The organism is Pseudomonas sp. BP01 (assembly GCF_022760795.1).
Taxonomy (GTDB): Bacteria; Pseudomonadota; Gammaproteobacteria; order Pseudomonadales; family Pseudomonadaceae; genus Aquipseudomonas; species Aquipseudomonas putida_Q.
On sequence record NZ_JAFBKA010000030.1, the window covers coordinates 1 to 56,707 of the forward strand.

50 protein-coding genes, 1 other RNA gene and 1 pseudogene (1 of these 52 cut by a window edge) are annotated in these 56,707 nt (G+C 63.2%); 20 read left to right on the plus strand and 32 right to left on the minus strand.

The window, feature by feature from the left end; all coding sequences use genetic code 11:
• Together JOY50_RS22320 and JOY50_RS22325 are read left to right on the plus strand one after the other, a co-directional pair.
• Positions 1-99, plus strand: a 99-nt coding sequence (locus JOY50_RS22320; protein ID WP_243055057.1) for an IS3 family transposase, incomplete at its 5' end; no start/stop codon positions are given.
• Between the two features lie 183 nt (positions 100-282).
• Entirely contained in the window at positions 283-738 is a 456-nt protein-coding gene (locus JOY50_RS22325) for an REP-associated tyrosine transposase (RefSeq protein ID WP_138737071.1), read from the plus strand.
• 64 nt (positions 739-802) lie between these two features.
• Here the strand turns inward: JOY50_RS22325 and JOY50_RS22330 are convergent, their stop codons facing one another.
• The 7 genes from JOY50_RS22330 to JOY50_RS22360 all read right to left on the minus strand — a co-directional run bounded on the left by JOY50_RS22330 (position 803) and on the right by JOY50_RS22360 (position 9,101).
• Positions 803-1,696 (minus strand): ABC transporter permease subunit, encoded by an 894-nt coding sequence (locus tag JOY50_RS22330; RefSeq protein WP_016489721.1) that lies wholly within the window; start codon positions 1,694-1,696, stop codon positions 803-805.
• Positions 1,693-2,613 (minus strand): ABC transporter permease subunit, encoded by a 921-nt coding sequence (locus tag JOY50_RS22335; RefSeq protein ID WP_019473406.1) that lies wholly within the window; start codon positions 2,611-2,613, stop codon positions 1,693-1,695. Before JOY50_RS22335 ends, JOY50_RS22330 begins: the two co-directional genes overlap by 4 nt.
• Positions 2,610-3,752, minus strand: coding sequence for a polyamine ABC transporter ATP-binding protein (gene potA / locus JOY50_RS22340; protein WP_019473407.1), 1,143 nt, complete (start codon positions 3,750-3,752; stop codon positions 2,610-2,612). Before potA ends, JOY50_RS22335 begins: the two co-directional genes overlap by 4 nt.
• A 60-nt stretch (positions 3,753-3,812) precedes the next feature.
• A complete protein-coding gene (locus JOY50_RS22345; protein WP_243055868.1) occupies positions 3,813-4,907 on the minus strand; it encodes a polyamine ABC transporter substrate-binding protein in 1,095 nt (364 codons plus the stop codon).
• A gap of 158 nt (positions 4,908-5,065) precedes the next feature.
• Positions 5,066-6,163 (minus strand): polyamine ABC transporter substrate-binding protein, encoded by a 1,098-nt coding sequence (locus JOY50_RS22350; protein ID WP_132844827.1) that lies wholly within the window; start codon positions 6,161-6,163, stop codon positions 5,066-5,068.
• Positions 6,164-6,332: 169 nt separating this feature from the next.
• Positions 6,333-7,694, minus strand: a complete 1,362-nt coding sequence (locus JOY50_RS22355; protein ID WP_019473410.1) for an aspartate aminotransferase family protein — start codon at positions 7,692-7,694, stop codon at positions 6,333-6,335.
• Positions 7,695-7,742: 48 nt separating this feature from the next.
• Positions 7,743-9,101 carry a glutamine synthetase family protein gene (locus JOY50_RS22360; RefSeq protein ID WP_016489727.1) on the minus strand — a complete coding sequence of 453 codons (1,359 nt, stop codon included), beginning with the start codon at positions 9,099-9,101 and terminating at the stop codon, positions 7,743-7,745.
• A gap of 574 nt (positions 9,102-9,675) precedes the next feature.
• On the opposite strand from JOY50_RS22360, the gene JOY50_RS22365 reads away from it, so the two are divergent.
• Entirely contained in the window at positions 9,676-11,052 is a 1,377-nt protein-coding gene (locus tag JOY50_RS22365) for a glutamine synthetase family protein (protein ID WP_019473411.1), read from the plus strand.
• A 150-nt stretch (positions 11,053-11,202) separates the two neighbouring features.
• Here the strand turns inward: JOY50_RS22365 and argA are convergent, their stop codons facing one another.
• Positions 11,203-12,501 (minus strand): amino-acid N-acetyltransferase, encoded by a 1,299-nt coding sequence (argA, locus tag JOY50_RS22370; protein WP_016502147.1) that lies wholly within the window; start codon positions 12,499-12,501, stop codon positions 11,203-11,205.
• A 124-nt stretch (positions 12,502-12,625) separates the two neighbouring features.
• Positions 12,626-13,768 carry an acetylornithine deacetylase gene (gene argE / locus JOY50_RS22375; protein ID WP_243055870.1) on the minus strand — a complete coding sequence of 381 codons (1,143 nt, stop codon included), beginning with the start codon at positions 13,766-13,768 and terminating at the stop codon, positions 12,626-12,628.
• 115 nt (positions 13,769-13,883) lie between these two features.
• On the opposite strand from argE, the gene JOY50_RS22380 reads away from it, so the two are divergent.
• Positions 13,884-15,251, plus strand: coding sequence for a CYTH domain-containing protein (locus JOY50_RS22380; protein ID WP_019473413.1), 1,368 nt, complete (start codon positions 13,884-13,886; stop codon positions 15,249-15,251).
• 54 nt (positions 15,252-15,305) lie between these two features.
• Here JOY50_RS22380 and JOY50_RS22385 read toward each other — a convergent pair whose 3' ends face one another.
• Complete coding sequence (locus JOY50_RS22385) at positions 15,306-15,776, minus strand: Lrp/AsnC family transcriptional regulator (RefSeq protein WP_003253717.1); 471 nt, start codon at positions 15,774-15,776, stop codon at positions 15,306-15,308.
• A 126-nt stretch (positions 15,777-15,902) separates the two neighbouring features.
• Between JOY50_RS22385 and JOY50_RS22390 the strand changes: the two genes are divergently transcribed.
• From JOY50_RS22390 to JOY50_RS22400, 3 genes are all read left to right on the plus strand, one after another.
• The gene (locus JOY50_RS22390) at positions 15,903-16,208 is read left to right on the plus strand and encodes a hypothetical protein (protein WP_132844822.1); all 306 of its coding nucleotides are present in this window, start codon (positions 15,903-15,905) and stop codon (positions 16,206-16,208) included.
• 202 nt (positions 16,209-16,410) lie between these two features.
• The gene (locus JOY50_RS22395) at positions 16,411-18,084 is read left to right on the plus strand and encodes a GspE/PulE family protein (RefSeq protein ID WP_132844820.1); all 1,674 of its coding nucleotides are present in this window, start codon (positions 16,411-16,413) and stop codon (positions 18,082-18,084) included.
• Between the two features lie 88 nt (positions 18,085-18,172).
• Complete coding sequence (locus JOY50_RS22400) at positions 18,173-18,487, plus strand: DUF2388 domain-containing protein (protein ID WP_132844818.1); 315 nt, start codon at positions 18,173-18,175, stop codon at positions 18,485-18,487.
• Between the two features lie 110 nt (positions 18,488-18,597).
• Here JOY50_RS22400 and gcvP read toward each other — a convergent pair whose 3' ends face one another.
• The 10 genes from gcvP to JOY50_RS22450 form a co-directional block, all read right to left on the minus strand.
• Positions 18,598-21,471 carry an aminomethyl-transferring glycine dehydrogenase gene (gene gcvP / locus JOY50_RS22405; RefSeq protein ID WP_132844815.1) on the minus strand — a complete coding sequence of 958 codons (2,874 nt, stop codon included), beginning with the start codon at positions 21,469-21,471 and terminating at the stop codon, positions 18,598-18,600.
• A gap of 195 nt (positions 21,472-21,666) precedes the next feature.
• Positions 21,667-22,050 (minus strand): glycine cleavage system protein GcvH, encoded by a 384-nt coding sequence (gcvH, locus tag JOY50_RS22410; RefSeq protein WP_132844813.1) that lies wholly within the window; start codon positions 22,048-22,050, stop codon positions 21,667-21,669.
• A gap of 51 nt (positions 22,051-22,101) precedes the next feature.
• Entirely contained in the window at positions 22,102-23,184 is a 1,083-nt protein-coding gene (gcvT, locus tag JOY50_RS22415) for a glycine cleavage system aminomethyltransferase GcvT (protein WP_132844811.1), read from the minus strand.
• A gap of 123 nt (positions 23,185-23,307) precedes the next feature.
• Entirely contained in the window at positions 23,308-24,930 is a 1,623-nt protein-coding gene (locus JOY50_RS22420) for an ABC transporter permease (RefSeq protein WP_405046008.1), read from the minus strand.
• A gap of 163 nt (positions 24,931-25,093) precedes the next feature.
• Positions 25,094-26,095 (minus strand): extracellular solute-binding protein, encoded by a 1,002-nt coding sequence (locus JOY50_RS22425; RefSeq protein WP_243055871.1) that lies wholly within the window; start codon positions 26,093-26,095, stop codon positions 25,094-25,096.
• Between the two features lie 120 nt (positions 26,096-26,215).
• Positions 26,216-27,433 carry a 2-octaprenyl-3-methyl-6-methoxy-1,4-benzoquinol hydroxylase gene (locus JOY50_RS22430; protein ID WP_165931635.1) on the minus strand — a complete coding sequence of 406 codons (1,218 nt, stop codon included), beginning with the start codon at positions 27,431-27,433 and terminating at the stop codon, positions 26,216-26,218.
• A 9-nt stretch (positions 27,434-27,442) separates the two neighbouring features.
• Positions 27,443-27,925 (minus strand): DUF4442 domain-containing protein, encoded by a 483-nt coding sequence (locus JOY50_RS22435; protein ID WP_016489741.1) that lies wholly within the window; start codon positions 27,923-27,925, stop codon positions 27,443-27,445.
• The gene (gene ubiH, locus JOY50_RS22440; RefSeq protein ID WP_132844802.1) at positions 27,922-29,121 is read right to left on the minus strand and encodes a 2-octaprenyl-6-methoxyphenyl hydroxylase; all 1,200 of its coding nucleotides are present in this window, start codon (positions 29,119-29,121) and stop codon (positions 27,922-27,924) included. The genes JOY50_RS22435 and ubiH overlap by 4 nt, the downstream gene beginning before the upstream one ends.
• Complete coding sequence (gene pepP / locus JOY50_RS22445) at positions 29,118-30,452, minus strand: Xaa-Pro aminopeptidase (protein WP_132844800.1); 1,335 nt, start codon at positions 30,450-30,452, stop codon at positions 29,118-29,120. The genes ubiH and pepP overlap by 4 nt, the downstream gene beginning before the upstream one ends.
• A gap of 21 nt (positions 30,453-30,473) precedes the next feature.
• Positions 30,474-31,028: a YecA family protein gene (locus JOY50_RS22450; RefSeq protein ID WP_016489744.1), complete on the minus strand. Its 555-nt coding sequence runs from the start codon at positions 31,026-31,028 to the stop codon at positions 30,474-30,476.
• Between the two features lie 181 nt (positions 31,029-31,209).
• Here JOY50_RS22450 and JOY50_RS22455 point away from each other — a divergent pair, with 181 nt between their 5' ends.
• The 4 genes from JOY50_RS22455 (at position 31,210) to JOY50_RS22470 (ending at position 32,600) form a co-directional block, all read left to right on the plus strand.
• On the plus strand, positions 31,210-31,392 hold the full coding sequence (locus JOY50_RS22455; RefSeq protein ID WP_029886233.1) for a TIGR02449 family protein: 183 nt from the start codon (positions 31,210-31,212) through the stop codon (positions 31,390-31,392).
• Positions 31,389-31,709: a cell division protein ZapA gene (locus JOY50_RS22460; protein ID WP_019470966.1), complete on the plus strand. Its 321-nt coding sequence runs from the start codon at positions 31,389-31,391 to the stop codon at positions 31,707-31,709. The genes JOY50_RS22455 and JOY50_RS22460 overlap by 4 nt, the downstream gene beginning before the upstream one ends.
• A gap of 17 nt (positions 31,710-31,726) precedes the next feature.
• A non-coding RNA gene (gene ssrS, locus JOY50_RS22465) (6S RNA) lies at positions 31,727-31,906 on the plus strand.
• Between the two features lie 85 nt (positions 31,907-31,991).
• On the plus strand, positions 31,992-32,600 hold the full coding sequence (locus tag JOY50_RS22470; RefSeq protein ID WP_026034408.1) for a 5-formyltetrahydrofolate cyclo-ligase: 609 nt from the start codon (positions 31,992-31,994) through the stop codon (positions 32,598-32,600).
• A gap of 18 nt (positions 32,601-32,618) precedes the next feature.
• Here the strand turns inward: JOY50_RS22470 and JOY50_RS22475 are convergent, their stop codons facing one another.
• A complete protein-coding gene (locus JOY50_RS22475; protein ID WP_019470968.1) occupies positions 32,619-32,771 on the minus strand; it encodes a hypothetical protein in 153 nt (50 codons plus the stop codon).
• 179 nt (positions 32,772-32,950) lie between these two features.
• Between JOY50_RS22475 and JOY50_RS22480 the strand changes: the two genes are divergently transcribed.
• The 4 genes from JOY50_RS22480 to JOY50_RS22495 all read left to right on the plus strand — a co-directional run bounded on the left by JOY50_RS22480 (position 32,951) and on the right by JOY50_RS22495 (position 38,286).
• On the plus strand, positions 32,951-33,400 hold the full coding sequence (locus JOY50_RS22480) for an EVE domain-containing protein (protein ID WP_019470969.1): 450 nt from the start codon (positions 32,951-32,953) through the stop codon (positions 33,398-33,400).
• Between the two features lie 95 nt (positions 33,401-33,495).
• Positions 33,496-34,455 (plus strand): HlyD family secretion protein, encoded by a 960-nt coding sequence (locus tag JOY50_RS22485; RefSeq protein WP_132844798.1) that lies wholly within the window; start codon positions 33,496-33,498, stop codon positions 34,453-34,455.
• Entirely contained in the window at positions 34,452-37,172 is a 2,721-nt protein-coding gene (gene rbbA, locus JOY50_RS22490; RefSeq protein ID WP_243055873.1) for a ribosome-associated ATPase/putative transporter RbbA, read from the plus strand. The genes JOY50_RS22485 and rbbA overlap by 4 nt, the downstream gene beginning before the upstream one ends.
• 1 nt (position 37,173) lies before the next feature.
• Complete coding sequence (locus JOY50_RS22495) at positions 37,174-38,286, plus strand: ABC transporter permease (protein WP_243055874.1); 1,113 nt, start codon at positions 37,174-37,176, stop codon at positions 38,284-38,286.
• A 180-nt stretch (positions 38,287-38,466) separates the two neighbouring features.
• Here the strand turns inward: JOY50_RS22495 and JOY50_RS22500 are convergent, their stop codons facing one another.
• Together JOY50_RS22500 and JOY50_RS22505 are read right to left on the minus strand one after the other, a co-directional pair.
• Complete coding sequence (locus JOY50_RS22500; RefSeq protein WP_132844791.1) at positions 38,467-38,904, minus strand: type II toxin-antitoxin system PemK/MazF family toxin; 438 nt, start codon at positions 38,902-38,904, stop codon at positions 38,467-38,469.
• A gap of 222 nt (positions 38,905-39,126) precedes the next feature.
• Positions 39,127-39,531: a flagellar basal body-associated protein FliL gene (locus JOY50_RS22505; protein WP_019470973.1), complete on the minus strand. Its 405-nt coding sequence runs from the start codon at positions 39,529-39,531 to the stop codon at positions 39,127-39,129.
• Between the two features lie 157 nt (positions 39,532-39,688).
• On the opposite strand from JOY50_RS22505, the gene JOY50_RS22510 reads away from it, so the two are divergent.
• Positions 39,689-40,666 (plus strand): NADPH:quinone oxidoreductase family protein, encoded by a 978-nt coding sequence (locus tag JOY50_RS22510; protein ID WP_138737065.1) that lies wholly within the window; start codon positions 39,689-39,691, stop codon positions 40,664-40,666.
• Between the two features lie 116 nt (positions 40,667-40,782).
• Here JOY50_RS22510 and JOY50_RS22515 read toward each other — a convergent pair whose 3' ends face one another.
• The 5 genes from JOY50_RS22515 to trxA form a co-directional block, all read right to left on the minus strand.
• On the minus strand, positions 40,783-41,433 hold the full coding sequence (locus JOY50_RS22515; RefSeq protein WP_019470975.1) for a gamma-glutamylcyclotransferase: 651 nt from the start codon (positions 41,431-41,433) through the stop codon (positions 40,783-40,785).
• Positions 41,434-41,679: 246 nt separating this feature from the next.
• The gene (locus JOY50_RS22520; RefSeq protein WP_019470976.1) at positions 41,680-42,648 is read right to left on the minus strand and encodes a CDP-6-deoxy-delta-3,4-glucoseen reductase; all 969 of its coding nucleotides are present in this window, start codon (positions 42,646-42,648) and stop codon (positions 41,680-41,682) included.
• On the minus strand, positions 42,648-44,114 hold the full coding sequence (gene ubiD, locus JOY50_RS22525; RefSeq protein WP_132844786.1) for a 4-hydroxy-3-polyprenylbenzoate decarboxylase: 1,467 nt from the start codon (positions 44,112-44,114) through the stop codon (positions 42,648-42,650). The genes JOY50_RS22520 and ubiD overlap by 1 nt, the downstream gene beginning before the upstream one ends.
• A 203-nt stretch (positions 44,115-44,317) precedes the next feature.
• Positions 44,318-45,577 carry a transcription termination factor Rho gene (gene rho, locus JOY50_RS22530; protein WP_003253661.1) on the minus strand — a complete coding sequence of 420 codons (1,260 nt, stop codon included), beginning with the start codon at positions 45,575-45,577 and terminating at the stop codon, positions 44,318-44,320.
• A gap of 228 nt (positions 45,578-45,805) precedes the next feature.
• Positions 45,806-46,132 carry a thioredoxin TrxA gene (trxA, locus tag JOY50_RS22535; protein WP_012274768.1) on the minus strand — a complete coding sequence of 109 codons (327 nt, stop codon included), beginning with the start codon at positions 46,130-46,132 and terminating at the stop codon, positions 45,806-45,808.
• A 256-nt stretch (positions 46,133-46,388) separates the two neighbouring features.
• Here trxA and ppx point away from each other — a divergent pair, with 256 nt between their 5' ends.
• Positions 46,389-47,891, plus strand: a complete 1,503-nt coding sequence (gene ppx / locus JOY50_RS22540; protein ID WP_138737064.1) for an exopolyphosphatase — start codon at positions 46,389-46,391, stop codon at positions 47,889-47,891.
• Here ppx and ppk1 read toward each other — a convergent pair.
• Complete coding sequence (gene ppk1 / locus JOY50_RS22545; protein WP_016502177.1) at positions 47,878-50,133, minus strand: polyphosphate kinase 1; 2,256 nt, start codon at positions 50,131-50,133, stop codon at positions 47,878-47,880. The two genes, ppx and ppk1, sit on opposite strands and share 14 nt — an antisense overlap.
• A gap of 213 nt (positions 50,134-50,346) precedes the next feature.
• Between ppk1 and JOY50_RS22550 the strand changes: the two genes are divergently transcribed.
• Positions 50,347-50,991, plus strand: coding sequence for a DedA family protein (locus JOY50_RS22550; protein WP_019470982.1), 645 nt, complete (start codon positions 50,347-50,349; stop codon positions 50,989-50,991).
• A gap of 501 nt (positions 50,992-51,492) precedes the next feature.
• Here the strand turns inward: JOY50_RS22550 and JOY50_RS22555 are convergent.
• Positions 51,493-52,119: pseudogene (locus JOY50_RS22555) on the minus strand (sterol desaturase family protein); the annotation flags it as partial.
• A 112-nt stretch (positions 52,120-52,231) separates the two neighbouring features.
• Here JOY50_RS22555 and elbB point away from each other — a divergent pair.
• Entirely contained in the window at positions 52,232-52,900 is a 669-nt protein-coding gene (gene elbB, locus JOY50_RS22560) for an isoprenoid biosynthesis glyoxalase ElbB (RefSeq protein WP_063424108.1), read from the plus strand.
• Between the two features lie 127 nt (positions 52,901-53,027).
• Here the strand turns inward: elbB and JOY50_RS22565 are convergent, their stop codons facing one another.
• Positions 53,028-53,480 (minus strand): YaiI/YqxD family protein, encoded by a 453-nt coding sequence (locus JOY50_RS22565; protein ID WP_019473824.1) that lies wholly within the window; start codon positions 53,478-53,480, stop codon positions 53,028-53,030.
• Between the two features lie 167 nt (positions 53,481-53,647).
• Between JOY50_RS22565 and JOY50_RS22570 the strand changes: the two genes are divergently transcribed.
• On the plus strand, positions 53,648-56,497 hold the full coding sequence (locus tag JOY50_RS22570) for a class I adenylate cyclase (protein WP_243055876.1): 2,850 nt from the start codon (positions 53,648-53,650) through the stop codon (positions 56,495-56,497).
• A gap of 128 nt (positions 56,498-56,625) precedes the next feature.
• Here JOY50_RS22570 and rnk read toward each other — a convergent pair whose 3' ends face one another.
• Positions 56,626-56,707, minus strand: the 3' end of a protein-coding gene (rnk, locus tag JOY50_RS22575; RefSeq protein WP_016502183.1) for a nucleoside diphosphate kinase regulator. Its footprint extends 329 nt past the window's final position; 82 of the gene's 411 nt are visible here — the last part of the coding sequence; the start codon falls outside the window, past its right edge — the gene reads right to left on this strand; its stop codon occupies positions 56,626-56,628.

The following is a 56,707-nucleotide window of genomic DNA, read 5'->3' on the forward strand; positions in this document are numbered from 1 at the left end:
GAGTACATCCACTACTACAACCATGACCGTATCAAGCTAAAGCTCAATGGCATGAGCCCTGTGAAATACAGGGCCCATGCTGCTGAGGCTGCTAGCTGAAGCTGTCCAACTTTTCGGGGGCAGTCCAGAGATCGTGCATAGGCTGAATCCTGTGCAGTACCTGTGGGAGCGGGTTCACCCGCGAAAGGGCCGGTCCTGCCATATCCAGAAATCATCTGCTTCCCTGGGGGGGCAACACAGCCACTACCTTGGGAGGTTGATCTCTATCCAAGGAAGAACCTGATGCCCAGGGCCCAATCCCATCTGCTTCGTCGTGGTCGCTATTCAGAACTTGGCAGGCTGTATCTGCTGACCACTGTTACCGATCAGCGCAAGCCGCTATTCGATGACTTCCACCATGCCCGGTTAGTCATTCACCAATTGCGGCAAGCCGATCAGGAGCACGCCTGCCGCTCACTGGCGTGGGTGCTGATGCCAGACCATCTGCATTGGCTGATCGAGCTGAAAGGAACAACACTGGGTACCCTGATGCGCAGGTTCAAGTCCCGCTCCAGTCTCGTATTACATCAGGCAGGGGTTGAGCATGACCCGGTATGGCAGCCTGGGTATCAGGACCGGGCATTGAGAAGGGAGGAAAGCATGGTGCACGCAGCCCGGTACATTGTTGCCAATCCATTGAGGGCTGGATTGGTCAGAAGTGTCCGGGAATATCCACACTGGGATGCAGTATGGCTTTGATTCGATGCTGGAGCCTTCGCGGCGGTTCGGCGCGAAAGGGCCGAACCGCCGCGAAAGGGCCGGGTCAGGCCGACGCAGCTACCTGCGTCGGGCGCTTGACCTGCGGCTGCGAAGCATTGGCCGCGGCGCCTTCCTCGATCGCCTGCTGAATCGCCTTGCGACGACGCTCTTCGCTGCGGCGGCTGAAGTACCAGACAAAGAAGGTCACCAGCGACACCGACAGCAGGATCAGGCTGGCCACGGCGTTGATCTCCGGCTTCACGCCCAGGCGCACTGCCGAGAATACTTCCATCGGCAAGGTGGTCGAACCCGGGCCGGACACGAAGCTGGCCAGCACCAGGTCGTCCAGCGACAGCGCGAACGACATCATGCCGCCCGCCGCCAGCGACGGCGCGATCATCGGGATGGTGATCAGGAAGAACACCTTCCACGGCTTGGCACCCAGGTCCATTGCCGCTTCTTCGATCGACAGGTCCAGCTCACGCAGGCGCGCCGACACCACTACCGCCACATACGCCGCACAGAACGTGGTGTGGGCGATCCAGATAGTGACGATACCGCGCTCCTGCGGCCAGCCGATCATCTGCGCCATGGCCACGAACAGCAGCAACAGCGACAGGCCGGTAATCACTTCAGGCATTACCAGCGGCGCGGTGACCAGGCCACCGAACAGCGTACGGCCCTTGAAGCGGGTGACCCGGGTCAGCACGAAGGCCGCCAGGGTACCCAGCGCCACCGCCGCCACCGCCGTGTAGCAGGCGATTTCCAGCGAGCGCATCACCGAACCCATCAACTGGGTGTTGTCGAGCAGGCCGACGTACCACTTGATCGACCAGCCACCCCATACCGTCACCAGCTTGGAGGCGTTGAACGAGTAGATCACCAGGATCAGCATCGGCAGGTAGATGAACAGCAAGCCGAGCACCAGCATCAGCTTGGAGAAACTGAAGCGTTTCATGCGCGGCCCTCCATTTCTTTGGCCTGGCTGCGGTTGAACAGCAGGATCGGCACGATCAGGATCGCCAGCATCACTACCGCCAGCGCAGAGGCTACCGGCCAGTCACGGTTGTTGAAGAACTCCTGCCACAGCACTTTACCGATCATCAGGGTTTCCGGGCCGCCGAGCAGTTCAGGAATGACGAACTCGCCCACCACCGGGATGAACACCAGCATGCAGCCGGCGATGATGCCGTTCTTCGACAGCGGCACGGTAATCTTCCAGAAGCTGTTGAACGTGCTCGACCCCAGGTCGGATGCAGCTTCGAGCAGGCTCGGGTCATGCTTCACCAAGTTGGCGAACAGCGGCAGGATCATGAAAGGCAGGTACGAATAGACCACGCCGATGTACACCGCCAGGTTGGTGTTGAGGATTTGCAAAGGCTGGTCGATCAACCCGGTCCACAGCAGGAAGCCGTTAAGCAGGCCGTTGTTGCTCAGAATACCCATCCACGCATAAACGCGGATCAGGATCGCGGTCCATGTCGGCATCATGATCAGCAGCAACAGGACGGTCTGGGTTTCCTTCTTGGCGTTGGCGATGGCGTAGGCCATCGGGAAGCCGATCAGCAGGCACAGCAGGGTGCTGAAGAACGCCATCTTCAGCGAGCCCAGGTAAGCCGAGAGGTACAGCTCATCCTCGGTCAACAAGCCATAGTTGGCCAGGTTGAGCACCAACTGGATCTTGTCTTCGACGTAGCTGTAGATCTCGGTATACGGCGGGATCGCCACGTCGGCTTCGGCGAAGCTGATCTTCAGCACGATGAAGAACGGCAGCATGAAGAACAGGAACAGCCAGATGAACGGCACGCCGATCACTACGTGCCGCCCCTTCGGTGTAAGGCGCTGGAAGGCTCGCTTGAGCTTGCGCAGTTTCATGACCGCAGTACCACGCCGCTGTCGTCTTCCCACCACACGTACACTTCATCGCCCCAGGTCGGGCGGGTGCCCTGGCGCTCGGCGTTGGCGACAAACGACTGGACAACCTTGCCGCTCGGCAGCTCCACGTAGAACACCGAGTGGCCACCCAGGTAGGCGATGTCGTGGACCTTGCCGCGCGACCAGTTGTGCTCGCAGGTCGGCTGCTGGGTAGTGACCAGCATCTTTTCCGGGCGCAGGGCGTAGGTGATGTGCTTGTCTTCCACCGACGTAGTGATGCCGTGGCCGACGTAGATCTTGCGTTCCAGCTCCGGGCTGGCAATGATCGCGTGGCCTTCGGCGTCGTCGACCACGTCACCTTCGAACAGGTTGACGTTGCCGATGAACTCGCACACCAGGCGGCTGGTCGGCGTTTCGTAGATGTCCACAGGCGAGCCGATCTGGGCGATCCAGCCCAGGTGCATGATGGCGATGCGCTGGGCCATGGTCATGGCCTCTTCCTGGTCGTGGGTCACCATCACGCAGGTCACGCCCACGCGCTCGATGATCTCCACCAGTTCCAGCTGCATCTGCGAACGCAGTTTCTTGTCCAGCGCACCCATCGGCTCGTCGAGCAGCAGCAGCTTGGGGCGCTTGGCCAACGAGCGGGCCAACGCCACACGCTGACGCTGGCCGCCGGACAACTGGTGCGGCTTGCGCTTGGCGTACTGGGTCATGTGCACCAGCTTGAGCATCTCGGCCACGCGGGCATCGATCTCGGCCTTGGCCATCTTGTCCTGCTGCAGGCCAAAGGCAATGTTCTGCGCCACGGTCATGTGCGGGAACAGCGCATAGGACTGGAACATCATGTTGATCGGCCGCTCGTAGGGCGGCATGTCGGTGATGTCGACGCCATCGAGGAAGATCCGCCCTTCAGTCGGGCGCTCGAAGCCGGCCAGCATGCGCAGCAAGGTCGATTTGCCAGAACCGGAGCCACCCAGCAGGGCAAAGATCTCGCCTTTGCGGATTTCCAGCGACACATCGTCTACGGCGATGGTTTCGTCGAATTTTTTCGTGACCCGGTCGATCTTGACCAGCACCTGCTTGGGTTGCTGGCCACCCTCGAGGGCTTTCTTATAGGCACCGGAGGCAACTGCCATGAGTGAAACTCCCAACAAGATTTGTGTGCCCGCCCCTGCTTTTGCGGCGGGCCTGGATTGTTACTTGCCCGACTTGACCTTGGTCCAGCTGCGGGTCATCAAACGTTGCACCTTGGGTGGCAACTCACTGTTGACGAACATCTTGTCCAGCACTTCCTGCGGTGGGTAAACCGCGGCGTCAGTCCTCACGGCCTGGTCCATCAGGTCGCCAGCCTTGGGGTTCGGGTTGGCGTAACCGACGTAATCACTGACCTGGGCGATAACCTCAGGTTTCAGCAAATAGTTGATGAAGGCGTGGGCCTCTTTGACGTTCTTGGCGTCGGCGGGGATCGCCAGCACGTCGAACCAGAGGTTGCCGCCTTCCTTGGGAATCGCGTAGGCCAGGTTCACGCCCTTCTTCGCTTCTTCAGCGCGGGCCTTGGCCTGGAAGATATCGCCGGAGAAGCCTGCCGCGACGCAGATGTCGCCGTTGGCCAGGTCGGTGATGTACTTGGACGAGTGGAAGTAGGTCACGTACGGGCGCACGGCCAGCAGCTTCTGCTCGGCTTTTGCATAATCCTTGGGGTCGGTGCTGTTGGGGTTGAGGCCCATGTAGTTGAGCACCGCCGGCAGCATTTCGTCCGCCGAGTCGAGGAAGGCCACGCCGCACTTGGAGAGCTTCTTCATGTTCTCGGGTTCGAACAGCACGGTCCAGGAGTCGATGGTGTCCACGCCCAGCGCGGCCTTTACCTTGTCGACGTTGTAACCGATGCCGTTGGTGCCCCACAGGTAAGGCACGGCGTACTGGTTGCCCGGGTCGTTCTTTTCCAGACGTTTCATCAACGCCGGGTCCAGGTTGGAATAATTGGGCAGCAGGTTCTTGTCGAGCTTCTGGAACGCGCCCGCCTTGATCTGCTTGCCAAGGAAATGGTTGGACGGCACTACCACGTCATAGCCGGTATTACCGGCCAGCAGCTTGCCTTCCAGGGTCTCGTTGGAGTCGAACACGTCCTGCACGGGCTTGATGCCCGTTGCTTTTTCGAAGTCCGCGAGGGTGGTCGGGCCGATATAGTCGGACCAGTTGTAGAAGTGCACCGTAGGCGCCGCTTGGACGCTGCATGCCAGCGTCAGGCCCGCGCCAGCCATCAAGGCCTTGCGGAATACAGAAATAGACAAGTGGGTGCTCCTCACAATCAGTGCCTGGGTCGCGACAATGCTGCCGCACACGCAAAACCGGCGCGCAACTTACCTTCGCAGCTTCGATGCCGCAATCAACAATTGCCTTTCACTGGCTCTGGGCCGGTAAAGCCCGGCCCAGAGGTGTCACATCGGGCTTATTTGCCCGACTTGATCTTGGTCCAGCTGCGGGTGATCACACGCTGCACTGAAGCGTCAGGCGCAGCGATCGCGTACAGCTGCTTCTTCACTTCGGCAGGCGGGTAGATGCTCGGGTCACCGCTGATGTCTTTGTCCACCAGCGCAGTGGCAGCCTGGTTGCCGTTCGGGAAGCGCACGGCGTTGGTGATTTCAGCCATGATTTCCGGCTGCATCAGGAAGTCCATGAACTGGTAGGCGGCGTCTTTATGCTCGGCATCTTTAGGGATGGCGACCATGTCATAGAAGGTACCGGCACCTTCTTTCGGAATGACGTAGTCCACTTTGACCTTGTCGCCAGCTTCGTGGGCGCGGGCCTTGGACTGCTCCAGGTCACCCGAGTAACCGACCGCCACGCAGATGTTGCCGTTGGCCATGTCGCCGATGTACTTGGAGGAGTGGAAATAGGTGATCGAAGGACGAATCTTGAGGAACAGGTCCTCGGCGGCCTTCAGGTCTTCTTTCTTGGTGCTGTCGCTCGGCAGGCCCAGGTAGTGCAGCGCGGCCGGGATCATTTCGGTCGGTGCATCCAGGAAGCTCACACCGCAGCTTTTGAGCTTGGCGATGTTCTCAGGCTTGAACACGACGTCCCACGAGTCGATCTTGTCCACGCCCAGCGCGGCCTTCACCTTCTCCGGGTTGTAGCCGATGCCGATCGAGCCCCACATGTACGGGAAGGCGTGCTTGTTGTCCTTGTCGCTGGCATCGCCAACGGCTTTGAGCAGGTCCGGGTCGAGGTTTTTCCAGTTCGGCAGCTTGGAACGGTCCAGTTCCTCGTACACACCCGCCTTGATCTGCTTGGCCAGGAAGTTGTTGGACGGCACCACGATGTCGTAGCCCGACTTGCCTGCCAGCAGCTTGGCTTCGAGGGTTTCGTTGCTGTCGAAGACGTCGTACTTGACCTTGATACCGGTCTGCTTCTCGAACTTGGCGATGGTGTCCGGCGCGATGTAGTCCGACCAGTTGTAGACGTTCAACACCTTGTCGTCAGCCTGTGCAGCAGTAGCCATGGCACCCATCAGGGCTGCGGCCAGCAACGTCTTGCCCATTTTATTCATGCGTCATGCTCCAGAATTTTTATTTAGCCATCTGTTCAGCAGCCAGGACCTACGGTGCAGAGCGCGCGGCGACTGAATCAGTCGCTAGTCTGGCAAGTTACAAGGCTCTGTTTCAAGGAAAGCAGAGCCTTGTAACGACTTAATGTCACATCGCTAGCCTAGCAAATGCTTACCGAATCGCCTCAAGGGTCAAGTCGAGGCATTTGCGTGCCTTTTCCACCAGTTCGTCGATTTCCGCATGGCTGATGACGAGCGGCGGCGCGATGATCATGGTGTCCCCCACCGCACGCATGATCAGGCCGTTTTCGAAGCAGAAAGTGCGGCAGATCATGCCCACGCCCTTGCCCTCGTAACGGCTGCGGGTGGCCTTGTCCTTGACCAGCTCGATCGCGCCAAGCATGCCAAGGCCGCGCACTTCACCCACCAGCGGGTGGTCCTGCAGCTCACGCAAACGCTTTTGCAAATACGGTGCCGCTTCAGTGCGCGCCTTCTCGACAATTTTCTCGTCGCGCAGGATGCGCAGGTTTTCCAGGCCCACCGCGGCCGCTACCGGGTGGCCCGAATAGGTGAAGCCGTGGTTGAAGTCACCGCCTTCGCTGATCACCTTGGCCACTTTGTCACGCACGATCACACCGCCCATGGGGATGTAACCGGAGGTCAGGCCCTTGGCGATGGTCATCAGGTCGGGCTTGAGGTCGTAGTAGTCAGAGCCGAACCACTCGCCGGTACGGCCGAAACCACAGATGACTTCGTCGGCAACGAACAGGATGTCGTACTTGGCGAGAATCTCCTTCACCTTCGGCCAGTAGGTTTCCGGCGGGATAATCACGCCGCCTGCGCCCTGGATAGGCTCGGCGATGAAGGCGGCGACGTTGTCTTCGCCCACTTCGAGGATTTTCTTTTCCAGCTGTTCGGCCGCCCAGATACCGAACGCATCCGGGGTCATGTCACCGCCTTCGCCGAACCAGTACGGCTGCGGGATGTGCACGATGCCCGGGATCGGCAGGCCGCCCTGCTCGTGCATGCCGCTCATGCCGCCCAGGCAAGCACCGGCGAAGGTGGAGCCGTGGTAGCCGTTGATACGGCCGATGATGGTCTGCTTGTGCGGCTTGCCCTTCAACGCCCAGTAGTGGCGCACCATGCGCAGCACGGTGTCGTTGCCTTCGGAGCCGGAGCCGGTGAAGAACACATGGGTCATGCCCTCGGGCGCCACATCGGTAATGGCCTTGGCCAGTTCCAGCGCAGGCGGGTGGGCCGTCTGGAAGAACAGGTTGTAGTACGGCAGCTCGCGCATCTGCTTTTCTGCTGCCTGCACCAGCTCTTCACGGCCGTAACCGACCGCCACGCACCACAGGCCCGCCATGCCATCGAGGATCTTGTGCCCCTCGCTGTCCCACAAATGCACGCCCTGGGCCTTGGTGATGATGCGCGGCCCCTTCTCCTTCAGCTGCTTGTAGTCACTGAAAGGTGCGAGATGGTGCTCCCCGCTCAGGGTTTGCCATTCACGGGTTTGCGGGTTGTTGGTGCTCATGTGCTTCTCCGTTGTTCGACAGCCGCGCTCCAGCGGCCCCAGGGTTTATCAGACAGCGAACAGCAGGAACTCTCGCTCCCAGGAACTGATGACACGCTTGAAGTTTTCGTGCTCGGCGCGCTTGGTGGCGACGTAGCCGGTGATGAACTTCTTGCCCAGGTACTGCACCAGTGCACGGCTGTTTTCCATGCGTTCCAGGGCATCTTCGATGGTCAGCGGCAGGCGCAGGTTGCGGCGTTCGTAGCCACGGCCCTGCACCGGCGCGCTGGCCTCGATGCCTTCGACCATGCCGATGTAGCCACACAGCAGGCTGGCGGCAATGGCCAGGTAAGGGTTGGCGTCAGCACCCGGCAGGCGGTTCTCGACCCTACGGCTTTGCGGGCCGGCATCCGGTACGCGCAGGCCGACGGTGCGGTTTTCTTCGCCCCATTCCACGTTCACCGGCGCCGACGTGTCGGGCAGGAAACGGCGGAACGAGTTGACGTTCGGGGCGAACAGCGGCAGCGCCTCGGGGATGAACTTCTGCAGGCCACCAATGTGGTTGAGGAACAGCTCGCTCATGCTGCCGTCTTCATTGCTGAAGATGTTCTTGCCGGTGGCCAGGTCGACCACGCTCTGGTGCAGGTGCATGGCACTGCCCGGCTCGCCGGTCATCGGCTTGGCCATGAAGGTGGCGGCCACGTTGTGCTTGAGCGCGGCCTCGCGCATGGTGCGCTTGAACACCAGGATCTGGTCGGCCAGGTGCAGGGCGTTGCCGTGACGGAAGTTGATTTCCATCTGCGCCGTGCCGTCTTCGTGAATCAGCGTGTCCAGGTCCAGCTGCTGCAGTTCGCACCAGTCGTAGACGTCTTCGAACAGCGGGTCGAATTCGTTGGCGGCTTCGATCGAGAACGACTGGCGGCCGGTTTCCGGGCGGCCCGAACGGCCTACCGGCGGCTGCAACGGGAAGTCCGGGTCTTCGCTGCGCTTGGTCAGGTAGAACTCCATCTCGGGCGCAACAATCGGCTGCCAGCCCTTGTCGGCGTAGAGCTTGAGGACTTTTTTCAACACGTTGCGCGGCGACAGTTCGACCGGGTTGCCCTTCTTGTCGTAGGTGTCGTGGATCACCTGCGCAGTCGGCTCGATGGCCCACGGTACAAGGAACACGGCGTTCTCGTCGGGGCGGCAGATCATGTCGATGTCGGCCGGGTCGAGCAGTTCGTAATAGATGTCGTCGTCGACGTAGTCGCCGGTCACGGTCTGCAGCAGCACGCTCTCGGGCAGACGCATGCCTTTTTCGGCGATGAATTTGTTGGTGGGCGAAATCTTGCCGCGCGTGATGCCGGTCAGGTCACTGATCATGCATTCGACTTCGGTGATCTTGTGCTCTTTCAACCAATCGGTGAGCTGGTCGAGGTTGTTACTCATAAATACCTCAGGAGGTAAGGTGGGCCGCGCATTGATTCTGGATGGAGTAGATTGCTAAAGCAAAAACCCCCGCGCAGCGCCGCAGTGGATACACTGAAAACAAGTGTGTCCATAATGAGTTGGAAGGGCAGGAAGACGAAGCGAAGGGCGGCAAGCCGCTACGAGGGCGGGCCCGGAGACGCCAAACGTCAATTATTGCGGCCAGGGCGACCACGCCATTGACGAAGCTTGCAAAAACGACAGAGGTACCCGTTGGCACTGCGCAGGCAGTGCTTTCAGGTCGCGGCAAGCGGACCATGTGACCCTCGTATTATTGTGTTCTGGGTTGTGACCGAGCTTAGCCTTGTTCATTTTTTTACACAACACCCGCGTAAAAAATAAAAGACGGCACGCTTGAGATAGCCCTTCGTAGGTGAAATAGCGGATAATGGCACGCCCCGATTTGCAGCAAATCTGCCGTAGATGTGCCATTTCAGGGCATCATGGGGTTGGCTTGACATCAGTATGGCTTTTCGATTGACTGGTCCTGCAAGCCCCCCTTGATTGATATTTTTAACAACAAAGGTGTTGCATCATGTCGGTACCCCCGCGTGCCGTTCAGCTTAACGAAGCGAACGCGTTCCTTAAGGAACATCCTGAGGTTCTCTACGTTGACCTTCTGATTGCAGATATGAATGGTGTGGTGCGCGGCAAGCGCATTGAGCGCACCAGCCTCCACAAGGTTTACGAGAAAGGCATCAACCTGCCAGCCTCCCTCTTCGCCCTGGACATCAACGGTTCCACCGTCGAAAGCACCGGGCTTGGCCTGGACATCGGCGATGCTGACCGCATCTGCTACCCGATCCCCGACACGCTCTGTAATGAGCCGTGGCAAAAGCGTCCCACTGCCCAACTGCTGATGACCATGCACGAGATCGAAGGCGAGCCGTTCTTCGCCGACCCTCGTGAAGTGCTCCGTCAGGTGGTGAGCAAGTTCGACGAGCTGGGCCTTACCATTTGCGCTGCATTCGAGCTGGAGTTCTACCTGATCGACCAGGAGAACGTGAACGGCCGCCCGCAGCCGCCGCGCTCGCCCATTTCGGGCAAACGCCCGCAGTCGACCCAGGTTTACCTGATCGACGACCTCGACGAATATGCCGACTGCCTGCAGGACATCCTCGAAGGCGCGAAAGAACAAGGCATCCCGGCCGACGCCATCGTCAAGGAAAGCGCCCCGGCGCAGTTCGAAGTCAACCTGCACCACGTCCCTGACGCGCTCAAGGCCTGTGACTACGCGGTACTGCTCAAGCGGTTGATCAAGAACATTGCCTACGACCATGAAATGGACACCACCTTCATGGCCAAGCCCTACCCGGGCCAGGCAGGCAACGGCCTGCATGTACACATTTCCGTGCTGGACAAAGATGGCAACAACATCTTCACCAGCGAGGATCCCGAGCAGAACGCCGCGCTACGTCACGCTGTCGGCGGTGTGCTCGAGACCCTGCCCGCGTCCATGGCGTTCCTTTGCCCGAACGTCAACTCGTACCGCCGCTTTGGCGCGCAGTTCTATGTACCGAACGCGCCAAGCTGGGGCCTGGACAACCGCACCGTAGCGCTGCGTGTGCCAACAGGCTCGGCAGATGCCGTGCGCCTCGAGCACCGGGTAGCCGGCGCCGATGCCAACCCGTACCTGATGATGGCGGCCGTGCTGGCCGGCGTGCACCACGGCCTGACCAACAAGATCGAACCGGGCAAGCCGATCGAAGGCAACTCGTACGAGCAGCTGGAGCAGAGCCTGCCGAACAACCTGCGCGATGCCCTGCGCGAGCTGGACGACAGCGAGATCCTCAACAAGTACATCGATCCGAAGTACATCGACATCTTTGTCGCGTGCAAGGAAAGCGAGCTGGAGGAGTTCGAGCACTCGATCTCCGACCTCGAGTACAACTGGTACCTGCACACCGTGTAAAAAAAACGCCGCCCACAAGGGCGGCGTTTTTGTTTGAGACCGGTGTCGCCTGCTTCGCGGGCACGCCCGCTCCCACAGGAAGACCACAGGCTTCAGCCCTGCAGATTACCCTGTGAGAGCGGGCGAGCCCGCGAAGAGGCCGGCACAGGCTTACAGGGGTTTCTCGAAAATCTTCGAGTTGCGCTGGTAGTTGTACAGCGATGCCCGCGCCGATGGCAGGCGCTCCACGCCGCTGGGTGCAAAACCGCGCTCGCGGAACCAGTGCGCAGTACGCGTCGTCAGCACAAACAGGGTGTTCAAACCCATCTGCCGCGCCCGGCTCTCGATGCGCTCCAGCAATTCATCCCCGCGCCCGCCGTGGCGATATTCCGGGTTCACCGCCAGGCATGCCAGTTCCCCTGCCTCGGAGTCGGCAATCGGGTACAGCGCCGCACAGGCGATGATCATGCCCTCGCGCTCGACCACGCTGAACTGCTCGATCTCCCGCTCCAGCACTTCACGCGAGCGGCGCACCAGGATGCCCTGCTCTTCCAGCGGGCTGATCAGCTCCAGCAAGCCGCCCACATCCTCGATGGTCGCCTCGCGCACCACCTCGAACTGCTCCTGCGACACCAGCGTACCGCCACCGCCACGGGTGAACAGCTCGGTCAGCAGCGCGCCGTCCTCGGCATAACTGACAATGTGGCTGCGTGCCACGCCGCCCTTGCAGGCCTCGGCGGCGGCATCCAGCAGCTCGCCCTGGTAGTCGCTGCCCAGGCGCTGCAGGTGCGGGGCAACCTGCTGCGGGCGCAGTTCCCGCACCAGCTTGCCGTCGGCGTCCAGCAGGCCCGGCTCGGCGCCGAACAGCAGCAACTTGTCGGCGCCCAGCTCGATGGCGGCACGGGTGGCCACGTCTTCGCAGGCCAGGTTGAAGATTTCGCCGGTAGGCGAGTAGCCCAACGGCGACAGCAGCACGATGGAGCGCTCGTCGAGCAGGCGGCTGATGCCCTTGCGGTCGACCCGGCGCACTTCACCGGTGTGGTGGTAGTCCACCCCTTCAAGCACGCCGATCGGCCGCGCGGTGACCAGGTTGCCGGACGCCACGCGCAGGCGCGAGCCCTGCATCGGCGAAGCGGCGATGTCCATCGACAGGCGCGCCTCGATGGCCAGGCGCAGGGCGCCAACGGCATCGATCACGCAGTCCAGGGTGGCGGCATCGGTGATACGCAGGCCATGGTGGTAGTGCGGGGTCAGCCCGCGATCGGCCAATCGGCTTTCGATCTGCGGGCGCGAGCCATGCACCAGTACCAGGCGCACGCCAAGGCTGTGCAGCAGCACCAGGTCGTGGACGATATTGCCGAAATTAGGGTGTTCCACCCCATCGCCAGGGAGCATGACCACGAAGGTGCAGTCGCGATGGGCATTGATGTACGGGGAGGCATGACGCAGCCAGTTGACGTAGTCGGGCATGACAGGGCCTGTGGATAAGTGGACGGAGAACGGCGATACAAGGGGCGTTCAAGATCATCGTCGGAACAGGCTTGCGGTCACGCGCGGTCTCCTCTAGGCAGGAACGAATCAATTCGATTGACGTTTAGTGCAGGCAATAGTGCCGGATCAGGTCACGCAATAGACGCACGGTAGGCTCGATTCGTGACATTTCAAGGTATTCGCCGGGCTGGTGGGCACAGGCGATGTCGCCAGGGCCCAGCACGATGGTCTGGCAGCCCAGCTGCTGAAGATAAGGCGCTTCGGTGCCGAACGCCACCGCTTCGGCGCGATGGCCGGTCAGGCGTTCCGCCACTTGCACCAGCTCGGCATCGGCAGCCTGCTCGAACGGCGGCACCTCCGGGAACAGTGGTGCGTAGTCGATGCACACATCATGGCGCTCGGCCACGGGCACCAGCTTCTCGCGAATGGCGGCGCGCAGTTGCTCTACATCCATGCCCGGCAGCGGCCGCAGGTCGAATTCAAGCGCGCACTGGCCGCAGATGCGGTTGGGGTTGTCGCCGCCGTGGATGCAGCCAAAGTTCATGGTCGGCGTCGGCACGGTGAACTGTGGGTTGCGATAGCTTTGCTGCCATTGCTGGCGCAGGCCCATCAGCTCGCCCATTACCGCATGCATGGCCTCCATTGCGCTGCGGCCCAGATTTGGGTCCGACGAATGGCCGCTGCGCCCGAGGATGTCGATGCGGTCCATGAGAATGCCCTTGTGCATGCGGATCGGCCGCAGCCCGGTAGGCTCGCCGATGACCGCCGCACGGCCCAGCGGCCGGCCGGCCTCGGCCAGGGCGCGGGCACCGGACATGGAGCTTTCTTCGTCGCAGGTGGCGAGGATCAGCAGTGGCTGCTTGAAGTCGTGCTCCAACAGCGGGATGACAGCTTCGATGACCAGGGCAAAAAAACCCTTCATATCGCAACTGCCCAGGCCGACCCAGCGGCCATCGACCTCGGTCAGCTTCAACGGGTCGCTGGCCCACAGTTGTTCGTCATAGGGCACAGTGTCGCTGTGCCCGGCCAGCACCAGGCCACCTGGGCCGCTGCCACGGCTGGCCAGCAGGTTGAACTTGCCCGGCGTGACCTGCTGGATGTCGCATGTGAACCCCAGGTCGCCCAGCCACCCCGCCAGCAGGTCGATGACCTGGCGGTTGGACTGGTCCAGCGCGGGCTGGGTGCAACTGACCGAAGGCGCGGCGATCAAGGCGGCAAACTGGTCTTTCAGCGTCGGCAACGGCATGCACATAATCCTCGGAAGCGTTGCCCATCATAGGACTATCCGCCGTCTGGAATAAACCGTTGGCGGCTGACTGCTGTAGACTCTCCGCCAACCACGCCCCTCTTTCGAGTCTGTGATGCACAAAGAAACCGAACTGAAGCTCCGCGCCAGCCGCGAGACCCTTGCCGCCCTGCGCGAGCACCCTCTGCTGAAAAAGCGCAACAAGTCCGGCTGGCAGACCCGTGAACTGCTCAACCAGTACTTCGACACCCCCGAGCGTGAGCTGTCCGCCGCCCGTGTCGCACTGCGCCTGCGCCGCGATGGCGATGCCGTCATCCAGACCCTCAAGTGCCGCGGCACCAGCGTGGCGGGCTTGTCCGAGCGCAACGAATACGAATGGAATCTGGACAAGGTCAAGCTCGACCTGAAGAAACTGGACGCCACCTGCTGGCCCGAGCAACTGGCAGGCCTGGACAAGAAAACCATCAAGCCGCTGTTCACCACCGACTTCAGCCGTGAATACGCCGAAATTGCCTGGGGCCGTGGCAAGAGCAAAGTGGTGATCGAGGCCGCGCTGGACCAGGGCTTCGTGATTGCCGGCAAGCGCAAGGAAGAGATCTGCGAGCTGGAGCTGGAACTGCGCGAAGGTGACCCGCAAGCGCTGCTGGAGCTGGCCGCCGAGCTGGCCGCCAGCCTGCCGCTGATGCCCTGCGACATCAGCAAGGCCGAGCGTGGCTACCGCCTGCTGGAGCCGGACAGCTACGAGCTGGGCCTGCCGCACACCGAGCTGGAAGCCGAGATGGCCCTGGATGACGCTTACGCGGCATTGGCCTGGCAACTGCTGGGCAGCAGCCAGCGCCTGGCCGAGCAGTACCGCCACAACGGCCACTGGCGCCTGCTGCAGGACTGGGTCGAGTGCCTGAGCGAACTGCGCGCACTCACCGCCAGCCTGGGCCAGGCCGCGCCGCGTGCCAGCACCCGTGACCTGCGCAGCAGCCTTGATGCCCTTCTGGAAGACTGGCGCCCGCTGGTGCAGGCCGGCAACGACGACGAAGACATCCGCCGCGCCGCCCCCGAGCAGTTCGCCGAAGAACTGGAAGACGTGCGCTGGGGCCAGTTTTCGCTGGAAACCTCGCGCTGGCTGCTGGCCCGTGCCTGGACCGTGGAGCGCAAAGGCCGTGGCGAGCGTCAGGGCAAGGCGCAGCTGGCCAGCTGGCTGGCACACCTGCTGGGCGAGGAAGGCCGTGCGTTGAAGCTGCCGCTGTACACCCAGCGCCCGGAAGACCTGGCCGAGCAGCTGCCACGTATCGAGCAACTGCTGGGCTGGCTGCACCACGCCCGCCAGGTGCTGGAAGCGCCGCAGATGGACCGCCTGTATGGCGACCTGAAGAAGTTGCACGAGCTGGCCGAGCTGCCAATCAGCGATGAAGTGCTGGAAGCACGTATCGAACAGGCCCGGGCAGTGGATCAGAGCCGCGGCTGGAAGCACCTGCTCAAGGCTTGATACCGCGTCGCCTGTTTCGCGGCGGTTCGGCGCCCCGACTTGCCGCGAATGGCCTCACCGCGACAGCGGCAGGCTGGTGGTGGACTTGATCTCCGACAGCGCCACAATCGAGTTCACTTCCTGAATGCCCGGCACGTTCGACAGCTTTTCGAAGAAGAACCGCTCGTAGGCCTCGATGTCCGACGTGACGATGCGCAGCAGAAAGTCCACCGCCCCCATCAGCACATAACACTCCAGTACCTCCGGAAACCCGCGGATCGCCTCGGTGAATTCGGTAAAGTTGGAGCGCCCGTGAGCATTTAGCTTCACCTCGGCGAAAATCTGCGTGTTCAGGCCGACCTTCTTGCGGTCCAGCAAGGTTACCTGCCCGCGAATCACCCCCTCTTCCTTCAAGCGCTGTATGCGCCGCCAGCACGGCGATTGCGACAGCCCCACGCGCTCGGCGATTTGCGCGCTGGACAGCGAAGCGTCCTCTTGCAGCAGTTCGAGAATACGGCGGTCGTAGGCGTCCAGCTCGCTATGCATTATTCAACCTCCTGAGCGGTATTATCCGAATTGATCAATTCATCAATACAGCAAAATGATCAAATCATAGCGAAAAAATGCCGCCGCTGACGTGCAAGAATTTCTCCCACATTTGCGGAGACCAGCATGAACGCACAACCCCGTACCGACGCCTGGGCCGCCAGCAACCCCCACGGCACCGTGCACTACCGCCTGCAGGCCGACGCCGAGCCCGACACCCTGTGCCGCGTGCTCAACCTGTTTGCCCTGCAGTTCCTGACCCCGTACAGCGTGCACGTCAGCCAGCAGGATGACTGGCTGGATATCGAAGTCGGCATTGGCGGCCTGAGCTGGCACCGGGCCGAAGTGATTGCGCAGAAACTGCGTAACCTGGTGTGTGTGGGTGAAGTGAGCCTGACAAACATGCACCGGGTGGAGCTGGCGGTTGTATGAATATTTGCGGCCCTATCGCCGGCAAGCCAGCTCCCACAGGATCACCACAGGTTCGAACATTGCGCAGTACCTGTGGGAGCTGGCTTGCCGGCGATGGGGCCGGTACAGAAATAGCAAATTCCTGAAACCCTTTACTTCCGATGCTCTTCCGCTGCCCGGCTAGCCTTGATCAGCACTTCCCCATCAGGCACGGACGCCAACCATGCACACCCCCGACAACCTGGAGCTCGAACTGAAGCACGTGCTCCAGGCCCTGCTAGCCGATCAGTACCTGCACGCCACCGACACCCTGCAAGTACTCGAACACGCCGCCGCACACCCCACCGCCCACCCCTTGGAACAAGTCGCCGCCTGCTGCCTGAAAGACCGCCGACAACCCGGCCAACTGCTGGACCTGGACAGCCTCTGCCAATGGCTGGCCAACAAGGTCGGCCAGCCCTACCTGCGTATCGACCCCATGCAACTCGACCTGCCCCAGGTCGCCGGCCTGGTATCCCCTGCTTTCACCCAGCGCCACGGTATCCTCATCGTCGCCGACGACCCCTCCGGCATCACCGTGGCCAGCGCCCAGCCCTATCAGGACGACTGGCACGCAGACTTGGCCCGCAGCCTGGGTCGGCCGATTCGTCGCGTGCTGGCCAGCCCGATACAGATCCGCCAGTCAGGGCAGGCGTTTCACCGCCTGGCCCAGTCGGTAAAGGGCGCGCAGCACCAGCAATCGGCGAGCCTGGGCGAACTCGAACAGTTGCTGGAACTGGGCAAGCGCCAGACCGAAGCCAGCGCCGACGATGCGCACATCGTGCATATCGTCGACTGGCTGCTGCAATACGCCATTGAGCAGCGCGCCAGCGATATCCACCTGGAGCCCCGACGCGAACAGGGCCAGTTGCGCTACCGCATAGATGGCCTGCTGCACACCGTGTATGCCTTCCCCGCCGGGGTCACCCTGGCGCTGGTCAGCCGCCTGAAACACCTGGGCCGCATGGACGTTGCAGAAAAGCGCCGCCCGCAGGACGGCCGCCTGCAAAGCCGGCTACCGGGTGGCGGCGAAGTGGAGCTAAGGCTGTCGACCCTGCCGACCCCGTTCGGCGAAAAGCTGGTACTGCGCCTGTTCGACCCGCACCAACTGCACGAGGGCTTCGACCGCCTCGGCCTGGAAGGGCCGCTGCTGGCTCAGTGGCAAGGCCTGCTGCGCCAGCGCCAGGGCATCATTCTGGTCACCGGCCCCACCGGTTCCGGCAAGACCAGCACGCTGTACGCCAGCCTCAAGCTGCTGGCCACGCCGCAGGTCAACCTTTGCACCATCGAAGACCCGATCGAGCGCCTGGAGCCGGCCTTTAACCAACTGCAGGTGCAGCCCGCGCTGGACCTGGGCTTTGCCAGCGCCGTGCGGGCCATGCTGCGCCAAGACCCGGACATCATCATGATCGGCGAGATCCGCGACCGCGAAACGGCGCTGGTGGCGGTGCAGGCGGCCCTGACCGGGCACCTGGTACTGTCGACCCTGCATACCAACGACGCCTGCGCCGCAATCACCCGCCTGCAAGAGCTGGGTGTTGCCGACTACCTGATCAAGGCCACGCTGGTCGGGGTCATGGCCCAGCGCCTGGTGCGCACTGTGTGCCCGGACTGTGTGGCGAATCCATCAGCCAGTTGCCTGACCTGCCGTGGCACCGGTTTTCATGGGCGTACGGGGCTGTTCGAGCTGCTGCAGCCCAGCGAAAGCCTGCGGGCATTGATTGGCCCGACCGCCGACCTGACCCAATTGCGGCGCCAGGCGCTGGCCGATGGCATGGTTGACCTGCGCCGTTGCGGCGAGGCCAAAGTGGCTTGTGGGCAAACCCGTACCGAGGAAGTGCTGCGCGTCTGCAGCTGACGAAAAGTCCTTTGTATTCAAGGAACTTGCCCTGCCCGGAAAGATCCAACCGCGCATCTTCAACCCTCACCCTTCGAGGTGTTTCAACATGCGTCTCAAAACCGCCATCGCTGCCGCTGCCTTGCTTTCGCTGCCTATCGGCTCGGCCATGGCCGATACCTTCTGGCGTAACGTGATGACTTCCGGTGCAACCACGGCATCGAGCTACCTGACTTCGCGGGATCACAAACTGGTTGTGGCCGCGCAGGACGACGCCAGCAGCTTCGTCGCCAGCGAAGGCGCGATCCGCGGGCCGTTCCTGGAAGCGGCCATTCGCCAGGCGCGGGCAGAGCACCCAGGCATTCAGGCTTCCGACATGGAGCTGGCCAATGCCATCCTGGCCAAGAATGCGGTAGCCGAGTAACCGCGTCGCCTGCTTCGCGGGCCTGCCCGCTTCCACAGGGACCGCACAAGGCTGAATCTTGTGCAATGCCTGTGGGAGCGGGCAAGCCCGCGAAAAACCCAGCACCAATCTCAGCGGTAAGCCTCCACCGGCACACACGCGCAGAACAGGTTCCTGTCCCCATACACATTGTCCACCCGGTTCACCGCCGGCCAGTATTTGTGCTGGCGCACGTGAGCACTGGGCGCCACCGCCTGCTCCAGGCTATACGGCCTGTCCCACACCCCCAGTACATCAGCCAGGGTATGCGGCGCATGCTTGAGCGGGTTGTTCTCCGCCGGCCAGTTGCCCTCCTGCACCTCGTCAATCTCTGCCCGAATCGCCAACATCGCCTCGACGAACCGGTCCAGCTCGGCCTTCGACTCACTTTCGGTTGGCTCCACCATCAGCGTACCCGGCACCGGGAATGACATGGTCGGGGCATGGAAGCCATAGTCCATCAGACGCTTGGCCACGTCCTCCTCGCTGATACCAGTCAGTGCCTTCAACGGCCGCAGGTCGAGGATGCACTCATGCGCCACCCGCTGGTTGCGCCCACGGTAGAGCACCGGGAAGGCGCCGCCCAGCTGGCTGGCCAGGTAGTTGGCCGACAGGATTGCCACCTCGCTGGCATCGGCCAGCTGCGGCCCCATCATGGCAATGTACATCCAGCTGATCGGCAAGATGCTCGCGCTGCCCCAGGGCGCAGCGCTGACCGCGCTGTTGTTCGGGTCCAGGCCGGGCACCGGTACCACCGGGTGGCTGGCAACGAACGGCGTGAGGTGCGTGCGAATGCCGATCGGCCCCATGCCCGGGCCACCACCGCCGTGTGGGATGCAGAACGTCTTGTGCAGGTTCATGTGCGAGACATCGGCACCCATGTCGGCCGGACGCGCCAGCCCCACCTGGGCATTGAGGTTGGCGCCATCCATGTACACCTGGCCGCCGTGCTGATGGACCACTTCGCAGATTTCGCGAATGCCCTCTTCGTACACCCCGTGCGTGGACGGATAGGTGACCATCAGGCACGACAGGCGCTCCCCGGCCGCGTGGGCCTTGGCCTTGAGGTCGGCCAGGTCGACGTTGCCATGGTCGTCGCAATCCACAATCACCACCTCCATGCCCGCCATTTGCGCCGACGCCGGGTTGGTGCCGTGGGCCGACGACGGAATCAGGCACAGCGTGCGCTGTGGCTGATGGCGGCTGCGATGGTAGCGAGTAATGGCCATCAGGCCTGCGTACTCGCCCTGGGCACCGGAGTTGGGCTGCATGCAAATGGCGTCGAAGCCGGTAATCGCGCACAGCCAGCTTTCCAGCTCATCGATCATCGCCTTGTAACCCGTGGCCTGGGCCGCCGGCGCGAAGGGGTGCATCTGGGCAAAGCCGGGCCAGGTGATGGGGATCATCTCACTGGTGGCGTTGAGCTTCATGGTGCACGACCCCAGCGGGATCATCGACTGGTTCAGGGCCAGGTCCTTGTTCTCCAGCTGCTTGAGGTAGCGCAGCATCTCGGTTTCGCTGTGGTGCAGGTTGAACACCGGGTGAGCGAGAAACGGCGTGCGCCGCACCAGGCCGGCGGGAATGCCTTCGGGCAGGGCCAGCTGGTCGAGGGCGGCAATCTCCAGGCCGTGGTCCACACCCAGGAAGATATCGAACAGGCGCAGCACCGTGTGCTCGTTACAGGTTTCGTCCAGGCTCACGCCCAGGTGCCCGCGCCCAAGAATGCGCAAGTTGATGTGCGCGGCTTCGGCGCTTTCGATGATGGCTGCCTGGGTGCCGCCGACATCCAGGGTGAGGGTGTCGAAAAAATGCTGGTTGAGCCGCTGGATGCCTTTGGCTTCAAGGCCAGCAGCCAAAATGAATGTCAGCCGGTGCACGCGCTGGGCGATGCGCTGCAGGCCTTCGGGGCCGTGGTACACCGCGTAGAAGCCGGCAATGTTGGCCAACAACACCTGGGCCGTGCAGATGTTGGAGTTGGCCTTCTCGCGGCGGATATGCTGCTCGCGGGTTTGCAGGGCCATGCGCAGCGCCGTGTTGCCACGGGCATCGCGCGACACGCCAATGATGCGCCCCGGCATGGCACGCTTGTAGTCGTCGCGGCAGGCGAAGTAGGCCGCGTGGGGGCCGCCGTAGCCCATCGGCACGCCAAAGCGCTGGGTCGAGCCCAGTACCACATCGGCGCCCAGCTCGCCGGGGGGCGCCAGCACCACCAGGCTGAGCAGGTCGGCAGCCACACAAGCCAGTGCCTGCTGACTGTGCAGATGGTCGATCAGCGGGCGCAGGTCGCGCACCTCGCCGTGGGTGTCGGGGTACTGCAGCAAAGCGCCGAACACGGCGTGATTACCAAGGTTATCCACAGAGTCGACGATCAGTTCGAAGCCAAAGCCCTCGGCGCGGGTCTTCAGCACCGACAGGGTCTGCGGGTGGCAGTGCTGGTCGGCGAAGAAGGCGTTGCTCTTGTTGCGCGCCACCCTCTTGGCCAGGGCCATGGCCTCGCCAGCAGCGGTGGCTTCATCGAGCAGCGAGGCATTGGCCAGCGCCAGCCCGGTGAGGTCGATGACCATTTGCTGGAAGTTCAGCAGCGCCTCGAGGCGGCCTTGGGCGATTTCGGGTTGATACGGCGTATAGGCGGTGTACCAGCCGGGGTTTTCCAGCACGTTGCGCAGGATGACCGTGGGGGTGATGGTGCCGTGGTAGCCCGTGCCGATCAGGCTGGTCCAGACCTGGTTCTGCGCGGCGTAGCCGGCGAGCTTGGCCAGGGCGGCCTGTTCGTCCAGCGCCGCTGGCAGGTCGAGGGGGCGATTGAGGCGGATGTCTGGCGGTACGGTCTGCTCGATCAGCTCATTGCGGCTGGCGACACCCAGCACGTTGAGCATGGCCTGCTGCTCTGCGGCATCGGGGCCGAGGTGGCGACGCAGGAAAGGGTTGAGCTCTTGCAGTTGATGCAGGGATGGCGACTGGGACATGACGACGCTCTCTTCCTAGACCAGGTCTCATGGAGACTTACAAGTCTAGGAAGGGATTGCCGATTCTGCGGGGAAACTTGCTTTGGCAGTACCGGCCCTATCGCCGGCAAGCCAGCTCCCACAGGTTGATCAAAGGCCAGCGGCGGGCACTATCCCTGTGGGAGCGGGCGCGCCCGCGAAGCAGGCGACGCGGTCTTACTCGCCGATGGCGGCCTTGTAACCGTCAGCATCCAGCAGCTTTTCCAGCTCGGCCGGGTTGCTTGGCTTCAGTTTGAAGATCCACGCGCCGTAAGGTTCTTCGTTGAGCTGCTCCGGGCTGTCGGCCAGCTCTTCGTTGACTGCGATCACTTCGCCACCGATCGGGGCGTAGATGTCCGAAGCGGCCTTGACCGACTCGACCACACCGGCGGCGTCGCCAGCGGCGAATACCTTGCCGACTTCGGCCAACTCGACGAACACTACGTCACCCAGGGCTTGCTGGGCGTGGTCGCTGATACCCACGGTCACGCTTCCGTCGGCTTCCAGGCGAGCCCACTCGTGGCTTTCGGCAAAACGCAGGTCGGCGGGGATATTGCTCATGTCTTGAATTCCTCGATTGGCTCAGCGGTACGCCCGCCGGTTAAAAAATGTTCAGATCAGGATTTTGCCTTGGCGCACGAAGGTCGGTTTGACCACCCGCACCGGGTACCATTTGCCGCGGATTTCCACCTCGGCCCGGTCACCGGTAGCCATGGGTACGCGCGCAAGGGCAATGGACTTGCTCAGCGTAGGTGAGAAACTACCACTGGTGATCTCCCCTTCGCCAATCCCGGCCACACGCACCACCTGATGGGCACGCAGCACGCCGCGCTCTTCCAGCACCAGGCCGACCAGTTTTTCCTGCACACCCTGTTCGATTTCCGCCAGCAGGCCGGCGCGGCCGATGAAGTCGCGCTCGGCTGGCTCCCAGGCGATGCTCCAGCCCAGGTTGGAGGTCAGCGGGGTGTGGGCTTCGTCGATGTCCTGGCCGTACAGGTTCATGCCGGCTTCCAGGCGCAGGGTGTCGCGGGCGCCGAGGCCACTGGGGGCGATGCCGGCGCCGACCAGGTCGTTGAAGAATGCCACCGCCTGATCGCCCGGGAAGATGATCTCCAGGCCGTCTTCTCCGGTATACCCGGTGCGGGCAATAAACCAGTCGCCCTCGGCAACGCCTTCGAACGGGCGCAGTTCGCGAATCAGTGCTGCGCGCGTGGGGCTGAGCAGGGCTGCCACCTTTTCGCGGGCACGCGGGCCCTGGATCGCGAGAATGGCAAGATCGGGGCGGACCTGAAAGTCCACGGCAAAACCGGCCCGCTGCTGTTGCAGCCAATCGAGCACTCTGGCCCGGGTGGCAGCGTTGGTGACCAGGCGGTAGCCGTTTTCCGTGCGATAGACGATCAAGTCGTCGATCACCCCGCCCTGCGCATGGAGCAGCGGGCTGTACAGCGCCTTGCCGGTTTCGTCCAGGCGGGCCACGTCGTTGGCCAGCAGGCGTTGCAGCCAGACGGTAGCGTCGCTGCCATCGACGTCGACCACAGTCATGTGGGACACATCGAAAACCCCGCAATCGCTGCGCACCTGGTGGTGCTCCTCGACCTGCGAGCCATAATGCAGGGGCATGTCCCAGCCACCGAAATCGACCGTTTTGGCGCCAAGCGCCAGGTGCAGGTCATACAAAAGCGTGCGCTGTCCCATGGGTTTCTCCTTCCGGGCGTGGCGAAGCGGCGGCGGTCGATGACGTTTGATCGTCAGCTCTTCTTGTAGGACCCACCGCGCGAATGCCGCGCATTGTAGCCGCAAGGACGCAGGCTGGCACCCTCAGTGACTGCGACCGGGTCGATGTGCCGAACGGCGGATCAGGCCGATGACCGGCAGCAGGCCCACCAGTACCAGCGTCAATGCTGGCAGCGAGGCCCGTGCCCATTCGCCCTCGCTGGTCATCTCGAACACCCGTACCGCCAAGGTGTCCCAGCCGAACGGTCGCATCAGCAAGGTGGCCGGCATTTCCTTGAGCACGTCGACGAACACCAGCAACGCGGCGCTGAGGGCACCGGGCACCAGCAGCGGCAGATACACCTTGAAAAACAATCTGGGCCCACCCACGCCCAGGCTACGGGAGGCCTCGGGCAGTGACGGGCGGATGCGCTCCAGGCTGCTCTCCAGCGGCCCGTAGGCCACGGCGATGAAACGCACCAGGTAGGCCAGCAGCAAGGCGGCAAGGCTGCCCAGCAGCAGCGGCTTGCCTGCCCCGCCCAACCAGCTGGACAGCGGGATGACCAGCTGGTTGTCGAGGTAACTGAACGCCAGCATGATCGACACTGCCAGCACCGAACCGGGCAAGGCATAGCCCAGGTTGGCCAGGCCGACCCCGGCGCGGATAGCACCGGTCGGCGCCTGCCTGCGCGCAAAGGCCAGCACCAGCGCCACACTTACCGTGACCAGTGCCGCCATGCTGCCCAGGTACAGGGTGTGCAACACCAGGCCGACATAGCGCTCGTCCAGGTCATGCCGGCCGCGTTGCCAGAACCACGCCAGCAGCTGCAGCAGCGGGATGACGAAAGCGCAGGCAAACACCAGCAGGCACCAACCACTGGCCAGCAGCGCTTTCACCCCGCGCAGGTGGTACAGCGCCTGCGCCCGCGGCCGCTCGTTGCCGCTGCGGCTGGCACCCCGGGCACGGCGCTCGCCGTACAGCACCAGCATCACTGCCAGCAACAACAGGCTGGCCAGCTGGGCGGCGCTGGACAGGCTGAAGAAGCCGTACCAGGTCTTGTAGATGGCCGTGGTGAAGGTGTCGAAATTGAACACGGCCACCGCGCCGAAGTCGGCCAGGGTTTCCATCAAGGCCAGGGCAATGCCGGCGCCGATCGCCGGCCGAGCCATGGGCAGGGCCACGCGCCAGAACGCTTGCAGGGGCGATAGCCCGAGTATCCGCGCCGCTTCCATCAAGCCTTTGCCCTGGGCCAGGAAGGCCGTGCGCGCCAGCAGGTAGACGTACGGGTAGAACACCAGCACCAGCACGATGATCACCCCGCCGGTGGAGCGCACCCGCGGCAGGCGCATCGGCCCGAACACCTCACGCAGGGCGCTTTGCACCGGGCCGGCGAAGTCCAGCAGGCCGACGAAGACGAACGCCAGCACATAGGCCGGGATGGCGAACGGCAGCATCAGCGCCCAGTCCAGCCAGCGCCGGCCGGGGAATTCGCAGAGGCTGGTGAGCCAGGCGAGGCTGACCCCCAACAGGGTGACGCCGATACCTACGCCCACCACCAGCGTCAGGGTATTGCCCAACAGGCGGCTCATCTGGGTGTCGAGCAGGTGCGACCAGATCTGCATATCGATCGACTGCCAGGACAACAGCAGGACGCTCAAGGGCAGCAGCACCAGGGCGGCGATCAGGGAGACCGGGAGGTACCAGCGGCGTTGGGGGGTGTGGGGCAAGTTCTATGTCTCTGTGGCTGATGTGCGACCGCTTTGCGGTCGTTCGCGGGCATGCCCGCTCCCACAGAGGGCCGCACAACCCTCAAAGGCAGTGCAGATCCTGTGGGAGCGGGCATGCCCGCGAAGAGGCCCTTGCAGGCCCCGGAAGGATAAGGCCTGGCGCTTAGTTGTAGCCAGCCCGATCCATCAAGCGGATGGCTTCAGCCTGCCGCTTGCCGGCAATTTCCACCGGAATGCTGTCAGCCTTGAAGCTCCCCCATGCCGCCACTTCCTCGGAAGGCTTCACCTTCGGGTTGGCCGGGAACTCCTGGTTGATGTCGGCGAACAGCTTCTGCGCCTCGTCGCCCGTCATCCATTCCACCAGCTTTTTCGCCGCTTCCGGGTGAGGCGCGTGCTTGGTCAGGCCAATGCCCGACAGGTTGACGTGCACGCCACGGTCACCCTGGTTGGGCCAGAAGATCTTCACCGGCAGGTTCGGGTTCTGCTTGTGCAGGCGCCCGTAGTAGTAGGTGTTGACCACGCCCACGTCGCACTGGCCGGCCTCGATGGCCTGGATCACCGCGTTGTCATCGGAGAACACATCGGTGGACAGGTTGTTGACCCAGCCTTTGACGATCTGCTCGGTCTTCGCCTCGCCATGGGTTTCAATCAGGGTGGCGGTGAGCGACTGGTTGTACACCTTCTTGGCCGTGCGCAGGCACAGGCGGCCTTCCCACTGTTTGTCGGCCAGGGCTTCGTAGGTGCTCAACTCCTCGGGTTTGACCCGCTCGGTGGAGTAGATGATGGTGCGGGCGCGCAGGCTCAGGCCGGTCCAGTCATGGGACGAGGCGCGGTACTGCGGCGGAATGTTCTGGTCGATGATGTCGGACTTGATCGGCTGCAGGATGCCCATCTGCTCGGCTTGCCACAGGTTGCCGGCATCGACGGTCAACAGCAGGTCGGCCACGCCGTTGTCGCCCTCGGCCTTGATGCGCTGCATCAGCGGGGCTTCCTTGTCGGTGATGAACTTGATCTTGACCCCGGTCTTGGCGGTATAGGCATCGAACACCGGCTTGATCAGCTCGTCGATGCGCGAGGAGTACACCACCACTTCGTCCGCCGCTTGGGCAGTGCCACCGAACAGGGTCAGGGCCAGGGCGGCCAGTAGGGGCTTGCGTGGCAACATGGGAAGCACTCCTCGGATCGTTTGAGAGGTGCGAATGGTAGTGAATCCCATTTTCCGACTCATCTACCTAGCAGTTACCGGATGTTGCAGAGCTTGCACCGCCCATTGCAGGAGCAGCCTTCAGGCTTTGGCCAGATCCGGCAGATCACCACTCAAACCCAGCGCCTGGCGCACGAATACCGCCTTGGCCTCCGGCATCTGCTCCACCAGTTTCAACCCGCTGTTACGCAACCAGCGCAATGGCAGCGGGTTGGCCTGGAACAACCGCTCAAAGCCCTCCATGGCCGCCATCAGCGCCAGGTTGTGCGGCATGCGCCGCCGCTCGTAACGGCTCAACACCTTCACATCTGCCAGCCGCTCACCGCGCTCGCAGGCATTGACCAGCACTTCGGCCAGCACCGCAGCATCGAGGAAGCCCAGGTTGACGCCCTGCCCGGCCAGCGGGTGGATGGTGTGCGCAGCATCGCCGATCAAGGCCAGGCCTTCATCCACATAGCGCTTGGCGTGGCGCTGGCGCAGCGGCACGCACACCCGCGGGTCGGCCTGCAGCACGTCCCCCAGGCGCCCCTCGAAAGCACGCTCCAGGGCCTGCAGGAAGGCGGCTTCATCCAGTGCCATCAACTGCTCGGCATGCTCCGGGGTGGTCGACCACACGATCGAGCACCAATCTTGCTGGCCATCGCGGGTCAACGGCAGAAACGCCAACGGCCCCTCATCGGTGAAGCGCTGCCAGGCCGTGCCCTGGTGCCCGGCACTGCAGCGCACGCTGGTGACGATGGCATGGTGCAGGTAATCCCATTCGCGGGTTTCGCAGCCAGCCAGGCGCCGCACCGCCGAATTGGCACCGTCGGCGGCGATCACCAGCGGTGCACGCAGTTGCCGGCCATCAGCCAGGGTCAGCAACCACTCGTCCCCCGAGCGACGCAACTGCTCCAGCCGCGCGTTGGGCAGCAGGCCGATGTCGCTGTCGTGCAGGCGCTCCAGCAGGCCATCCTGCACCACCCGGTTCTCGACGATATGGCCAAGCACCTGGGCGTGCACGCTGGCGGCCGAGAAGTGAATCTGCCCGGTGCCGCTGCCATCCCACACCTGCATGTCGGAATACGGCGTAGCACGCCGCTGGGCGATGCCGTCCCACGCGCCGAGGCGCTCGAGGATGCGCTGGCTGGCCGCCGACAGCGCGCTGACACGTGGTTCGAACGGCGCCTGGGCGTCGAAGGGCTTGACCGTCAGCGGGCCGCCATCGAGCAAGAGGATTTGCAAGCCACTGTGGCGCAACGCCAGGGCCAGTGCGCTGCCGACCATACCGGCACCGACAATCAACAGATCTGCGCGCATTTCCATGCCTTACGCCAGCCTCGCTTGCGGCTTGAGCCGCACGTATAGGGTTTTATCGACCCGCGCCACCAGCTCGCCGGCGCCATCGCGGATATCGACCTGCAATCGCGGCAGGCACTTCTTGCCGGTGGCGGTCTGCTGGCGGATGTCGTCCAGCAGCGCGTCATCAACGTGGAATTCGGCATACACCGGGCCTTTGCCCGGCGAGATGAAATCGATGCTGGCGGCCTTGTCCCAGACGATATAGTCGCGGCCCAACTGCTCGATCAGCAGCAACATGTAGAAAGGGTCGACCATCGAATACAGGCTGCCGCCAAACTGGGTACCGACATAGTTGCGGTTCCAGCGTGTCAGCTTCATCGCCACCTTGACGCTGCGCAGGTCGGGGCTGATGGACTGCACGCGGATGCCCGCCCCCAGGTACGGCGGGTAGAGGTTCAGCATCCAGCGCAACATACGCGCACGGCGTGCCAGTTTACGCGGGTTGCTCATGCCTGCCCCCGCGGATCGGGGCGGGTGCCCAGGCCCATGGCCTGGCGGGCGAACCAGCTTTTGGCCGGCGGCAGCAGGTCGAGCCCGAGCAGGCCCAAATTACGCCCGGCGGCCAGCAACGGCTGGTTGCTGCCGAACAACCGGGTGACCTGGTCGGAAAAGCCGATGGTCATGGCCTGGTCCAGGCGCTGGCGCTGGGCATAAGCCTGCAGCGTGGCCAGGTCGCCAGGCTGCTGCGGGCCGGCCAGCAATGCGTCGGCCAGCGACTGCACATCGCGCAGCGACAGGTTGAAGCCCTGGCCGGCAATGGGGTGCAGGCTGTGCGCGGCATTACCCAGGACCACCAGGTGCGGCCGCACCTGCTCCTGGGCCTCGATCAGCGACAAGGGGTAAAGGTGCCGGGCGCCGACCTGGCGCAACGCGCCCAGGCGATAGCCAAACACGCCTTGCAGCTCGCGCAGGAAGCTGCGCTCGTCGATGTCGGCCAGACGCCGCGCATCCATGCCCTGGCGGGTCCACACCAGTGCACAGCGGTTGTCCGGCAACGGCAGCAAGGCCATGGGGCCTTCTTCGGTGAAGCGCTCGAACGCCTGGCCACCGTGGGCCTCACCCGGGGTGATGTTGGCGATCAATGCGCTCTGCTGGTACGGCGTATGACGCACGTGAATACCCAACTGCTCGCGCAAACCGGAACGGCCACCGTCGGCCAGTACCGCCAGGTCGCATTCCAGCTGGGTGTCGTCATTCAACCCCAGGCGGTAACCGCCTTCGATCGCCTGCATCGAGGTCACTTCCGCCGGGCAGCGCCAGCTCACCACGTCACTGTCCAGCCCTTGCCACAAGCATTGGCCAAGCCAGGCGTTTTCCACCACGTAGCCCAGCGCCGGTACGCCTTCTTCCTGGGCATCCAGACGGGTGGCGCCGAAGCGACCACGGTCGGACACGTGAATTTGCCGGATCGGCTCGGCACGCCGGCCGATGGCCTGCCAAAGGCCCTGCTGCTGGTAGATCTGCTGGGTGCCGAACGACAACGCCGAGGAGCGCGCATCGTAGCTGGGCTGGAAGCTGTCACCGGGTGCGAACGGCTCGATCAGCAAGATCTTCCAGCCGCGCGCCTTGGCCCCGGCCTGCAGGGCCAACGCCAGGCTTGCGCCTACCAGGCCACCGCCAATGATCGCCAGGTTCACGCGACTCATGCCGCGTCCTTGCGGGCGGCCTGCATCAGCGCCTCGATCTCGGCAACCGTGCGCGGCACGCCCGAAGTCAGGATTTCACAACCTTGCCTGGTCACTACCACGTCGTCCTCGATCCTTACACCAATGCCGCGCCATTTCTTGGCCACGGCCTGATTGTCGGCGCCTATGTAGATGCCCGGCTCGACGGTCAGCGCCATGCCGGGCTCCAGCACACGCCACTCGCCACCCACCTTGTACTCGCCCACGTCGTGCACATCCATGCCCAGCCAATGCCCCGCACGGTGCATGTAGAAGGCGCGATAGGCCTCGCTGTCGATCAGCGCCTGCACCTCGCCCGAAAGCAGGCCAAGCTCGACCAAGCCTTGGGTAATGACCTTCACGGTCGCCTCGTGGGCGTGGTTCCAGTGTTTGCCCGGGGCGATTTCGGCAAACGCCGCGGCCTGGGCCTTGAGCACCAGTTCGTAGATGGCCTTCTGCTCGGGCGAAAAGCGCCCGCTGACCGGGAAGGTGCGGGTGATGTCGCTGGCGTAGCAGTCGATTTCGCAACCGGCGTCGATCAGTACCAGGTCGCCATCCTTGAGCGGGGCGTCATTTTGCTGATAGTGCAGGATGCAGCCATTGCGCCCGGCCGCGACGATCGATCCGTAGGCGGGCATCTTTGCGCCGCCCTTGCGGAACTCATAGTCCAGTTCGGCTTCCAGGCTGTATTCGTGCAGCCCCGCCCGGCACGCCTGCATGGCCCGCACATGGGCCCGTGCCGAGATGGCTGCAGCGGCACGCATCACCTTCACTTCCGCTGCCGATTTATACAGGCGCATGTCGTGCAGCAGATGATCCAGCGCAACGAACTCGTTCGGCGGCTGGGCGCCCAGGCGGGCCTTGGAGCGGATCACGTTGATCCAGTCCATCAGCCGCCGGTCGAACTCGGGGTTGCTGCCCATGGCGCTGTACACCCGCTCGCGGCCTTCGATCAGGCCCGGCAGGATCTCGTCGATGTCGGTGATGGGGAAGGCATCGTCGGCGCCGAAATCGCGCACCGCGCCTTCCTGGCCGGCCCGCAGCCCGTCCCACAGCTCGCGCTCCGGGTTGCGCTCACGGCAAAACAGCACGTACTCGCCATGTTCACGCCCCGGGATCAGCGCAATGACCGCCTCAGGCTCCGGAAAGCCGCTGAGGTACTGGAAGTCGCTGTCCTGGCGGTATACGTGCTCGACGTCGCGGTTGCGGATGGCAACTGCGGCAGCGGGCAGGATGGCGATGCTGTTGGGGACCATCTGCGCCATCAGCGCCTTGCGCCGACGGGCATACTCGCCCTTGGGAATGTGGCTCATGGGCAGACTACCCCCGGTTGATCAGTGCAGCGATGGCTTGGGCGCGGGTGCGGCCGGCTTGGCCAGCTCGGAGAACAGCAGCAGAGGCGCCACGCGCAGGTATTCCATGACTTCCATGTAGTCGCTCTCGCCGTCTTCGGACTCTTCGAGGGCTTCCTGTACCTGGGAAATGGCCACCAGGTCCTGCAGCACATCCTTGGCTTCGTCAGACAAGTCCTTGCCGCCGGCATTCAGGCCAAAGCCGGTAATGAAGCCTTGGCACCACTGGCCCAGCGCGGTGGCGCGGTCGCTCAGGGCGGCGTCGTCGGAAGGCAGCAGCAGGACGATGGCCATGTCGTCGCTGGTCAGCTCACCCTTGACCATTTCCTGCAGGCCGATCAGGGCGTTGCGCACGGTGTCACCGGGCTCGGTTTCCAGCAACTGGGCGGCATCGGCCAGCCAGGCATCGGCGTCGAAACCGGCACCGGCGCAGCTGCGGCCGATCAAAAGGCCGTGCAGTTCGGCCGGGGTGACAGGATGACCATTGCTCGAGAGCAGCATGGCGAAGGCGATGTAAGGCGATTGGGTATTGGGCATGGGCAGCTAGGCGCCAGACGGCGCAATGACTAGAATGGAGACCTTGTATCCTAGCACCGGCAGGCGCGCCAAGACCATCGGCACTGGCTGTCGCGGCCCAGGGAGAGGCATCATCGCCAGGTGACTCAACGACGGAGCGAATCGAGTGCAACCCACGCAAGAGAACGACCTTCAGGCACTGATGAGCCGATTCGAGTTGCTGATCGAACGCGTCGAGCAACTAAAACGGCAAAATGCACTCCTAGTAGCTCAGGAAAAATCCTGGCGCGAAGAGCGCGCCCACCTCATCGAAAAGAACGAGATCGCCAAGCGCAAGGTCGAGTCGATGATCTTACGCCTCAAGGCTCTGGAGCAAGACTCATGAGTTCAAGCAATAGCGTCACCGTGCAGATCCTCGACAAAGAATACTCGATCATCTGCCCGCCGGAAGAGCGCAACAACCTGGTCAGCGCCGCGCGCTACCTGGACGGCAAGATGCGCGAGATCCGCAGCAGCGGCAAGGTGATTGGCGCCGACCGCATCGCGGTCATGGCCGCGTTGAACATTACCCACGAAATGCTGCACCGCCAGGAAGACCGCACCGATGCCCCGGTCAGCGGCACCAACCGCGAACAGGTCCGCGACCTGCTGGATCGGGTAGACAAGGCATTGTCCGACGACACGGATACCAAAATTGGCTGAGATTGGTATACTGGCGCCACTCCCTGGTGGATGCGCCAGTCGGTTATGTCCCTGAGCCGATACGCACAACCACGGGGGTTGCACGCTGGGGCCGGTGTGCATGTCCGCCCGACGGAAAGCCTTAACGCCCCCTGCAATCTCCACCTTGAACTTTCGGGTTCAAGGGCTACACCGACAGCGGTCTGACCGGGGAGCCTGAATTTTTTTGCCCGCCCCTCAGGCGGGCAATTCGTTTTGGCCGACCTTCCAGTGCCGGCCAGCAATCCTGGGATCGCCCGTGCCATGACCGACACCGCGCCGCTCACCCGCCCCCAGCTCCGTCGCCTGCTTCGCAATGCCCGCCGCGCCCTCACCCCTGCCCAGCAACGCCAGGCCACCCTCGGCCTGTACCGCCAGCTGGCGCAACACCCATTGTTCCGCCGCGCCCGGCATATTGCCTTGTACCTGCCCAACGACGGCGAAATCGACCCTGGCCTGCTGATGCGCGAAGCCCAGCGTCGCGGCAAACGCACCTACCTGCCGGTGCTGCACGCCTGGCCGCGCACGCACATGGTGTTCCAGCGGTTCGAGCAGGGCGAAAAGCTCAAGCCCAACCGCTTTCGTATTCCCGAGCCGGTCACGGACCGCAGGCGTCAGCGGCCGGTCTGGGCGCTGGACCTGATCCTGCTACCGCTGGTCGGTTTTGACGAAGTGGGCGGGCGCCTGGGCATGGGTGGCGGCTTTTATGATCGCAGCCTGGCCTACCAGGCGCGTCGGCAAACCTGGAAAAAACCGTTGCTGCTGGGGCTGGCGCACGAATGCCAGAAGGTCGAGCGGCTGGCGCAGGCCAGTTGGGATGTACCGCTGCAGGGGACGGTCTCGGACCGTAGCTGGTACCTGGCACCGCGTTGAGCGGCGCCAGCGGGGGCATCAACGTTGTGGCTGGCTGGCGTCGACCGGCATCTGGTAGGCGTTGTCCAGCTTGCGCTCCCACAAACCCTGCGCATAACCGGTAGTGACCACACCCAGGCCAAAAATGAACACCAGGATCCACAGCAGATCCGGCTTTTTGCGTTGATTCATCGAAGATTGCCCCCCAGGCAAACTGTTCAGTGCTCGGCGATTTTCAGGGTATCGCCAGCGCGTCGCGCTTTAAACGGGGCGCATTTTCCGACAACCTGCGTCCGCAAGCAAACCTTGACGCCAACCGGCTGTCGGTTTCGTGCAACAGGTTATTTCAAACCTTTTCAGGAGCAGCATCCATGGCCTACTGGCTGATGAAATCCGAGCCCGACGAACTCTCCATCGAAGGCCTCAGCCGCCTGGGCGAAGCGCGCTGGGACGGCGTGCGCAATTATCAGGCGCGTAATTTCCTGCGGGCCATGAACGTGGGTGACGAATTCTTCTTTTATCACTCCAGCTGCCCGCAACCGGGCATTGCCGGTATTGCCAGAATCACCCGTGCGGCCTACCCCGACCCCACCGCGCTGGACCCACAAAGCCACTACTACGACGCCAAGGCCACGGCCGACAAGAACCCGTGGAGCGCGGTGGATGTGGCCCATGTGCAAACCCTGCCACGGGTACTGGAGCTGGGCTGGCTGAAGCAGCAGGCCGGCCTGGCCGAGTTGCCGCTGGTGCAAAAGGGCAGCCGCCTGTCGGTGATGCCGGTCACCCCCGAGCAATGGGCGGTGATTGTCGCGCTGCGTTGAAACAGTGGCTAAGGTCAAGGGTTTGACCGATATCAACACGCCACGAATGGCCCCGCGCCATTATGTAGTGTGGATGAGCGCAAGGATGCAGAACGATGAACCGATACGCCCCCAGAATATTCGCCGCCGCGCTGATCGCACTGCTCGCTGCAGCCGCAGGGCTGGGGTACTGGAAGTCGCTCCACGACCAGCTGCCCGAAGGCCTGAGCATGGGCAACGGCCGGCTCGAAGCCACCGAAGTACAGATCGCCAGTAAAATCCCCGGCCGCCTGGCCGAAGTGCTGGTCGACGAAGGCGACAAAGTCACCCGCGGCCAGCTGCTGGCACGTATCGACACCCGCACCATGCAAGCCCAGCGCACCCAGGCCGAAGCCGAAGTGCTGCGCGCCCGGGAAAACTACGCCGCTGCCCAGGCAAGTGTGCAGCTGCGGCAAAGCGAACTGTTGCTGGCCAGCCAGGAACTCAAGCGCGTGCGCGAAATTTTCCAGCGCAAGTACGCCAGCCAACAGTTGCTCGACCAGCAACAGGCACGCTTTGACACCGCCAACGCCGCCGTGGTCGCCGCCCGCGCCCAGCTGGCAGCGATCAAGGCCGCCATCGGCGCCGCCCAAGCCCAGGTCGCCCAGCTCACCAGCGAAATCGACGACAGCAGCCTGCGGGCGCCCATCAACGGCATCATTCAGCTGCGCCTGGCCGAGCCCGGTGAAGTGCTGGGTGCCGGCGGCCGCGTGCTGATGCTGATCGACCCTAGCGACCAGTACATGAACCTGTATCTGCCGGCCGCCGCCAGTGGCCAGCTGACCGTAGGTGACCAGGCGCGCATCGTGCTGGACGCCCTGCCCGAACGCGCTCTGCCGGCCAAGGTGGCCTTTGTCGCAGCCAAGGCCCAGTTCACCCCCAAACAGGTCGAAACCCGCGACGAGCGGCAAAAGCTGGTATTCCGGGTCAAGCTTCGCCTGACCGACCCCGGCGCAGTGCCACAAGCAAAACCGGGTATGCCAGGCGCCGGCTATGTGCGCACGGCTGAGGTGGACTGGCCGGCCAACCTGCAATGAACGCCCCGGCACTGCTGGCCGAGGGCATCCGCCACCGCTACGGCGACCTGGTGGCCCTGCACACCCTCGGCTTCAGCCTGCCTGCGGGCACCCGTTGCGCGCTTATCGGCCCTGATGGCGCGGGCAAATCGACCTTGCTGGGGTTGATTGCAGGGGTCAAACGCCTGCAACAGGGCGAGCTGCAGGTGCTGGGTGGCTCGATCCGCCAGCGCCGTCATCGCGCGGCGCTGTACCCGAAAGTGGCGTTCATGCCACAGGGGCTTGGCAACAACCTGTACCCGGAGCTGTCGATCAGCGAGAACATACGCTTTTTTGCCACACTGTTCGGCCTGGGCCGCCGCGAGTGCGAACAGCGCATGGCCAACCTGTTGCAGGCCACCGACCTGCAGCGCTTTGCCGAGCGCCCGGCTGGCAAGCTGTCAGGTGGCATGAAGCAGAAGCTGGGCCTGTGCTGCGCGCTGATCCACGAGCCGGACCTGCTGATCCTCGACGAACCCACCACCGGCGTCGACCCGCTGTCGCGGCGACGCTTCTGGGAGCTGGTCGAGCAGGTTCGCGCACAGCGCCCGCAACTGACCCTGCTGGTGGCTACCGCCTACATGGAAGAAGCCGAACAGTTCGAGCATTGCCTGATGCTCGATGGCGGCCGACTGCTGGCCGCAGGCCCAAGCCACGAACTGGCCGCAGTCACCCCCAGCGGCAAGCTGGACGACGCCTTCACCCATTACCAAGGTGCGGGCAAGGCGCAGCATCAACCCTTGCACATCCCGCCGCGCCCGGCCACAGATGGCCCGGTCGCCATTGAGGCTCACGACCTGACCCTGCGCTTTGGCGACTTCACAGCGGTAAACAAGGTCAGTTTCGCCATTGGCCGTGGCGAGATCTTCGGCTTCCTCGGCTCCAACGGCTGCGGCAAGACGACCACCATGAAAGTGCTCACCGGGCTGATGCCGGCCAGCGAGGGCAGCGCCAGCCTGCTGGGGCGCCCGGTGGACGCCAGTGACCTGGCCACGCGCAAACGGGTCGGTTTCATGTCGCAGAGTTTCTCGCTGTATGGCGAGCTCAGCACCCGGCAGAACCTGACCTTGCATGCCCGCCTGTTCGACTTGCCCAAAGCCGGGAGCGCCCAGCGCATCGATGAGCTGGTCGAGCGCTTCGACCTGGCCGCTATCGCCGACCAGCCGTCCGGCGCCCTGCCCCTTGGCCTGCGCCAGCGCCTGTCACTGGCGGTGGCGGTGCTGCATCGCCCGGAAGTGCTGATCCTTGATGAGCCAACCTCCGGCGTCGATCCGGCCGCTCGCGACGACTTCTGGCGCCTGTTGGTGGAATTGTCACGCGAACAGGGCGTGACCATTTTCCTCTCCACCCACTTCATGAACGAAGCCCAGCGCTGCGACCGCATCTCGTTGATGCATGCCGGACGGGTACTGGCCTGCGACACACCCGATGCCCTGCAGCACCAGTACGACGGTGACACTTTGGAGGACGCGTTCGTGCGCTGCCTGGAGCAGGCCCAGGAGCTCGCGCCGCCAGCCACGGACAACGCCGTGCTGGAGCAGCCAGCCACGGCCGCCCCGCCACTGCGCCAGGGCTTCAGCCTGCGCCGCCTGCTGGCGGTGGCCAGCCGCGAGGGCAAGGAACTGCTGCGCGACAAGGTGCGCCTGGCCTTCGCCCTGGCAGGCGCGTTGTTCATGATGGTGATCTTCGGCTACGGCATTTCGCTGGATGTGGAAAACCTTGCCTTCGCCGTGCACGATCAGGACCAGAGCCCACAAAGCCGCGCCTACCTCGAAGCCTTCCGGGGCTCACGCTATTTTGCCGAACAGGCGCCGATCCGTGACAGCCGCGAGATGCACCAGCGCCTGCAGCGCTCGGAAATCAAACTGGCGCTGGAGATTCCGCCCGGCTTCGGTCGCGACCTGTACGCCGGCCGCCAACCGGTGGTGGCGGCCTGGCTCGACGGCGGCATGCCGTTCCGCGCAGAAACCAGCCGCAACTACGTGGAAGCCGTGCACCAGGCCAACCTTGAGCAACTGGCAAAGGCCAGCCCCCAGCCGCAGCCGCGCCAGGACCTGGTGCGCCTGGAAACGCGTTTTCGCTACAACCAGGACGTGGTCAGCGTGAATGCCATCGGCCCGGGCGTGATGGCGCTGATCCTGGCCTTCATTCCGGCCATGCTCACCGCGCTGGGCATTGTCCGCGAGAAAGAACTCGGCTCCATCACCAACTTCTATGCCACGCCCCTCACCCGCCTGGAGTTTCTGCTGGGCAAGCAAATGCCTTACCTGGTCGTAAGCCTGGTCAACCTGGCGCTGCTGGTGGCCATGAATTGCTGGCTGTTCGCCGTGCCGCTCAAGGGCAGCGTGCTGGCCCTGGCCTGTGGTGGCGTGGCCTACCTGCTGGCCACCACCAGCCTGGGGCTGTTGATCTCGGCCTTCACCCGCACCCAGATCGCGGCCATCCTGGGCACCATGATCATCACCAGCCTGCCGACCATCCAGTTTTCCGGGCTGATCGTGCCACGCTCGTCGCTGGACGGCGCAGCGGCGGTGATGGGCCAGCTGTTCCCGGCGGGCTACTTTCTCGACATCGCGGTCGGCACCTTCACCAAGGCGCTGGGGCTGCGCGAGCTGTGGCCGCAGTGCCTGATCCTGCTGGGCTTCTTCGCTGGGTTCACCGGCCTGAGCCTGGCCATGTTGAAGAAGCAGGAGGCCTGACATGTCGCGCCTTAACCACACCCTGCGCCTGGGCCTGAAAGAACTGACCAGCCTGCGCCATGACAGCGTGCTGCTGCTGTTCCTGCTGTATGCCTACAGCGTGGCGATCTACATGCCCGCCGCCGGCTCGGTGATCGGCGTACACAATGCCAGCGTCGCGGTAGTGGACGAAGACCAAAGCCTGCTGTCGCGCAAATTGACCCAAGCCCTGCAACCGCCCGAGTTCCAGCCCGCCGTGTCGCTGCCCGCAGCACGCCTGGACCAGGCCATGGACAGCGGCGAGTACACCTTCGTGATCAACGTACCGGTGAACTTCCAGAGCGACCTGCTGGCCGGGCGCTCGCCGGAGCTGCAGGTCAACGTCGACGCCACGGCCATGAGCCAGGCGTTCATGGGCGCCGGCTACATCGGCCGCATCTTCGAGCGCGAGCTGCTCGACTACAGCCAGCGCGGCAACGTGCAAAGCCCGGTGCTGATCAACCCTAAGGCGCTGTTCAACCCCAACCTTGAGGGGGGCTGGTTCCTGGCGGTGATCCAGATCGTCAACAACATCACCATCCTGGCGATCATCCTCACCGGCACCGCGCTGCTGCGCGAGCGTGAGCATGGCACCCTCGACCACCTGCTGGTGCTGCCGCTCACCGCACTGGAAATCATGCTGGCAAAAATCGGCAGCAACGCGCTGGTGGTGGTGATCTGCACGTGGGTTTCGCTGGTGGTGGTCGTGAAAGGCGCGCTGGGTGTGCCGCTGTCCGGCTCGATGGGGCTGTTTCTGGCCGTGACCGCGCTGTACCTGTTCGCCAGTACCGCGCTGGGCATCTTCCTCGCCACCCTGGCACGCTCGACGCCGCAGTTCGGCCTGCTGGCCATCCCGGTGATCATCCCGATGCTGTTGTTGTCTGGCGGCAGCACCCCCCTGGACAGCATGCCGCAATGGCTGCAATGGGTGATGCAGGGGTCACCGTCGACGCACTTTGTCAGCCTGGGTACCGCGATCCTGTTCCGGGATGCCGGCTGGGCGGTGGTATGGCCAGATATTTTGGCGCTGGCGCTGATCGGCCTGGTGTTTTTCAGCGTCGCCCTGGCGCGGTTTCGCCGTAGCCTGGCGTCATGAGGGCGTGCGATATCATTCCGGTCAGGAAATTGGAAAACTGGCACAAAGACAAAGGGCGCCTTTCGGCGCCCTGATCACAGACAGGTTGGCTTGTCATCGCCATTTACCTGCCCGGCTCTGTAATAGCTGGTTGAACCAGGATCCACAGAGTCTCGCAAGTCCCTTGCGGGAACAGGGCGATTATTGCGTATCCAGCGCACCACTGACAACAGCCGGCACTGTTGCCGGATATGTGAAGCCCAGGCTGAAGCCAACAGCAGCCTTTACTGCCGCGAAATGCTCAGGCCTCATTGTGAAGGTGAGGAATTCCCGACCACCACCATGCCGTGACTTGATCTGACACCTGTCCAGTCTAGCGATCGCAATCGTGTAGATCATGTCGCACTTGGCCCAGCATGTGAGGGCCGGTCCTGGCAGATAACTCGGCAGCTCAACGTGATGCTTGGCTACGTGATCAGGTGCGGTGGTGCTCAATGGAATGATTGTCACCAACTGGTGATTTTGTCTGTGCTTGCGAAGAACGACGACGGGCCGCACCTTGATCATCTCAGGCACCCGAAAGCCCGAAAAATCGCACATCAGCACGGTCGCCTCTTTCGGCTGGTACTTCAACGGCATTGCCAATACTCTCGAGCAACTGGAGACAAGCCACAATTTAACGTGGCTATGGCATCAGAAACTGAAAACTGGCGGGCTTACAGATAAGACAGAAAACGCCTACAACCGGAGCTCACCTCGCTTCGGCCTGAATGCTTTTTCCGTTGCCGGTTGGAATACCAGCGCCGTAACGAGGCCGCTATCACCGTGTTGCAGCGGCGATTGGCCTCATAAGGTTTCAGTTCACTGCACGATCAGGTTGTTGAACAGCAGGTCTTCGACGATCGGCTTGCCCTCTTCCGCTTCCAGCACCTGCTGCACCTGCTTCAACGCCTCCTGGCGGAGGTGCTCCTTGGACTCGACATTGCTCATGCTGTCCACGGTCTGCTGGGTGAACAGTGCCACCAGCTGGTTGCGGATCAGCGGTTCGTGATGCTTCACCGCCTTGGCCGCTTCGTCGCCGGTCACGCGCAGGGCCACGTCGGCCTTGTACACGCGCAGCCGCGGGCCGCCGTCGAGGGCATAGTTGCCCACAAAGGGTGGGCTCAGGCTGATGTAAGCAACCTTGGGCGCCCCTTCCTTGGCTTCTTCGGCCATGGCCGCAGCCGGCAGCAGCAGCGCCAGCACCATCAAGATCCACGCTTTCACGAATTCGCTCCTCAATACAGTTGGCGCCAGCTTACCCAGCACGCCGCTCAAACCCAAGCCCGGGCTTATGCCGGCCCATCAGGGCGGGCCATGCTCGTTGACCCGGCAAGCGGCCCTCCTACACTTATCGGCCACTACCCGCAAAGGAATAGCCCCGATGAAAGCTGTGTTGTGCAAAACCCTGGGTCCGGCGCGTGATCTGGTACTGGAAGACGTGGCCAGCCCGCTGCCGAAGAAAAACGAGATTCTGCTGGATGTGCAGGCCGCCGGTGTCAACTTCCCCGACACCCTGATCATCGAAGGTAAATACCAGTTCCAGCCACCACTGCCGTTCTCACCCGGCGGCGAAGCCGCGGGCGTGGTGGCCGCGGTCGGGGAAAAAGCCGGCGCGTTCAAGGTCGGCGACCGAGTCATGGCACTCACCGGCTGGGGTGCGTTCGCCGAGCAGGTGGCGGTGCCGTTCTACAACGTGATGCCAATCCCGGCCAGCATGGACTTCACCACCGCTGCGGCGTTTGGCATGACCTATGGCACCTCGATGCACGCCCTGCGCCAGCGCGGCCAATTGCAAGCAGGCGAGACACTGCTGGTACTGGGCGCATCCGGCGGGGTCGGTCTGGCGGCGGTGGAAATCGGCAAGGCCATGGGTGCGCGGGTGATCGCGGCGGCCAGCAGTGCCGAAAAACTGGCCGTGGCCAAGGCGGCCGGGGCAGATGAGCTGATCGACTACAGCCAAGCCAGCCTGCGCGAAGAAATCAAGCGCCTGACCGGCGGCCAGGGTGTGGATGTGATCTACGACCCGGTCGGCGGCGAGCTGTTCGAGCAGGCAGTGCGCGGCCTGGCCTGGAATGGCAGGCTGCTGGTGGTGGGGTTTGCCAGCGGCAGCATTCCACAACTGGCGACCAACTTGGTGCTGCTCAAGGGCGCGGCGGTGCTGGGGGTGTTCTGGGGCGCGTTCGCACAGCGCCAGCCGGAAGACAATGCGGCCAACTTCAAGCAGCTGTTTGACTGGCATGCCGAAGGCAAGTTGAAGCCGCTGGTGTCGCAGACTTATCCACTGGCCGAGGCCGGGGCTGCCATCGAGAAGCTGGGGCAGCGGCAGGCTGTGGGTAAGTTGGTGGTGCGGATGCATTGATTTTTCTGGGGCTGCCCTGCAGCCCTATCGCGACACAAGGCCGCTCCTACAATTGAACGCAAATCCCTGTAGGAGCGGCCTTGTGTCGCGATGGGCCGTACAGCGGCCCCAAAAACTCAAACTTCACGCAGGTTATGGCACCGCCTGAACCGCGCCTCCAGGTTGCGATCGGGCATCTGGTGGCTGCGCAAGGCATTCAAGGTCTGCTCGACATAATCGCGCGTGGTGCCATAACGCCCCTTGGCACTGGCCAGGATCTGGCTGAGCAAGGTATCCGGCAGGTTGCCCGCATAGCACGGCAAATGCCGCTCCAGTACAAAGCCCAAGGCCTGTACCTTGCTGCCATCGCCCAGCCGGCAATTGAGCCAGTGCGGCCGATAGGCCGGGTACGGCATCTCGCGTTGCCACAGGGCCATCAGCGAGTCGTCCAGGTTGCTCTCCTCCAGCCGGTAGGCAAAACCGCTGCAGGAACCACCACGGTCCAGGCCGAACACCAGGCCGGGTGTTTCCGGGGTGCCGCGATGCTCGTGCGACCACAAGTACAGGCCACGGTGATATCCATGTACCCGCGCGCGCTGGCGCTCCACCGAATTGCACTCCGGGCGCCAGATCAGCGAACCGTAGGCAAACAGCCACACCGGCCCGCCCTGATGTCGAGACATGGTCGTTTTCATGGAGTTGAACAACTGATCGCGAGTATGTTGCTGACCAAAGTCGAGTGACGGAGGATATGAAACTTGCCAAGACATACTTTCAATTGCCGACATAAGCTGCCGCCATTATCCCTGTGAACTACGGATGTAGCGAGATTCGCTCAAACTGCGACCCCAAGCCGTGTACCAAGGGCGCTTGCAGTAACCATAGGCCAGAAATGCAGGAATACTCAAGCCCTGGGGCAATACTTTAATGCCCGGTTCCGACGACTGGGGAAGTACTGTTTCGGCAACGGTTAAAGTTATTAGCCAAGGCGGTAACAATTACCGCCTTATACCCACTTGTTCCAACTTCGGTTATTAACCGCGTGGGGCGTAGGCAAACACATCCGCACGCATGCGGTGTGCATCCATGCCGGCTTCGACCAGGGCGTCGAGGGTGGCGTAGATCATGTTCGGTGAGCCGCTGGCATACACATGCACCGTATTGAGGTCGGCGATGTCCTCGCAGACCGCCTCATGCAGCATGCCGCAACGGCCCTCCCAGCCGCACAGGTCACTGACGACCTGGTGCAGGAACAGGTTGGGCAGGCGCTGCCATTCGTCCCAGTGCTCGATCTGGTAGAAGTCTTCGGGCCGGCGCACACCCCAGTACAGGTGTACCGGGTACTTGAAGCCGTTGGCTCGGCAATGCTCGAGCAGGCTGTGCATCTGGCCCATGCCGGTGCCGGCGGCAATCAATACCAGCGGCCCGTCGGGCAGCTCGGCCAGGTGGGTGTCGCCAAACGGCATTTCGATGCGTGCCAGGCCGTCACGCTTGAGCTGCTCGATCAGTTGCAATGCACTGGGCTCACGGGCCAGCACGTGCAGCTCCAGCTCACGCCCGGCGTGGGGTGCGGAGGCCAGCGAAAACGCGGCCGGCTTGCCGCCCTCGCGCTCGATCATCAGGTACTGCCCGGCGTGGTAACGCAGTGGCTTGCCGGCTGGCGCACGCAGGCGGACCCGCCAGACGTCGCCACCCACGTCGACGCACTCAGTGACGCTGCACGCCAGCTTGCGCACCGGCAACTCACCCAGGGCGAGCACACCATCCCAGAGCAACACACAGTCCTCCAGCGGCTCGGCAATGCAGGTGAACAGCTCGCCATGGTCACGGACTTCGCCGTCCTGGCGTACCCGCCCTTCGACCAACAACGCGGCGCAGACATGGCAATTGCCATTGCGGCAGCTATTTGGGCAGTCATAGCCCAACCGCCGCGCTCCATCCAGGATCCGTTCCCCGGGTTCGAGCGCCAGCACCGCCCCGGACGGCTGCAACGTTACCTGCATCAATCTATTCCCAACTGATCCCACAGCTCATCGATACGGCGGGTGACGGCTTCGTCCTTGACGATGACCCGTCCCCATTCGCGTGTAGTCTCGCCCGGCCACTTGTGCGTGGCGTCCAGGCCCATCTTCGACCCCAGCCCCGATACCGGCGACGCGAAGTCCAGGTAGTCGATCGGCGTGTTGTCGATCATCACCGTATCACGCTTGGGGTCCATGCGTGTGGTGACGGCCCAGATCACATCGTTCCAGTCACGGGCGTTGATATCGTCATCGGTGACAATAACGAACTTGGTGTACATGAACTGTCGCAGGAACGACCACACACCCAGCATCACGCGCTTGGCGTGGCCTGGGTACTGCTTTTTCATGGTCACCACCGCCATGCGGTACGAGCAGCCTTCTGGCGGCAGGTAGAAGTCGGTGATTTCCGGGAACTGCTTCTGCAAAATCGGCACGAACACTTCGTTCAGCGCCACACCGAGAATCGCCGGCTCATCTGGCGGGCGGCCGGTGTAGGTGCTGTGGTAGATCGGTTTCTGCCGGTGGGTGATGCGCTCGACGGTGAACACCGGGAAGCTGTCCACTTCGTTGTAGTAGCCGGTATGGTCGCCATACGGGCCTTCCGGGGCCATTTCGCCCGGGTGGATCACGCCTTCCAGGATGATTTCGGCGGTGGCCGGTACCTGCAGGTTGCTGCCACGGCACTTGACCAGCTCGGTGCGATTGCCGCGCAGCAGGCCGGCGAAGGCATATTCGGAGAGGGTGTCCGGCACCGGAGTCACGGCACCGAGGATGGTCGCCGGGTCAGCACCCAGGGCCACGGCAACCGGGAACGGCTGGCCGGGGTTTTTCTCGCACCACTCACGGTAGTCGAGGGCGCCACCACGGTGGCTCAGCCAGCGCATGATGACCTTGTTGCGGCCAATGACCTGCTGGCGGTAGATGCCCAGGTTCTGGCGGTCCTTGTTCGGGCCGCGGGTAACGGTAAGGCCCCAGGTGATCAGCGGCGCCACGTCGCCTGGCCAGCAGTGCTGGATCGGCAGTGCGCCGAGGTCGACATCATCACCCTCGACCACCACTTCCTGGCACACCGCGTCCTTGACTACCTTCGGCGCCATCGACACGACCTTCTTGAAGATCGGCAGCTTGGACCAGGCGTCCTTCAGGCCCTTGGGTGGCTCGGGCTCCTTGAGGAAGGCCAGCAGCTTGCCGATTTCGCGCAGTTCTTCGACCGACTCGGCGCCCATGCCCATGGCCACGCGCTCGGGGGTGCCGAACAGGTTGCCCAGCACCGGAATGTCGAAGCCGGTGGGCTTTTCGAACAGCAATGCCGGACCCTTCGCACGCAGGGTGCGGTCGCAGACCTCGGTCATTTCCAGGACTGGGGAGATCGGAACCTGGATGCGCTTGAGCTCGCCGCGCTGTTCCAGGCCACGGATGAAGTCGCGCAAGTCGCGATACTGCATGCAAAAGCCTCGTGTTGGCCGTATCGGTCGGGGTGCAGAGTGTAGCGCCGTTCGGGCATGGTTTGGGGGCAAAAATGCACTGGGGCCGCTTCGCAGCCCTTCGCGGGCACGCCCGCTCCCACAGGTTCAGTGCGATCCTTGTGGGAGCGGGCGTGCCCGCGAAGGGGCGCGAAGCGGCCCCAATTACTGCTTGGTCGGGAAGCTTACTTGCGCTTCATCGACAAGAAGAACTCGTCGTTGGTCTTGGTCTGCTTGAGCTTGTCGACCAGGAACTCGATGGCGGCGATTTCGTCCATCGGGTGCAGCAGCTTGCGCAAGATCCACATGCGCTGCAGTTCGTCGTCGGCGGTCAGCAGCTCTTCGCGGCGGGTACCGGAACGGTTGATGTTGATGGCCGGGAACACGCGCTTCTCGGCGATGCGGCGGTCCAGTGGCAGCTCCATGTTGCCGGTACCCTTGAACTCTTCGTAGATCACTTCGTCCATCTTCGAGCCGGTTTCGACCAGCGCGGTGGCGATAATGGTCAGCGAACCGCCTTCTTCGATGTTACGCGCGGCGCCGAAGAAGCGCTTCGGCTTCTCCAGGGCATGGGCGTCGACACCACCGGTCAGCACCTTGCCGGAGCTCGGGATCACGGTGTTGTAGGCACGCGCCAGACGGGTGATGGAGTCCAGCAGGATGACCACGTCCTTCTTGTGCTCGACCAGGCGCTTGGCCTTTTCGATCACCATTTCGGCAACCTGCACGTGGCGGGTTGGCGGCTCGTCGAAGGTGGAGGCAACCACTTCGCCGCGCACGGTGCGCTGCATTTCGGTCACTTCTTCCGGGCGCTCGTCGATCAGCAGCACGATCAAGTGGCACTCGGGATTGTTACGGGTGATGTTGGCCGCGATGTTCTGAAGCATGATGGTCTTGCCCGCTTTTGGCGGGGCGACGATCAGGCCACGCTGGCCTTTGCCGATCGGGGCGCACAAGTCGATGACGCGACCGGTCAAGTCTTCGGTGGAGCCGTTACCGGCCTCCATCTTCAGGCGCTTGTTCGGGAACAGCGGCGTCAGGTTTTCGAACAGGATCTTGTTCTTCGCGTTTTCCGGACGGTCGAAGTTGATGGTATCAACCTTCAGCAGAGCGAAGTAACGCTCCCCTTCCTTCGGCGGGCGGATCTTGCCGACGATGGTGTCGCCGGTACGCAGGTTGAACCGGCGGATCTGGCTGGGCGAGACGTAGATATCGTCCGGGCCGGCCAGGTAGGACGCATCAGCCGAGCGCAGGAAACCGAAACCATCCTGGAGAATCTCCAGCACGCCGTCACCCGAAATCTCTTCGCCGCTCTTCGCATGCTTCTTCAGCAGGGCGAAAATCACGTCCTGTTTGCGCGAACGGGCCATGTTCTCGATGCCCATCTGTTCGGCCATTTCCAAAAGATCGGTAATCGGCTTTTGCTTGAGTTCAGTCAGGTTCATAAGGGGAGTGACGTAATCATGTAAGAAGGGAGAATTAAGCTTCTGGCTTAATGAGGCCGCGCCGCTAGATGGCGACAGGATCGCGTACTGATTCGAATTAGGGATGCTTCGGCGACGGCGTGTAGAGGGCACTGGAAAAGCAGTGCGAGGCCGAATGTAACACTTGCTTTTTTCTGCGTCTAGTGCTCTGGAAAAGAAAAACCCCGCATTTGCGGGGCTTTTTTCACATCACAGGTGGGCGTCGAGGAACGCGGCCAGCTGCGACTTGGAAAGCGCGCCAACCTTGGTGGCTTCGACGTTACCGTTCTTGAACAGCATCAGCGTCGGGATACCACGCACGCCGTGCTTGGCCGGGGTTTCCTGGTTCTCGTCGATATTCAGCTTGGCGACGGTCAGCTTGCCCTCGTAGGTAGCAGCGATATCGTCCAGAACCGGAGCGATCATCTTGCATGGGCCGCACCATTCAGCCCAGTAGTCGACCAGCACCGGGCCTTGAGCCTGCAGTACGTCGGCTTCGAAGCTGGCGTCGGTGACGTGTTTGATTTTGTCGCTCATGGAAATCTCCAAGGTCGTAAGCAATAAAAAACGTTGCCCATCATAGCCGCCCCCGCCGCCGACAGGAAGCCACGGACGATTGACTGTAACTATAGTTGTGCAAGACGCCGCGAATCGAAACTGTCATACAGCCGTCATAGAATCGAATGGCACATTGCCTTGCATCAAGGCGAGCACATCGGCTGCGTGTCACGCGTTGGCGTCAGCCTGCTATCGTGGCACGATTGCCGGGTTAACGACCGAGAACAACCAGATCATGCCGCATACCATCGCGAAGAACCTGTCCCTGATCGCCGCCATCGACCTTGGCTCCAACAGTTTTCACATGGTCGTGGCCAAGGCCCACCATACCGAAATCCGCATTCTCGAGCGGCTCGGCGAGAAGGTTCAGCTTGCCGCTGGCATCGACGAAGAACGCAAACTCAGTGAAGAGGCAATGGAACGAGGCCTGGATTGCCTCAAGCGCTTTTCGCAGCTGATCAACGGCATGCCCGCAGGCTCCGTGCGTATCGTCGGTACCAACGCCTTGCGCGAAGCGCGCAACCGTAACGAATTCATCCAGCGCGCCGAAGCCATCCTCGGCCACCCGGTGGAGGTCATCTCCGGCCGTGAAGAGGCGCGCCTGATCTACTTGGGTGTGTCGCACACCCTGGCCGACACCCCCGGCAAGCGCCTGGTGGCGGACATCGGCGGCGGCAGTACCGAATTCATCATCGGCCAGCGCTTCGAGCCGCTGCTGCGCGAAAGCCTGCAGATGGGCTGCGTCAGCTTCACCCAGCGCTACTTCCGCGACGGCAAGATCACCCCGGCCCGCTACGCCCAGGCCTACACGGCCGCGCGCCTGGAGCTGATGAGCATCGAGCATGCCCTGCATCGCCTGACCTGGGACGAGGCCATCGGCTCGTCCGGCACCATCCGCGCCATCGGCGCCGCCATCAAGGCCGGTGGCCTGGGCAATGGTGAGGTCAACGCCGAGGGCCTGGCCTGGGTCAAGCGCAAGCTGTTCAAGCTGGGGGAAGTCGACAAGATCGACTTCGACGGCGTCAAGCCGGACCGCCGCACCATCTTCCCCGCAGGCCTGGCCATTCTCGAAGCGATCTTCGACGCGCTGGAGCTGCAGCGCATGGACCACTGCGACGGCGCCCTGCGCGAAGGCGTGCTGTTCGACCTGCTTGGCCGCCACCACCACGAGGACGTGCGCGAGCGCACCCTTAACTCGCTGATGGAGCGCTACCACGTGGATCAGGGCCAGGCTGCACGGGTCGAGCGCAAGGCTTTGCATGCCTTCGACCAAGTGGCCGACGCTTGGGACCTGAAAGACGGAAACTGGCGCGACCTTCTGGGCTGGTCAGCGAAAGTGCACGAAATCGGGCTGGACATTGCCCATTACCACTACCACAAGCACGGCGCCTATCTGATCGAACACTCCGACCTGTCGGGCTTTTCCAGGGAAGATCAGCAGATGATGGCCCTGCTGGTTCGCGGCCACCGCCGCAACATTCCCAAAGACCGTTACGCCGAACTGGGTGACGAAGGAGTCAAGCTGTTGCGCCTGTGCGTGCTGCTGCGCTTTGCCATCCTGTTCCACCACATCCGCGGCACCCAACAGATGCCAAAGGTCGTACTGAAAGGCGGGGACAACAGCCTGGATGTCGTCTTCCCTGAAGGTTGGCTGGAACAGAACCAGCTGACCCAGGCCGACTTCGCCAACGAGGCGGAGTGGCTGGCCCGGGTCGGCTTCGTCCTCAGCGTACGTTGAGGACCGGGTTGCTCAGGCGCTCCAGCAGGGTCGCCTGGGCACTGCGCGGGTTCTGGTTGCCGGTCGGGGTGATGCGCACGTAGCGCCCGTCCGGCTGCAAGGTCCAGGCGTGGGTGTTGTCGGTCAGGTAGCCTTCCAGCTCCTTCTTCACCCGCAGCAACAGCTTCTTGCCTTCAACCGGGAAGCAGGTCTCGACGCGCTTGTCGAGGTTGCGCTCCATCCAGTCGGCACTGGACAGGTAGATCTGCTCTTCGCCGCCATTGAGGAAGTAGAACACCCGCGTGTGCTCAAGGAAGCGGCCGATGATCGAGCGCACCTGGATATTGTGTGAAACGCCCGGAATGCCTGGGCGCAGGCAGCACATGCCACGCACCACCAGGTCGATCTTCACACCCGACTGGCTGGCCTTGTACAGCGCCTTGATGACCTTGGCGTCGGTCAGCGAGTTGAACTTGGCAATGATGTGCGCCGGCTTGCCTTCGAGGGCGAACTGGGTTTCGCGCGCAATCATGTCGAGCATGCCCTTCTTCAGGGTGAACGGCGCGTGCAGCAGCTTTTTCATGCGCAGCGTCTTGCCCATGCCGATGAGCTGGCTGAACAGCTTGCCGACGTCCTCGGTGAGGGCGTCGTCTGAGGTCAGCAGGCTGTAGTCGGTGTACAGGCGGGCATTGCCGGCGTGGTAGTTGCCGGTGCCCAGGTGCGCATAGCGCACGATCTCGCCCTGCTCGCGACGCAGGATCAACATCATCTTGGCGTGGGTCTTGAAACCGACCACGCCGTAGATGACCACCGCACCGGCCGCTTGCAGGCGGCTGGCCATCTGCAGGTTGGACTCTTCGTCGAAGCGCGCGCGCAGTTCGATCACCGCAGTGACCTCCTTGCCGTTACGCGCCGCGTCTACCAGGGCGTCGACAATTTCCGAGTTGGCCCCGGACCGGTACAGGGTCTGGCGCACGGCAAGCACGTGCGGGTCCTTGGCGGCCTGGCGCAGCAGGTCGACCACCGGGGTGAAGGACTCGAAGGGGTGCATCAGCAGGATGTCCTGCTTGCTGATCACGCTGAAAATGTTGTCGGCGTTCACCAGCAGCTTGGGGATCGCCGGGGTGAACGGCGTGTACTGAAGCTCCGGGTGGCTGTCCAGGCCGGTGATGCTGAACAGGCGGGTGAGGTTGACCGGGCCATTGACCTGGTACAGCTCGCTTTCGCTGAGGCTGAACTGCTTGAGCAGGTAGTCCGACAGGTGTTTCGGGCAGGTGTCGGCCACCTCCAGGCGCACGGCGTCGCCGTAACGGCGCGAGAACAGCTCGCCGCGCAGGGCACGGGCCAGATCGTCGACTTCTTCGGAGTCCAGCGCCAGGTCGGCGTTACGGGTCAGGCGGAACTGGTAGCAGCCCTTCACCTTCATGCCCTGGAACAGGTCGTCGGCGTGCGCGTGGATCATCGACGACAGGAACACGTAGTTGGCACCCGGGCCGCCCACCTCTTCAGGCACACGGATGACCCGCGGCAGCAGGCGTGGCGCCGGGATGATCGCCAGGCCCGAGTCGCGGCCGAAGGCATCGACCCCCTCCAGCTCGACGATGAAGTTGAGGCTCTTGTTCACCAGCAGCGGGAACGGGTGGGTCGGGTCGAGTCCGATCGGGGTGATGATCGGGGCGATTTCGTCGCGGAAATAGCGGCGCACCCAGGTCTTGAGCTTGGGCGTCCAGTAACGGCGGCGGATAAAGCGGATCTGGTGCTTTTCCAGCTCAGGCAGCAGCACGTCGTTGAGGATCGCGTACTGGCGCTCTACCTCGATGTGCACCAGCTCGCTGATACGCGCCAGCGCCTGGTGGGGCTGCAGGCCGTCGGCACCGGCCTGTTCACGGGCGAAGTTGATCTGCTTCTTCAGGCCGGCGACGCGGATCTCGAAGAACTCGTCGAGGTTGCTGGAGAAGATCAACAGGAACTTGAGGCGTTCGAGCAGTGGGTAGTTCTCGTCCAGGGCCTGTTCCAGCACGCGGATGTTGAACTGCAGCTGCGAGAGTTCGCGATGAATGTACAGACTGCTGTCGTCCAGGCCGGGGACGGTGATTGCCGGGGCCGGCGCGGGCGCGGGCGCCGCGGCCACAGGCTCGGCGACCTGCTCCTCTACAGGCTCCGGCTCGGGCGCCGGCGGCAGGTCTGGCGGGGTCTGCACCAACTCTTCCGGGAGCTCCTGGGCTTCCTTGATCGCGACAGGGGTGAGCACTTCATTATTCATCTGGCGTTCCTGAGGACGTTAACGCCCTATCATCAATTGAGCGGCAAGATAAGCGCCCATTATGACGCCTGTGTTACACACCAGGGCAAGCCATGGCGCGTGGCCTCTGGCATTGTCTGTGTAGGAATTGTTCACGTCGAGACACATTTGGACACTTTCACGAATGCGCGCGAAGGGGTAGGCTGCGCGTTCATTTCGCCAGCACCTCAGAAAATGCTTCAACAATTCCTGCAGGATTTCGGCTACTTTGCCCTTTTTCTAGGCACCTTCTTCGAAGGCGAGACCATCCTGGTGCTTGCGGGTTTCCTTGCGTTCCGTGGGTACATGGACATCAAACTGGTGTGCCTGGTGGCGTTCCTCGGCAGCTATGCCGGCGACCAGCTGTGGTACTTCATGGGCCGCCGCCATGGGCGCAGGATCCTGGCGCGCAAACCACGCTGGCAAGCAATGGGTGACCGGGCGCTGGACCACATTCGCCGCCACCCCGACATCTGGGTGCTGAGCTTCCGGTTCGTTTATGGCCTACGTACGGTCATGCCCGTGGCCATTGGCCTGTCGGGCTACCCGCCGCGCCGTTACCTGCTGCTCAATGGTATTGGCGCGGCCATCTGGGCAATTGCCTTGGGCGCGGCCGCCTACCACTTCGGCGCTATCCTCGAAGGCCTGCTGGGCAACGTGAAGCGTTACGAGCTATGGGTGCTCGGTGGCCTGCTGGGTCTGGGCGCCCTGCTGTGGCTGCGCAGGCGCTTCCGTGCCCTGCGCGCGGAGCGCAAGGCGGCGGACCAGGCCCAGGCCCCAGAGGCTGAGAAGGCTGTAGACCACGAGAAGGAACCAGGCCAGCGGCGCGACCACCGCTAGGCCCAGTGCGCCGGCCAGGTACAGCGCCGGCGCATTCATCACCAGCCGCGCCAGCTCCAGGCGCGCAGCCCAGGACCGGTTCTCCAGCAACGCGCCCAATACGAACAGACCAAACGCCATCAGCGACCAGCCGAGCACCAGCGCGGCGACCGGCACGCCTTCGGCTACGTCCATCAGGTAGCTGCCCAAGGCCACATAGACCACGAACTGGATGGCCACGTAGGCTTGTTGCGGGCGGCCCAGGGCAATCTCGAACTTGCGAAACACCGTCAGGTCCTGTTTGGCCTGAGGGTAGCGTGCGGCCACATCGGCCGGGCGCCAGCCAGTGGGCATGAACCAGATGCGCAGCTTGTCCCACAGGCTGGCAGTGCGCCGGGCGTCATGCCAGAGCTGGGCGTAGAACTGCAAATTGGCCCACAGCGGGTTCCAGCTGGCCAGCGGCGTGGTTACCCCGAACACCACCGGCTCGGCCGGGTCTTCCTCTTTGAAGGTGCCGAACAGACGGTCCCAGAGAATGAACACGCCGCCGTAATTGCGATCCAAGTAAGCAGGGTTTTGCGCATGGTGGACGCGATGGTTGGAAGGCGTGATCAACACCCACTCAAGCCAGCCAAGCTTGGGAATGTGCCGGGTATGTACCCAGAACTGGTACAGCAGGTTGAGCGATGCCACGGTGATGAACACCAGTGGCGGCACGCCCAGCAGTGCCAGCGGCAGGTAGAAGACCCACGAGAAGATGAACCCGCTACTGGTCTGGCGCAACGCGGTGGTGAGGTTGTACTCCTCGCTCTGGTGATGCACCGAATGCGCGGCCCACAGCACGTTGCATTCATGGCCCAGTCGGTGCAGCCAGTAGTAGCAGAAGTCGTACAGCACGAAGGCCAGCAGCCATACCCACCAGGCTTCGGGCGGCAGGCGCAACAGGGCCAGGTGCTCGAACGCCAGGGCGTAGGTCAGCAGCCCTACCCCCTTGGTCAGCAAACCGGTGCTGGTCGACAGCGCGCCAGTGCTCAGGCTGTTGATCGAGTCGGCCAGGGTAAAGTTGCGCTGGCCACGCACACGGTCGGCCACCAGCTCCACGGCGATCAGCACGAAGAAGAACGGCACGGCCAGCAGTATCAGGTCCATGGGTGCGGCCTCAGGCGGTATCCATCAAGATTAGGCCGCACCTGCGGCAACCCCTATGGCGACATCTGCCAAACTAGAGGACATTTAGCGCCTCGACACTGGAGTAATGAGCATGACAAAAAAAGTAGCGGTGATTCTTTCCGGCTGTGGCGTGTATGACGGCGCCGAAATCCACGAAAGCGTGATCACCCTGCTGCGCCTCGACCAGCGCGGTGCGCAGGTGCAGTGCTTCGCGCCGAACATTGCGCAGATGCATGTCATCAACCACCTGACGGGCGAGGAAATGCCCGAGTCGCGCAATGTGCTGGTGGAGTCTGCGCGCATTGCCCGCGGCGAGGTCAAGGACATCCGCGAAGCCAAGGCTGAAGACTTCGATGCGCTGATCGTGCCGGGCGGTTTCGGGGCGGCGAAAAACCTGTCCAACTTCGCCGTGGAAGGCGCCAACTGCAGCGTCAACCCAGACGTGCTCGCCCTGGCCGAAGCCTTTGCCGACGCCTGCAAGCCGGTTGGCCTGATCTGCATTTCGCCGGCACTGGCCGCGAAGATCTACGGGCCGGGCGTGGTCTGCACCATCGGTAGCGACGCAGGCACTGCGGCGGCTGTCGAGAAAATGGGCGGCACCCATGAAGAGTGCGATGTACACGACATTGTCGAAGACACTCAGCGCAAGCTGGTGACTACCCCGGCTTACATGGAGGCCAAGTCGATCAGCGAAGCGGCGGGCGGGATCTACAAGCTGGTGGACCGAATCCTGGAACTCACGCACGAGGGTGACCAGTAAGCCCTTGGGGCCGCTGCGCAGCCCATCGCCGGCAAGCCAGCTCCTACAGGAATAGCGCATGGCTTGAGGTCAACGCGGTCGAGGTGGGAGCTGGCTTGCCGGCGATGGGCTGCAAAGCAGCCCCGCATCAGGTTTTACTCAGCCGGGCAATGATCCGGTCCAGCGCATTGGCAAACGCCTGCTTTTCACGTTCACCATAAGCCGCCTGCCCTCCCCCCACCTGGCCCTGCTCACGCAGCTCGGTGAACAGGTTGCGCGCCGCCAGGCGGTCGCCCATGTTGCGCTCGTCGAATTCGCGCCCGCGCGGGTCCAGCACGGTCACGCCTTTTTTAACCAGGCGGTCAGCCAGCGGCACATCACTGCAGATCACCAGCTCGCCCGGCACGGCGTGTTCGACCAGGTAGTCGTCGGCTGCGTCCATGCCGCTGGGTACCACGATCAGGCGCACGATCGCGAATGCCGGCTTGGCCACGGCCTGCCCTGCAACCATCACCACCTCGAACTTGCGCTTGAGGGCGAACTTGACGATCAGATCCTTGGCCGCCTTGGGGCAGGCGTCGGCATCGATCCATACACGCATCGGAAATTCTCTACATGAACTCAACGCACTCATAATGCCTGAAGCGCAGCCAAAGCTGGAGCAGGCGAGCGCTGGGAAAATGGCGCCAAAAATCCCAATTACCGCTTATCCGGCCCCGCCACTCAAGCTAAACTCGCCACAGCTTTACTGGCCTGCCCGAGCGCACAATGAACCACCCTCACGAAATCCGCCCCGACCTGGACGAAGGCATCGATCGCAAGGTCCTGGCGACATTGCGTGCGCGTTTCCTGGAGCTGAACCAGGGGCGCCTGCAACGGGCAATGGAAGGTTTGTCGACACGCCAGCAGCAAGTACTGACGCTGCTGCCGCTGCTGTTTCACGTGAACCACCCCTTGCTGCCGGGCTACGTCTCGGGCAGTACGCCTGCGGGCGTATCGGGCTACGAGCCAGGTGCCGAGCTGGTGGTCGAGGCCCAGCGCCTGGCCCGCTCGTTCACCTACAAGGCCCGCCATGGCAACCCGCCACGCCCGATCCATGGCCTGTACCTGATGGGCAGCCTGGGCTCACTGGCCCAGGCCGAGCACAGCGACATGGACCTGTGGGTGTGCCATACCCCCGGCTTGCCCGAGCACTTGCTGGGAGAACTGCGCCGCAAGTGCCAACTGCTGGAGGACTGGGCCGCAAGCCTGGGCGCCGAGGCGCACTTCTTCCTGATCGACACGCAAGGCTTTGCCCAAGGCCAGCGCGATGGCAAACTGGGCTCCGACGACTGCGGCACCACTCAACACTACCTGCTGCTGGACGAGTTCTATCGCACTACCCTATGGCTGGCAGGGCGTACACCACTGTGGTGGCTGGTACCCGTCTACCAGGAACACAATTACCACACCTACACCCAGACCCTGCTGACCAAGCGCTTCATCCGCAGCCAGGACGCCCTCGACCTGGGAAACCTGGCGCACGTTCCGCCCGGCGAGTTCGTCGGTGCCGGCCTGTGGCAACTGTTCAAGGGCATCGACTCGCCCTACAAGTCGCTACTCAAGCTGCTGTTGACCGAGGCCTACGCCAGTGAGCACCCGGCCGTGCGCTGCCTGAGCCTGGATTACAAGCAGGCGGTGTTCGCCAACCAGCTCGACCTCGACGAGCTGGACCCGTATGTGATGGTGTACCGACGCATCGAACGTTACCTGCTGCAACGTGGCGAGCCCGCGCGCCTGGAGCTGGTAAGGCGCAGCCTGTACCTGAAGGTGAACAAAAAGCTCAGCGACCAGGGCCGCACCAATGGCTGGCAGCGCCGGCTGTTGCAACGGCTGGCAGACGAGTGGGGCTGGGACGAGCGCCAGCTGGCCCTGCTGGACAGCCGTAGCCAGTGGAAAGTGCAACAAGTCGCTGTCGAACGCCGCGAACTGGTGGCGGAGCTGAACCATAGCTACCGCTTCCTCAGCCAGTTCGCCAGCACCCAAAACGCCAGCAGCCGCGCCGAGCAGCGCGACCTCAATGTGCTGGGCCGGCGCCTTTATGCGGCCTTTGAGCGCCGCGCCGGCAAGGTCGAGGTGATCAACCCCGGCATCGCCCCGGACCTCGCCGAAGGCACCGTGACGCTGGTCCAGGTGCCCAACCGCAAGGAACCCGGCAGCTACCACTGGGAGCTGTACAGCGGCAACCTGAGCACCCACGAGGTGGAGCACTTCAGCCCGATAAAACGCTGCCGCGAGCTGCTGGAGCTGCTGGCGTGGGCCCATCGCAACGGCGTGATCGACAGCAGCACGCGCGTGGCGCTGCACCCGGGCGCCAGCGACCTCAGTGAATTCGAGCTGTTCAACCTGATCGGTTGCCTGCAGCACAGTATTCCCCTGCCCTTGCCGATCGTCAGCGAAGTGCGCCTGCTGCAGCCCAGCGTCGCCGACGAGGTGTTGTTGCTGGTCAACGTCGCCATCGACCCGCTGCGCCATCACCGCGACCTGAACATCCTGATGACCACCGAGCGTACCGACTCGTTGAGCTACGCAGGCGTGCGCGAGAACCTGGTCCTGACCCTGGACCAGGTCACCCTGAACAGCTGGAACGAAGTGCTGGTCCAGCGCTACGACGGCGAACATGCACTGGTGCGTTGCTTGCGCGACTTCCTCAACAGCCCGGTGCTGCGCGGCCACCGACCACGGGTGCGGGTGCGCTGCTTTTGCCAGAGCCGCGCACAAGCCATCGGCCAGCGCGTGGAGGAAATTTTCGACACGGTGCAGCTGCTGCTGGACCAGGGCGCCAACCACCGTTACCTGCTAGAGGTGGCTCAGCACACCCATGTGCTGGAGCTGATGGCCGGGCACATAGGCCTGGCCACCCTGGCCGAGCACGAGGCACTGCTGGCCCACCTGGGCGAAGAGCGTAGCGCCTACAGCCCGCTGTACCTGGATACCAATGCCCTGCTGGACCACGACCTGCGCCTGGTGCTGGAACAGGGCCGCCCGGCTTGCATCCAGGTGTTCTATCGCCTGCAGGGTGGCTGGGCCGAGTTGTATGTGCTGGATGAATACAATGCCCTGTGGCAGCAGCGCCTGCCCCTGCATGACGAAGCCCACCTGCTGCTGCCGCTGCAGCGTTTCCTGCGCTCGGTGGTGATGCGCCGAGATGCCCGGCTGCCGCTGGATACCCAGCGCGCTGCCTCGCTGGACATCCACTACGCGCAACTGTTGCCTTCCGGCGCTGGCAAGGCGCGCAGCATCGAGCCGCGCCAGGCTCCGGTCGAAGGCAGCGGCCAGCCTTACTATGAGGTGCAGGCCATCATCCAGGCCGGCGTGGCGGGTGCGGCGCATGTGACGCTGTACTGCGACCAGCAAGAGTTTTCCGAGATGGAGCATGGTGGGCAGCTGTATGCGGTGGTGGCCAGGCAGATCATCGGGCAACGGCGCGGGGCCGGACAGTACCGGTGCTACATCACCGACCTGGATTTGTCCGAATTGCTGGATGACCGGCTGGGGGCGACGCAGGTGTACCTGAGCTACAAGCGGGTGCTGGAGCAGGCGTTGAATGAGGGGTTGGAGCAGGTGCTGAGTGAGTGATCGGGGGCTGCTTTGCAGCCCATCGCCGGCAAGCCAGCTCCCACAGGCACGGCGCCGGCCTCGGGCCTTGTGCAACCCTTGTGGGAGCTGGCTTGCCGGCGATGGGCCGCGCAGCGGCCCCCTTGCAATTACAGGTCGTAATCGCCCGCCGCTTCTGGCTGGTATTCCACTTCCAGCAGCTTCAGCTTGAGGGTCTTGCCACCCGGTGCC

Excerpts from the sequence above, each read along its gene's own strand:
- JOY50_RS22325 (WP_138737071.1), top strand. The coding sequence starts at position 283 with ATGCCCAGGGCCCAATCCCATCTGCTTCGTCGTGGTCGCTATTCAGAA.
- JOY50_RS22330 (WP_016489721.1), bottom strand. The coding sequence starts at position 1,696 with ATGAAACGCTTCAGTTTCTCCAAGCTGATGCTGGTGCTCGGCTTGCTG.
- JOY50_RS22335 (WP_019473406.1), bottom strand. The coding sequence starts at position 2,613 with ATGAAACTGCGCAAGCTCAAGCGAGCCTTCCAGCGCCTTACACCGAAG.
- potA (WP_019473407.1), bottom strand. The coding sequence starts at position 3,752 with ATGGCAGTTGCCTCCGGTGCCTATAAGAAAGCCCTCGAGGGTGGCCAG.
- JOY50_RS22350 (WP_132844827.1), bottom strand. The coding sequence starts at position 6,163 with ATGAATAAAATGGGCAAGACGTTGCTGGCCGCAGCCCTGATGGGTGCC.
- JOY50_RS22355 (WP_019473410.1), bottom strand. The coding sequence starts at position 7,694 with ATGAGCACCAACAACCCGCAAACCCGTGAATGGCAAACCCTGAGCGGG.
- JOY50_RS22360 (WP_016489727.1), bottom strand. The coding sequence starts at position 9,101 with ATGAGTAACAACCTCGACCAGCTCACCGATTGGTTGAAAGAGCACAAG.
- JOY50_RS22365 (WP_019473411.1), top strand. The coding sequence starts at position 9,676 with ATGTCGGTACCCCCGCGTGCCGTTCAGCTTAACGAAGCGAACGCGTTC.
- argA (WP_016502147.1), bottom strand. The coding sequence starts at position 12,501 with ATGCCCGACTACGTCAACTGGCTGCGTCATGCCTCCCCGTACATCAAT.
- argE (WP_243055870.1), bottom strand. The coding sequence starts at position 13,768 with ATGCCGTTGCCGACGCTGAAAGACCAGTTTGCCGCCTTGATCGCCGCG.
- JOY50_RS22380 (WP_019473413.1), top strand. The coding sequence starts at position 13,884 with ATGCACAAAGAAACCGAACTGAAGCTCCGCGCCAGCCGCGAGACCCTT.
- JOY50_RS22385 (WP_003253717.1), bottom strand. The coding sequence starts at position 15,776 with ATGCATAGCGAGCTGGACGCCTACGACCGCCGTATTCTCGAACTGCTG.
- JOY50_RS22390 (WP_132844822.1), top strand. The coding sequence starts at position 15,903 with ATGAACGCACAACCCCGTACCGACGCCTGGGCCGCCAGCAACCCCCAC.
- JOY50_RS22395 (WP_132844820.1), top strand. The coding sequence starts at position 16,411 with ATGCACACCCCCGACAACCTGGAGCTCGAACTGAAGCACGTGCTCCAG.
- JOY50_RS22400 (WP_132844818.1), top strand. The coding sequence starts at position 18,173 with ATGCGTCTCAAAACCGCCATCGCTGCCGCTGCCTTGCTTTCGCTGCCT.
- gcvP (WP_132844815.1), bottom strand. The coding sequence starts at position 21,471 with ATGTCCCAGTCGCCATCCCTGCATCAACTGCAAGAGCTCAACCCTTTC.
- gcvH (WP_132844813.1), bottom strand. The coding sequence starts at position 22,050 with ATGAGCAATATCCCCGCCGACCTGCGTTTTGCCGAAAGCCACGAGTGG.
- gcvT (WP_132844811.1), bottom strand. The coding sequence starts at position 23,184 with ATGGGACAGCGCACGCTTTTGTATGACCTGCACCTGGCGCTTGGCGCC.
- JOY50_RS22425 (WP_243055871.1), bottom strand. The coding sequence starts at position 26,095 with ATGTTGCCACGCAAGCCCCTACTGGCCGCCCTGGCCCTGACCCTGTTC.
- JOY50_RS22430 (WP_165931635.1), bottom strand. The coding sequence starts at position 27,433 with ATGCGCGCAGATCTGTTGATTGTCGGTGCCGGTATGGTCGGCAGCGCA.
- JOY50_RS22435 (WP_016489741.1), bottom strand. The coding sequence starts at position 27,925 with ATGAGCAACCCGCGTAAACTGGCACGCCGTGCGCGTATGTTGCGCTGG.
- ubiH (WP_132844802.1), bottom strand. The coding sequence starts at position 29,121 with ATGAGTCGCGTGAACCTGGCGATCATTGGCGGTGGCCTGGTAGGCGCA.
- pepP (WP_132844800.1), bottom strand. The coding sequence starts at position 30,452 with ATGAGCCACATTCCCAAGGGCGAGTATGCCCGTCGGCGCAAGGCGCTG.
- JOY50_RS22450 (WP_016489744.1), bottom strand. The coding sequence starts at position 31,028 with ATGCCCAATACCCAATCGCCTTACATCGCCTTCGCCATGCTGCTCTCG.
- JOY50_RS22455 (WP_029886233.1), top strand. The coding sequence starts at position 31,210 with ATGAGCCGATTCGAGTTGCTGATCGAACGCGTCGAGCAACTAAAACGG.
- JOY50_RS22460 (WP_019470966.1), top strand. The coding sequence starts at position 31,389 with ATGAGTTCAAGCAATAGCGTCACCGTGCAGATCCTCGACAAAGAATAC.
- JOY50_RS22470 (WP_026034408.1), top strand. The coding sequence starts at position 31,992 with ATGACCGACACCGCGCCGCTCACCCGCCCCCAGCTCCGTCGCCTGCTT.
- JOY50_RS22475 (WP_019470968.1), bottom strand. The coding sequence starts at position 32,771 with ATGAATCAACGCAAAAAGCCGGATCTGCTGTGGATCCTGGTGTTCATT.
- JOY50_RS22480 (WP_019470969.1), top strand. The coding sequence starts at position 32,951 with ATGGCCTACTGGCTGATGAAATCCGAGCCCGACGAACTCTCCATCGAA.
- JOY50_RS22485 (WP_132844798.1), top strand. The coding sequence starts at position 33,496 with ATGAACCGATACGCCCCCAGAATATTCGCCGCCGCGCTGATCGCACTG.
- rbbA (WP_243055873.1), top strand. The coding sequence starts at position 34,452 with ATGAACGCCCCGGCACTGCTGGCCGAGGGCATCCGCCACCGCTACGGC.
- JOY50_RS22495 (WP_243055874.1), top strand. The coding sequence starts at position 37,174 with ATGTCGCGCCTTAACCACACCCTGCGCCTGGGCCTGAAAGAACTGACC.
- JOY50_RS22500 (WP_132844791.1), bottom strand. The coding sequence starts at position 38,904 with ATGCCGTTGAAGTACCAGCCGAAAGAGGCGACCGTGCTGATGTGCGAT.
- JOY50_RS22510 (WP_138737065.1), top strand. The coding sequence starts at position 39,689 with ATGAAAGCTGTGTTGTGCAAAACCCTGGGTCCGGCGCGTGATCTGGTA.
- JOY50_RS22515 (WP_019470975.1), bottom strand. The coding sequence starts at position 41,433 with ATGTCGGCAATTGAAAGTATGTCTTGGCAAGTTTCATATCCTCCGTCA.
- JOY50_RS22520 (WP_019470976.1), bottom strand. The coding sequence starts at position 42,648 with ATGCAGGTAACGTTGCAGCCGTCCGGGGCGGTGCTGGCGCTCGAACCC.
- ubiD (WP_132844786.1), bottom strand. The coding sequence starts at position 44,114 with ATGCAGTATCGCGACTTGCGCGACTTCATCCGTGGCCTGGAACAGCGC.
- rho (WP_003253661.1), bottom strand. The coding sequence starts at position 45,577 with ATGAACCTGACTGAACTCAAGCAAAAGCCGATTACCGATCTTTTGGAA.
- trxA (WP_012274768.1), bottom strand. The coding sequence starts at position 46,132 with ATGAGCGACAAAATCAAACACGTCACCGACGCCAGCTTCGAAGCCGAC.
- ppx (WP_138737064.1), top strand. The coding sequence starts at position 46,389 with ATGCCGCATACCATCGCGAAGAACCTGTCCCTGATCGCCGCCATCGAC.
- ppk1 (WP_016502177.1), bottom strand. The coding sequence starts at position 50,133 with ATGAATAATGAAGTGCTCACCCCTGTCGCGATCAAGGAAGCCCAGGAG.
- JOY50_RS22550 (WP_019470982.1), top strand. The coding sequence starts at position 50,347 with ATGCTTCAACAATTCCTGCAGGATTTCGGCTACTTTGCCCTTTTTCTA.
- elbB (WP_063424108.1), top strand. The coding sequence starts at position 52,232 with ATGACAAAAAAAGTAGCGGTGATTCTTTCCGGCTGTGGCGTGTATGAC.
- JOY50_RS22565 (WP_019473824.1), bottom strand. The coding sequence starts at position 53,480 with ATGCGTGTATGGATCGATGCCGACGCCTGCCCCAAGGCGGCCAAGGAT.
- JOY50_RS22570 (WP_243055876.1), top strand. The coding sequence starts at position 53,648 with ATGAACCACCCTCACGAAATCCGCCCCGACCTGGACGAAGGCATCGAT.